Source organism: Streptomyces sp. NPDC055078 (assembly GCF_053607985.1).
This window is the reverse complement of sequence record NZ_JBSGUP010000003.1, coordinates 1-44,859: the sequence shown is the minus strand read 5'-3', so window position 1 is coordinate 44,859 and position 44,859 is coordinate 1. Positions and strand designations below refer to the sequence as shown.

The 44,859-nt window shown below is 70.1% G+C and carries 41 protein-coding genes and 1 CRISPR repeat array; of the genes, 24 read left to right on the top strand and 17 right to left on the bottom strand.

Annotated features, from left to right (window positions below; all coding sequences use genetic code 11):
- Nucleotides 1–46: 46 nt before the first annotated feature.
- Nucleotides 47–1,336 (bottom strand): extracellular solute-binding protein, encoded by a 1,290-nt coding sequence (locus ACWF94_RS00860; RefSeq protein WP_453483373.1) that lies wholly within the window; start codon nt 1,334–1,336, stop codon nt 47–49.
- Nucleotides 1,337–1,892: 556 nt separating this feature from the next.
- On the opposite strand from ACWF94_RS00860, the gene ACWF94_RS00855 reads away from it, so the two are divergent.
- From ACWF94_RS00855 to ACWF94_RS00845, 3 genes are all read left to right on the top strand, one after another.
- Nucleotides 1,893–2,831 (top strand): ROK family protein, encoded by a 939-nt coding sequence (locus ACWF94_RS00855; RefSeq protein WP_453483371.1) that lies wholly within the window; start codon nt 1,893–1,895, stop codon nt 2,829–2,831.
- On the top strand, nt 2,831–4,018 hold the full coding sequence (gene nagA / locus ACWF94_RS00850) for an N-acetylglucosamine-6-phosphate deacetylase (RefSeq protein ID WP_453483369.1): 1,188 nt from the start codon (nt 2,831–2,833) through the stop codon (nt 4,016–4,018). The genes ACWF94_RS00855 and nagA overlap by 1 nt, the downstream gene beginning before the upstream one ends.
- Before the next feature lie 270 nt (nt 4,019–4,288).
- Nucleotides 4,289–5,215, top strand: coding sequence for a 1-phosphofructokinase family hexose kinase (locus ACWF94_RS00845; RefSeq protein WP_453483367.1), 927 nt, complete (start codon nt 4,289–4,291; stop codon nt 5,213–5,215).
- A 116-nt stretch (nt 5,216–5,331) separates the two neighbouring features.
- On the opposite strand, the gene ACWF94_RS00840 is transcribed toward ACWF94_RS00845, so the two are convergent.
- Both ACWF94_RS00840 and cdgB read right to left on the bottom strand, forming a co-directional pair.
- Nucleotides 5,332–6,318: a carbohydrate-binding protein gene (locus ACWF94_RS00840; RefSeq protein ID WP_453483365.1), complete on the bottom strand. Its 987-nt coding sequence runs from the start codon at nt 6,316–6,318 to the stop codon at nt 5,332–5,334.
- A gap of 158 nt (nt 6,319–6,476) precedes the next feature.
- Nucleotides 6,477–8,126: a diguanylate cyclase CdgB gene (gene cdgB / locus ACWF94_RS00835; protein ID WP_453483363.1), complete on the bottom strand. Its 1,650-nt coding sequence runs from the start codon at nt 8,124–8,126 to the stop codon at nt 6,477–6,479.
- 406 nt (nt 8,127–8,532) lie between these two features.
- Here cdgB and ACWF94_RS00830 point away from each other — a divergent pair, with 406 nt between their 5' ends.
- Complete coding sequence (locus ACWF94_RS00830; RefSeq protein WP_453483362.1) at nt 8,533–9,096, top strand: flavin reductase family protein; 564 nt, start codon at nt 8,533–8,535, stop codon at nt 9,094–9,096.
- Between the two features lie 146 nt (nt 9,097–9,242).
- On the opposite strand, the gene arfB is transcribed toward ACWF94_RS00830, so the two are convergent.
- Nucleotides 9,243–9,671, bottom strand: coding sequence for an alternative ribosome rescue aminoacyl-tRNA hydrolase ArfB (gene arfB, locus ACWF94_RS00825; protein ID WP_453483360.1), 429 nt, complete (start codon nt 9,669–9,671; stop codon nt 9,243–9,245).
- Nucleotides 9,672–9,981: 310 nt separating this feature from the next.
- On the opposite strand from arfB, the gene ACWF94_RS00820 reads away from it, so the two are divergent.
- Nucleotides 9,982–10,557 (top strand): TerD family protein, encoded by a 576-nt coding sequence (locus tag ACWF94_RS00820; protein ID WP_453483359.1) that lies wholly within the window; start codon nt 9,982–9,984, stop codon nt 10,555–10,557.
- 110 nt (nt 10,558–10,667) lie between these two features.
- Here ACWF94_RS00820 and ACWF94_RS00815 read toward each other — a convergent pair whose 3' ends face one another.
- Both ACWF94_RS00815 and ACWF94_RS00810 read right to left on the bottom strand, forming a co-directional pair.
- Entirely contained in the window at nt 10,668–12,095 is a 1,428-nt protein-coding gene (locus ACWF94_RS00815; protein WP_453483357.1) for a M1 family metallopeptidase, read from the bottom strand.
- A 196-nt stretch (nt 12,096–12,291) separates the two neighbouring features.
- Nucleotides 12,292–12,849 (bottom strand): GlcG/HbpS family heme-binding protein, encoded by a 558-nt coding sequence (locus ACWF94_RS00810; RefSeq protein ID WP_453483355.1) that lies wholly within the window; start codon nt 12,847–12,849, stop codon nt 12,292–12,294.
- A gap of 338 nt (nt 12,850–13,187) precedes the next feature.
- Between ACWF94_RS00810 and ACWF94_RS00805 the strand changes: the two genes are divergently transcribed.
- Nucleotides 13,188–14,432: a sensor histidine kinase gene (locus ACWF94_RS00805; protein WP_453483353.1), complete on the top strand. Its 1,245-nt coding sequence runs from the start codon at nt 13,188–13,190 to the stop codon at nt 14,430–14,432.
- A complete protein-coding gene (locus ACWF94_RS00800; RefSeq protein WP_453483352.1) occupies nt 14,429–15,052 on the top strand; it encodes a response regulator in 624 nt (207 codons plus the stop codon). Before ACWF94_RS00805 ends, ACWF94_RS00800 begins: the two co-directional genes overlap by 4 nt.
- 90 nt (nt 15,053–15,142) lie before the next feature.
- Here ACWF94_RS00800 and ACWF94_RS00795 read toward each other — a convergent pair whose 3' ends face one another.
- The 6 genes from ACWF94_RS00795 to ACWF94_RS00770 form a co-directional block, all read right to left on the bottom strand.
- A complete protein-coding gene (locus tag ACWF94_RS00795) occupies nt 15,143–15,352 on the bottom strand; it encodes a hypothetical protein (RefSeq protein WP_453483351.1) in 210 nt (69 codons plus the stop codon).
- The gene (locus tag ACWF94_RS00790) at nt 15,349–15,657 is read right to left on the bottom strand and encodes a hypothetical protein (protein WP_453483349.1); all 309 of its coding nucleotides are present in this window, start codon (nt 15,655–15,657) and stop codon (nt 15,349–15,351) included. The genes ACWF94_RS00795 and ACWF94_RS00790 overlap by 4 nt, the downstream gene beginning before the upstream one ends.
- A 98-nt stretch (nt 15,658–15,755) precedes the next feature.
- Nucleotides 15,756–15,968: a hypothetical protein gene (locus ACWF94_RS00785; protein ID WP_453483347.1), complete on the bottom strand. Its 213-nt coding sequence runs from the start codon at nt 15,966–15,968 to the stop codon at nt 15,756–15,758.
- 2 nt (nt 15,969–15,970) lie between these two features.
- The gene (locus ACWF94_RS00780) at nt 15,971–16,153 is read right to left on the bottom strand and encodes a hypothetical protein (RefSeq protein ID WP_453483345.1); all 183 of its coding nucleotides are present in this window, start codon (nt 16,151–16,153) and stop codon (nt 15,971–15,973) included.
- A 147-nt stretch (nt 16,154–16,300) separates the two neighbouring features.
- Nucleotides 16,301–16,444, bottom strand: coding sequence for a hypothetical protein (locus ACWF94_RS00775; RefSeq protein ID WP_453483344.1), 144 nt, complete (start codon nt 16,442–16,444; stop codon nt 16,301–16,303).
- The gene (locus ACWF94_RS00770) at nt 16,432–16,794 is read right to left on the bottom strand and encodes a hypothetical protein (protein WP_453483342.1); all 363 of its coding nucleotides are present in this window, start codon (nt 16,792–16,794) and stop codon (nt 16,432–16,434) included. Before ACWF94_RS00770 ends, ACWF94_RS00775 begins: the two co-directional genes overlap by 13 nt.
- A gap of 49 nt (nt 16,795–16,843) precedes the next feature.
- Between ACWF94_RS00770 and ACWF94_RS00765 the strand changes: the two genes are divergently transcribed.
- The 3 genes from ACWF94_RS00765 (at nt 16,844) to ACWF94_RS00755 (ending at nt 19,284) form a co-directional block, all read left to right on the top strand.
- Nucleotides 16,844–18,118, top strand: a complete 1,275-nt coding sequence (locus tag ACWF94_RS00765) for a helix-turn-helix domain-containing protein (protein WP_453483341.1) — start codon at nt 16,844–16,846, stop codon at nt 18,116–18,118.
- Nucleotides 18,115–18,675, top strand: coding sequence for a flavoprotein (locus tag ACWF94_RS00760; protein WP_453483339.1), 561 nt, complete (start codon nt 18,115–18,117; stop codon nt 18,673–18,675). Before ACWF94_RS00765 ends, ACWF94_RS00760 begins: the two co-directional genes overlap by 4 nt.
- A 123-nt stretch (nt 18,676–18,798) precedes the next feature.
- Nucleotides 18,799–19,284 (top strand): hypothetical protein, encoded by a 486-nt coding sequence (locus ACWF94_RS00755; RefSeq protein WP_453483338.1) that lies wholly within the window; start codon nt 18,799–18,801, stop codon nt 19,282–19,284.
- Between the two features lie 123 nt (nt 19,285–19,407).
- Here ACWF94_RS00755 and ACWF94_RS00750 read toward each other — a convergent pair whose 3' ends face one another.
- On the bottom strand, nt 19,408–20,154 hold the full coding sequence (locus tag ACWF94_RS00750) for an SAM-dependent methyltransferase (RefSeq protein WP_453483337.1): 747 nt from the start codon (nt 20,152–20,154) through the stop codon (nt 19,408–19,410).
- Between the two features lie 299 nt (nt 20,155–20,453).
- On the opposite strand from ACWF94_RS00750, the gene ACWF94_RS00745 reads away from it, so the two are divergent.
- The 5 genes from ACWF94_RS00745 (at nt 20,454) to ACWF94_RS00725 (ending at nt 24,453) form a co-directional block, all read left to right on the top strand.
- A complete protein-coding gene (locus tag ACWF94_RS00745) occupies nt 20,454–20,846 on the top strand; it encodes a VOC family protein (protein ID WP_453483335.1) in 393 nt (130 codons plus the stop codon).
- A 49-nt stretch (nt 20,847–20,895) separates the two neighbouring features.
- Nucleotides 20,896–21,168, top strand: coding sequence for a DUF1905 domain-containing protein (locus ACWF94_RS00740; RefSeq protein ID WP_453483334.1), 273 nt, complete (start codon nt 20,896–20,898; stop codon nt 21,166–21,168).
- A gap of 151 nt (nt 21,169–21,319) precedes the next feature.
- Complete coding sequence (locus ACWF94_RS00735) at nt 21,320–21,817, top strand: hypothetical protein (protein ID WP_453483332.1); 498 nt, start codon at nt 21,320–21,322, stop codon at nt 21,815–21,817.
- Nucleotides 21,818–22,095: 278 nt separating this feature from the next.
- A complete protein-coding gene (locus tag ACWF94_RS00730) occupies nt 22,096–23,271 on the top strand; it encodes an NAD(P)-binding protein (RefSeq protein WP_453483331.1) in 1,176 nt (391 codons plus the stop codon).
- Between the two features lie 177 nt (nt 23,272–23,448).
- Entirely contained in the window at nt 23,449–24,453 is a 1,005-nt protein-coding gene (locus ACWF94_RS00725; protein ID WP_453483329.1) for a zinc-binding dehydrogenase, read from the top strand.
- A 159-nt stretch (nt 24,454–24,612) separates the two neighbouring features.
- Here ACWF94_RS00725 and ACWF94_RS00720 read toward each other — a convergent pair whose 3' ends face one another.
- The 4 genes from ACWF94_RS00720 to ACWF94_RS00705 form a co-directional block, all read right to left on the bottom strand.
- Nucleotides 24,613–25,086: an N-acetyltransferase family protein gene (locus ACWF94_RS00720; RefSeq protein ID WP_453483328.1), complete on the bottom strand. Its 474-nt coding sequence runs from the start codon at nt 25,084–25,086 to the stop codon at nt 24,613–24,615.
- An 89-nt stretch (nt 25,087–25,175) separates the two neighbouring features.
- Entirely contained in the window at nt 25,176–26,060 is an 885-nt protein-coding gene (locus tag ACWF94_RS00715) for an aminoglycoside phosphotransferase family protein (RefSeq protein ID WP_453483326.1), read from the bottom strand.
- A 91-nt stretch (nt 26,061–26,151) separates the two neighbouring features.
- On the bottom strand, nt 26,152–28,716 hold the full coding sequence (locus tag ACWF94_RS00710) for a tetratricopeptide repeat protein (RefSeq protein WP_453483324.1): 2,565 nt from the start codon (nt 28,714–28,716) through the stop codon (nt 26,152–26,154).
- Nucleotides 28,713–29,045: a hypothetical protein gene (locus ACWF94_RS00705; RefSeq protein ID WP_453483322.1), complete on the bottom strand. Its 333-nt coding sequence runs from the start codon at nt 29,043–29,045 to the stop codon at nt 28,713–28,715. Before ACWF94_RS00705 ends, ACWF94_RS00710 begins: the two co-directional genes overlap by 4 nt.
- 361 nt (nt 29,046–29,406) lie before the next feature.
- Between ACWF94_RS00705 and ACWF94_RS00700 the strand changes: the two genes are divergently transcribed.
- From ACWF94_RS00700 to cas2e, 9 genes are all read left to right on the top strand, one after another.
- Nucleotides 29,407–30,276: an LLM class flavin-dependent oxidoreductase gene (locus tag ACWF94_RS00700; protein ID WP_453483320.1), complete on the top strand. Its 870-nt coding sequence runs from the start codon at nt 29,407–29,409 to the stop codon at nt 30,274–30,276.
- A 1,060-nt stretch (nt 30,277–31,336) separates the two neighbouring features.
- Nucleotides 31,337–31,486, top strand: a complete 150-nt coding sequence (locus ACWF94_RS00695) for a hypothetical protein (RefSeq protein WP_453483318.1) — start codon at nt 31,337–31,339, stop codon at nt 31,484–31,486.
- A 152-nt stretch (nt 31,487–31,638) separates the two neighbouring features.
- A complete protein-coding gene (gene casA / locus ACWF94_RS00690; protein WP_453483377.1) occupies nt 31,639–36,393 on the top strand; it encodes a type I-E CRISPR-associated protein Cse1/CasA in 4,755 nt (1,584 codons plus the stop codon).
- A 92-nt stretch (nt 36,394–36,485) separates the two neighbouring features.
- Nucleotides 36,486–37,385: a type I-E CRISPR-associated protein Cse2/CasB gene (gene casB, locus ACWF94_RS00685; protein WP_453483317.1), complete on the top strand. Its 900-nt coding sequence runs from the start codon at nt 36,486–36,488 to the stop codon at nt 37,383–37,385.
- Nucleotides 37,386–37,461: 76 nt separating this feature from the next.
- Nucleotides 37,462–38,655: a type I-E CRISPR-associated protein Cas7/Cse4/CasC gene (gene cas7e, locus ACWF94_RS00680; protein ID WP_453483315.1), complete on the top strand. Its 1,194-nt coding sequence runs from the start codon at nt 37,462–37,464 to the stop codon at nt 38,653–38,655.
- Nucleotides 38,656–38,660: 5 nt separating this feature from the next.
- Nucleotides 38,661–39,437 (top strand): type I-E CRISPR-associated protein Cas5/CasD, encoded by a 777-nt coding sequence (cas5e, locus tag ACWF94_RS00675; RefSeq protein WP_453483375.1) that lies wholly within the window; start codon nt 38,661–38,663, stop codon nt 39,435–39,437.
- A gap of 38 nt (nt 39,438–39,475) precedes the next feature.
- Complete coding sequence (locus ACWF94_RS00670) at nt 39,476–40,363, top strand: type I-E CRISPR-associated protein Cas6/Cse3/CasE (RefSeq protein WP_453483314.1); 888 nt, start codon at nt 39,476–39,478, stop codon at nt 40,361–40,363.
- A gap of 4 nt (nt 40,364–40,367) precedes the next feature.
- On the top strand, nt 40,368–41,324 hold the full coding sequence (gene cas1e / locus ACWF94_RS00665; protein ID WP_453483313.1) for a type I-E CRISPR-associated endonuclease Cas1e: 957 nt from the start codon (nt 40,368–40,370) through the stop codon (nt 41,322–41,324).
- Nucleotides 41,321–41,692, top strand: coding sequence for a type I-E CRISPR-associated endoribonuclease Cas2e (gene cas2e, locus ACWF94_RS00660; RefSeq protein WP_453483311.1), 372 nt, complete (start codon nt 41,321–41,323; stop codon nt 41,690–41,692). The genes cas1e and cas2e overlap by 4 nt, the downstream gene beginning before the upstream one ends.
- Before the next feature lie 100 nt (nt 41,693–41,792).
- A CRISPR array of direct repeats spans nt 41,793–44,813; the repeat unit is 29 nt; unit sequence GTGGTCCCCGCGCCTGCGGGGGTGGTCCC.
- Between the last annotated feature and the right edge of the window lie 46 nt (nt 44,814–44,859).

Here is a 44,859-nt window from a genome sequence, read left to right as displayed (position 1 = left end):
CCCTCCGTACTCCCCCGCCCACCTCGCCGTACTCCGCGCCCGCCCGCTACTCCTTCTCCTTCTCGCTGCCCTCCGCCGCCGCCGCCTTCTGGGCGATGTCTTCGAGTACGTCACGCGGGTCGCCGTCCGGCTCGACGGCCTTGCCGATGTCCCGTTTGATCTGATCGCTGACGGCGGCCCATGAGGTCCGGCCGACCGGCGGCAGTACGGCGGAGGGCAGTTCGCTCAGGAACTCCTTGAGGTCCGCGTGCTCGGGGTCCGCCGCCATGGCCTCGGACGCGGAGACCGTCACGGGCAGCAGGGCGTTCTGGGCGGCGAAGTCGATGACGTTCTTGTCGGTGTAGAGGAAGTTCAGGAACTTGCCGATCTCGGCCCGGTGGCCGTTCTGCTTGAAGCCCATGACCCAGTCGGCGACGCCGAGGGCGGCCTTCGGCTTGCCGAACCGGCCGGGGGTCGGCACCTTGCCCAGCTCGATCCCGGCGTCCCTCGCGGCCTTCACCAGCGAGGGGTGGCCGTTGAGCATGCCGACCTCACCCGCGGTGAAGGCGGCGAACGCCTCCTTGCGGTTGAGCGTCCCGGGGGCGACGGGGCCGGTGAGCTTGCGGTCGACAAGGTTCTTCTTCACCCACTCGACGGAGGCGATGTTCTCCTCGGAGTCGATGCTGTAGCCGCCGCCGGGTTCGACATAGCCGTTGGTTCCGCCGCTGAGCAGCCACATCATGGTCTCGGCCTGGGCCTCCTCGGGACCGAGGGGCAGCGCGAACGGGTACTTGACGTCGGTGGACTTCTTCAGTTTGTCCGCCGCCGAGCGCAGCTCCGGCCAGGTCTTCGGGCCCTCTTCGACACCGGCTTCGCGGAAGAGCTTCTTGTTGTAGAAGAGCAGCCGGGTGGAGGCGACGAACGGCATCCCGTACTGGACCCGCCGCTGTTCACCGGCGTCGATGAGCGGAAGGAGGAAGTTGGACTGGACAGGGACCGACAGCAGTTGGTCGGCGCTGTAGAGCTTGTCATCGGCGGCGTAGTCGGCGTACGCCCCGATCTGGGCCACATCGGGCGCCTGTCCGGCCTTGACCAGGTCGGCGACCTTGCGGTCGACGTTGGTCCAGGGCTCGATCTGAACATCGACCTTGATGCCCGGGTGCTTCTTCTCGAACTCGGTGACGAGGTCGGCCCAGTACTTCTTGCTGCTCTGGCCGCCGTTGACGTCGTAGTCGGCGGCAATCAGTTTGAGGGTGACGTCGCTGGTCGTGCCGCCCGACTCCCCGCACCCCGCCAGTGCGATCATCGCGCCCAACGCGGCTGTCGCCGCGGTCAGTCTCAAGAAGTGCCGTTGCACAGCTCTTCCCCCACCTTGCAGTTGGCTGAATTGTGTCGATCGTCTCCCGTGACGCCCCCGTCACGTCCCCCCGAGATAAGGAGCGATTTTTCCGCATCGCCCTTCAGAGGTCTACGCCGAGCGGTCTCACTTCTGCAACGTCTGTTCTGTAAGAGGGTTTCATAATGGTTCGCCGGGGATGGCCGGAGATGGCTGAGGATCAGCTGGCCGGCGGTCGTCGCCCGGGTGCGTTCCGCCTGCCCTCCGCCTGCGTTCCGCCTGCCGCGCACGTCCCGGCATACCTGGTGAGGTGCCGGTCCGCCGCCTCTGCCCGCAGCGGAGACCGCCAGAGGTCCAGACCCGTTTCGCCGCGGGGAGATGGAGACCCGGGTGCCGGCGCCCCGCCGGAGGAGCCCGGGGCCGGAGGCCCGGCGAAGCGGTGCCGGGGGTTTGGGACGCGGGGGCCGGGGCAGAGCCCTGGGGAGGCACGGGCCCGGCGCAATGAGTTTGTACGGTTGCGCAACAATCGTGGCTAGTGGACTAGACCTTTCGGCCCTTCTCGCGCCAGACTATCCACGTGAGACACGTCATCGCCCTCGATGTGGGCGGCACCGGCATGAAGGCCGCCCTCGTCGGGGTGGACGGGACCCTCCTCCACGAGGCCCGACGCGCCACGGCACGCGAGCGTGGCCCCGATGCCGTCATCCAGTCCATCCTCGACTTCGCCGACGACCTGCGTACGTACGGACAACAGCACCTCGGCGGGGCCGCCCTCGCCGTCGGAGCCGTCGTCCCCGGAATCATCGACTCCGAGAACGGCATCGCCGTCTACTCCGCCAACCTCGGCTGGCGCGATGTCCCGCTGCGCAAGCTGCTCAGCGACCGGCTCGGCGGCCTCCCCGTCGTCCTGGGACACGACGTCCGTACGGGCGGACTCGCGGAGGGCCGTATCGGCGCCGGCCAGGGCGCCGACCGGTTCCTCTTCGTACCGCTGGGCACCGGCATCGCCGGAGCCATCGGCATCGGCGGCGTCATCGAGGCCGGTGCCCACGGCTACGCGGGCGAGATCGGCCATGTCGTGGTCCGTCCCGACGGGCCGGCCTGCGGCTGCGGCCAGCGCGGCTGTCTGGAGACCCTCGCGTCGGCCGCCGCGGTCACCCGTGCCTGGGCGAGCGCCAGCGGCGACACCGACGCGGACGCGGCGGACTGCGCCAAGGCGGTCGAGTCGGGCGACCCGAGGGCCATCGCGGTGTGGCGGGACGCCGTGGACGCCCTCGCGGCCGGACTGGTCACCGCGCTCACTCTGCTGGACCCCCGCGTACTCATCATCGGTGGCGGTCTCGCCGAAGCAGGGGAAACGTTGTTCACACCCCTCAGGGCCGCTGTCGAGGAGCGAGTCACGTTCCAGAAGCTGCCCTCCATCGTCCCGGCAGCCCTGGGGGACACCGCTGGATGCCTGGGCGCGGGGCTGCTCGCCTGGGATCTGATCGCCACCGACTCGGAGGTAACCGCCTAATGGCCGCACGCGCCGCACTCGCCGATAGCGCCGCACGCGCCGACAGCACGATCCTCACCGGAGCCCGGGTGGTACTGCCGACCGGGACCGTCGAGAACGGGCGGGTGACCGTCGAAGGCACGAAGATCGCCGACGTGTCCCCCGGCGCCGCGCCCGAGGCCGCCGCCACCCGCGATCTCTCCGGCCACTGGATCGTTCCCGGCTTCATCGACATCCACAACCACGGCGGCGGCGGAGCCTCCTTCACGGGCGGCACCGCCGACGACGTCCTGCGGGGCGTCGCCACCCACCGCGAGCACGGTACGACCACCCTCGTGGCGTCCCTGGTCACCGCCGAGATCGACTTCCTGGCCCACCGCGCGGGTGCCCTGTCCGAGCTGGTCCAGCAGGGCGACCTCGCGGGCATCCACTTCGAGGGCCCGTTCATCTCCCCCTGCCGCAAGGGCGCGCACAGCGAGGAGCTGCTGCGCGACCCCGACCCGGCCGAGGTGCGCAAACTGATCGACGCGGCGCACGGCACGGCGAAGATGATGACGCTGGCGACCGAGCTGCCCGGCGGTATCGACTCCGTACGGCTGCTGGCCGAACACGGTGTCATCGCCGCGATCGGGCACACGGACGCGACGTACGAGCAGACCGTCGAGGCCATCGACGCGGGCGCGACGGTGGCGACGCATCTGTTCAACGCGATGCCGGTGCTCGCCCACCGCGCGCCGGGGCCGATCGCCGCGCTGCTGGAGGACGACCGGATCACGGTCGAGCTGATCAACGACGGTACGCATCTGCACCCGGCCGCCCTGGAGCTGGCCTTCCACCGCGCGGGCGCGCACCGGGTCGCGTTCATCACCGACGCCATGGACGCCGCGGGCTTCGGGGACGGCCGCTACCAGCTCGGCCCGCTGGCCGTCGATGTGATCGACGGGGTGGCCCGGCTGACGGAGGGCGGTTCGATCGCCGGCTCGACGCTGACGCTGGACACGGCGTTCCGGCGGGCGGCGACGGTCGACCGGCTGCCGGTCGCCGACATCGTCCAGGCGATCTCGGCGAACCCCGCCAAGCTGCTCGGCCTCGACGACCGGGTCGGCTCGCTGGAGGTGGGCAAGGACGCGGACCTGGTGGTCCTGGACGAGGAGTTCAGACTCAGAGGCGTGATGCGCCAGGGCGCCTGGGTGATCGATCCGGGCTAAGGGTTGTCGCGCCTTGTGCGGGCGGGTCCGCCGCCGCGCGAGACCACACGGTGTCGCCGCACGACACAGACGCACCGCACAGACGCACCGCACAAACGCACGACGCAGAGGCACGCACAGCCACACCGCACACCATTTCACCGCACAGTACGAGAAATCAGTGCACGGCGGTTGGCCGGGGGTCTGGGCCAACCGCCCGCTGTTTGGCATGATCAGGACTTGCACGGACTACGGACCCGGCCTGCGGCGATCCGAGGGGGCGCTTCGCGGATGATCCTGACGGTGACGCTCAATACGGCACTGGACATCACCTACCAGGTCCCCGCCCTCGTCCCGCACACCAGCCACCGGGTGAGCGAGGTCCGTGAACGCCCCGGCGGCAAGGGCCTCAATGTCGCCCAGGTGCTGTGCGCGCTCGGCCATGAGGCCGTCGTCACCGGCTTCGCGGGCGGCCCTGCCGGGGCCCTCCTGCGCGAACTCCTCGCACCTCTCGCGCCCCATGACGCGCTCGTCGCCGTCGCCGGGACCACCCGCCGTACCATCGCCGTCGTCGACAGCGCGGGCGGCGACACCACTCAGCTGAACGAGCCGGGCCCCACCGTCGCCCCCGGCGAGTGGGCCGCTTTTCTCGACGTGTACGGGTCACTGCTGCGGGACGCGTCGGCGGTCGCCCTGTGCGGGAGCCTGCCGCCCGGCATCCATGTCGGCGCGTACGCGGAACTCGTCCGCGGGGCCCACACCGCGGGCGTCCCCGTCCTGCTGGACACCAGCGGCGAACCGTTGCGCCGGGGCATCGCCGCCCGCCCCGACCTCATCAAGCCGAACGCCGATGAACTCGCCCGGCTGACCGGCGCCCGCGAGCCCCTGCGCGCGACCCGTGACGCCCGCCGCAGAGGGGCACGCGCCGTCGTCGCCTCACTGGGCCCGGACGGTCTGCTCGCGGCCACTCAGGAGGGCAGCTGGCAGGCCGTGCCACCCGCCCCGGTACGCGGCAACCCGACCGGCGCGGGCGACTCGGCGGTCGCCGCACTGCTCGCGGGTCTGGTGGAGGGCCTGCCCTGGCCGGACCGGCTGGCCCGCGCGGTCGCGCTGTCGGCGGCGACGGTCCTGGCCCCGGCGGCGGGCGAGTTCGACCGTACGGCGTACGACGAACTGCTCCCCGGCGTCACGGTCACGGAACAGCCGGCCGCGGCCTGAGCCGCGCACGTCGGCGGAACGGACAGCGGCGGCGCGCGCAGGTGCGGCTCCGCTTCATCGAGCAGGGCTATCGAGCAGGGCCATCGAGCAGAGCCAGCGAGCAGGCCCCGGGTCGGTCAGCCGTTGTGTCCGGCCTTCAGCCACACCTGGTCGAGCAGCGCCTCGCACTGATTGCCCTGCTCGCAGGACATCTTCAGGTCGTTCTTGCCCGACTTGAGGTCGACAAAGGCGAAGGTGCGCGTCCAGCCCTTCACCCAGTCACCCTCGGACGCCTTCGCGAAGTTCGACATGTTGATGTCGCGAGGGGTTCCGCCGTTGATGGTGAGCGACGTCTTGGCGTCCTTGCCCGGCACGCTGTACGTGATGTACAGCGTGTACGCGCCACCGGACGGTACGTCGACCGACCAGCTCGCGGACCCGCCGACCCCGTTGAACGCCACCGCCAGACCGCCCTCGCCCTTGGCACCCTTGAAGTCCTTGGTCAGCGCGGCGGGCGTCCCGAGCTGGAGGGTCGCCGCGTCCTGCTTGGGCAGTCCTGCCGGGGCATCGGTGCCCTGAGGGCTCGCTCCGTCGCTCGGCGGCGGGGACTGGCCCGCGCTCTGGGTGCCGCTCGGCCCGCTGTCGGGCCCGGCCTTGTCCTTGTTCTTGTCGTCGTCGTTGGTGATCAGCGCCGCGGCGATGCCGAGCACCACGACAGCGACGACGGCGATCGCGCCGATCAGCAGCCCCTTGGTGTTGGGGCCACGGCCGCCGCCGCGGCCACCGCTGTGCGGCGGGGGGACCGGGCGGGTGGGCGGACCGCCGGGGTAGGTCTCGGGGGCCGCGTACTGGGCGTTCGGCTGGCCGTACGCCTGCTGCTGGTGCCCCTGTGCGTATCCCTGCTGCTGCGGGATCTGCTGGCTCTGGCCGTACTGGCGCTCGCCGACCGTCCGCACCTGGTTGTACGAGGTCCGGGGGACGCCGGGCTGCGCGGCGGGGCCCGGGTAGCCGTATCCGCGGCTCTGTCCGGGCGGGGTGGCGCCTGCGGCCTGTCCGTCCTCGTAGAGGTAGCCGAACGGATCGTCGTCCTCGGGCGTGCTCGCGCCGTTGTTCGCGGCCGTCATCCCTGGTCACTCCTCACCATGTCGTCAGCGCTACGCCGAACCATGTCGTCAGCGCTACGCCGACGCGGGCGAGCCTACCCGGTGAGGAGTAACGGAATGGGGGGCGTTGACCCCAATCCCCCCTTCGTCACAAGACCAGAACATGACAGACGCGGGGGTCAGCCGGCCCGCCGGTGAACCTTCGAACGGGACCGCTTCTCGATGTACATCCGCTGGTCGGCGGATTGCAGCACCTCGTCGACCGTCATTCCGCAGCTCGCCCACCCGATGCCGAAACTCGCCCCCACGCGCACCCCCCGGCCGCCCACGCGGATGGGCAGAATGATCGCGTTCCGCAGGCGTACGGCCAGGTCTGCGGCGTCGGCCGCGCCAAGGCCGTCGGCGAGGACGACGAACTCGTCACCCCCGAGCCGGGCGACGGTGTCCCCTTCCCGTACGCCGGTGGTGAGCCGGCGGGCGACCTCGACCAGGACGACATCACCGGTCTGGTGCCCGAACCGGTCGTTGATCGACTTGAAGCCGTCGAGGTCGCAGAAGAGCACCGCGAGCCCCTTCGTACCGTCGTTGACCGCGTCGTCCGGCGCGATGATGTGCACATGGTGATCGAACGCGGTGCCGACGGGACCGAAGTCGAAGCCGTCGGCGTTGAAGAGCGCCCCGGCCTCCGAGTCGTACGCCGTGTCCATGACGTCGGCGGCCTCGACGCCCGCGCCCCGGGTCTCCGGCGGGCGCTCGCACAGCTTGGCGCTGAGCCGCGACCGCAGCTCGGCGCTGTTGGGCAGCCCGGTGAGCGCGTCGTGGGAGGCCCGGTGGGCGAGCGCCAGCTCATGGCGCTTGCGGTCCTCGATGTCCTCGACATGGGTGAGCAGAAAGCGGGGGCCGTCGGCGGTGTCGGCGACGACGGAGTTGCGCAGCGAGACCCAGACGTATGTGCCGTCGCGGCGGCCGAGCCGCAGCTCGGCCCGGCCCCCCTCGGCGGAGGTGCGCAGCAGGGTGCCGACGTCCTCGGGGTGGACCAGATCGGCGAAGGAGTAGCGCCGCATCGCGGAGGCGGGGCGGCCCAGCAGCCTGCACAGGGCGTCATTGGTGCGCAGCAGCCGGCCGTGCTGATCGCCGCCCATCTCGGCTATCGCCATGCCGCTGGGCGCATATTCGAACGCCTGGCGGAATGACTCCTCACTGGCCCGCAGCGCCTGTTGCTCGCGCTCCAGCCGGACGAGTGCCCGCTGCATATTTGCTCTGAGGCGGGCATTGCTGATCGCAATGGCGGACTGGGACGCGTACATCTGGAGGGCTTCCTGCCCCCAGGCGCCCGGACGGCGTCCGTTGCGCGGCCGGTCGACGGAGATGACGCCGAGCAGCTCCCGTCCGCCCCCCGAGCTGTACATGGGCGCGTAGAGCCGGTCCTGCGGGTGCCACTCGTCCTCGAAGCGCGGTTCGGGGCCCTCGGTGTGCCACTGCGGGACATCGTCCTCGATGAGCACCCATCCCTCGGTGTGCGGAATGAACCGCAGCTCCCCCCACGCCTCCCCCATGGAGAGCCGGCGCTCCCAGGAGGAGCGGGAGCCGACGCGCCCGGTTATCAGGGCCTCGGCCGCGGTGCTGCCCGCGAAGGCGGCGACGACGAGATCTCCGTCCGGGCGTACGAGGTTGACACACGCCAGTTCGTATCCGAGCCCTGCCACGATGCCGTCGGCGACGGTCTGGAGCGTGTCGGCCAGGCTGCGGGCGGTGTTGAGGTTCGCGACCACTTTGTGCAGCTGGCGCAGGGTCGCAAGACGGACGTAGGGCTCCGACTCGCTCTCCATGCTCGCTCTCCCCGAGACCTCGACAGCAGACTCCAGGTTTGTCTTCGGCCTTCTGGTGCGGTCTTCTCGTTGCCGTATCCCGGCCACTGAATCACAGTGAGCTGTCCCCTCGGTACACAGGGTCAACAATTACCGTACTCTGTGACTCAAGTCACATCAGCATATGAAGGGTTGCGGCCACGGGTGGATGTGCGCTTGGCGCTTACCAGCGTTCCCCGAACGCAAATCCGGCCGATTTCGACCCCCGCGTCCGCCGTATGGGCATGCGTTTGTACGGGTGTTTGTACGGGCATTGCCGCAGCCGGCTGCGGCCGTCCGGAAGGGTCCGACCGGTGCTGGTCCTAGGACTTTCGCCGGTCCCGGCGCCCGATGCGGACCCCGAGCGCACGCGGCTACGGTTAGTTGTGTGCTGCATACGCCTCTCGACTCCGGTCCGGATTCCGCCAGTCTCATCCCCCATGCTGAGGGGGTGAGCAACGAGGAGTTCCGCGCCGCCATGTCCAGGCTGGCCGCCGGGGTGGTCCTGGTGACCGCGCACGACCCCGACTACGGCCCGCACGGCGAGGACGTCGGCATGACGGCGACGGCGTTCGTCTCGGTGTCACTGGACCCTCCCCTGGTGATGGTCAGTCTGCGCAACGGTTCCCGGATGGACGATCTGCTGGCCGAGGAGCCCCTGTGGGGCGTCTCGGTGCTCTCCGAGAGCCAGCGGCACATCGCGGGCCGCTTCGCCATGAAGGGCCGGATCAGCGACCGGCTCCTCTTCGAGGACATCCCCTACACCCGGGGCACGGTGAGCGGCACCCTGCTCGTCGGCGGAGCCCTCGCGACCCTGGAGTGCCGGACCGAGCAGAAGGTCCTCGCCGGTGATCACACCCTGGTGATCGGGCGGGTGCTGTCGGCGAGGCTGCCGTCGGGGGAGGGCGGCCCGCTGCTGTATTTCCGCGGGCGGTACCGCCAGTTGGGCTGAGCCGCCCGAGCAGGTGGGCTGCACCGGCCGAGCAGGTGGGCTGAGCCGCGCGAGCCGTCCGGCCGTCGGGCTGAACGCCCCGGGCCGTCAGGCCCTCCGCCTGACCCCCCGGGCCGTCAGACCGGCCGGCCGAACGCCCGGGGCCATCAGGTCCAGTCGCGGCCCGAGCGGCCCCGCTTGGTCTCAGCCCGCTGCTTCTTCTGCCGCAGCCTGCGCTCGTTGATCCCGCGCGGAATCCTCCTCGCCCGCCTCGGCTTCGGCGGCGGAGCCGTCGCCTCCGCCAGCAGTGAGGCCAGCCGGACCGCCGCCGTCTCGCGGTTGCGCCACTGCGAGCGGTGCTCCGACGCCCGTACGGCGATCACTCCGCCCACCAGCCGCCCCGCGAGCCGCTCCAGCGCGCGCTCTTTCCAGACGTCGGGCATCGCATCGGTCTTCGCGAGGTCGAAGCGCAGCTCCACCTGGGAGTCGCTGGTGTTCACATGCTGCCCTCCCGGACCGGACGACCTGGAGAAACGCCAGATCAGCTCGGCCTCCGGCAGGGAGACCGAACCGCGGATGACATAGGGCCCGGACATGTGTCCATCGTCCCGTGCCACGGCCACTTCCGTCACCCGGATTTCAGCGAAACCAGCGAAACCAGCGAGACCAGCAGGACCAACGGGACCAGCGGGACCAACGAGACCCGCCGCAACCGAGGTAACCGGCGGTTCATTCAGCACAAAGAGCCACCAAGCACCATGAAACCCTTCGCGGAGGGCACGGAGATAAGCGGAAGAACACGGAATCGTAGGGAACCTGCCGGTCCCCTGTCTGCGTTATGAGGGGTACCGGTAGCGTCGGCAGGGCTCGACACCCGCACCACCCGATCACGAAGGGGACTTCCCAATGGCAGTAAGCCTGACCAAGGGCGGCAACGTCTCGCTCACCAAGGAGGCACCGGGCCTTACCGCCGTCACGGTCGGCCTCGGCTGGGACGTCCGCACCACCACCGGCACGGACTTCGACCTCGACGCCTCCGCGATCGGTGTGAACCCCGCGGGGAAGGTCGCGTCCGACGCCCATTTCATCTTCTTCAACAACCGGGCGACCCCGGACCAGACCATCGTCCACACCGGTGACAACCGCACCGGCGAGGGCGGCGGCGACGACGAGCAGATCAATGTGAACCTCGCCGCGCTGCCCGCCGATGTCGACAAGATCGTCTTCCCGGTCTCGATCTACGACGCGGTCACCCGCTCGCAGAACTTCGGCCAGGTGCGGAACGCGTACATCCGTATCGTCAATCAGGCAGGCGGCGCCGAGATCGCGCGCTACGACCTGAGCGAGGACGCGGCCGTCGAGACCGCGATGGTCTTCGGTGAGCTGTACCGCAATGGCGCGGAGTGGAAGTTCCGCGCGGTCGGCCAGGGCTATGCGGCCGGCCTGGAGGGCATCGCCCGCGACTTCGGGGTCAACCTCTGACACCGGTCGTCCGCTCAGCGGGAAGCCCCTCAAGGCAATCTTGGGGGGCTTCCCGCTTGTCCGGGTCTCAGGGCGCGGGTCTCAGGGCGCGGGTCTCAGGGGCGCGGATCTCAGGGGCGCGGCGGCCTGTCCTTCCCGTACAGCCAGGTCTCCCACACCGCGCCGAGATCCCTGCCCGTCGCCCTCTCGGCGTAGGCGGTGAAGTCGCGGGTGGAGGCGTTGCCGTGCCGGTGCTCCTTCGCCCATCCCTTCAGCAGCGCGAAGAACGCCGGGTCGCCGACCGACTCGCGGACCCGGTGCAGGACCATCGCGCCCCGCCCGTACACGGGGGCGTCGGAGACCTTGGCGGCGGAGGGCGGATCGGCGGGCGGGAAAGCCCAGTTGGCCTCCTCGTCGAAGGCTTCGCCGAAGCTCTCCCGTACGGGCACGCCGTCGAAGTCCGCCGCCCACAGCCACTCCGCGTAGGTGGCGAACCCCTCGTTGAGCCATATGTCCCGCCAGCTCTCGGGGGTCACGGAGTTGCCGTACCACTGGTGGGCGATCTCATGGACGAGGGTGTCCAGGGTGAAGTACTCGACGGGGAAGACGGGCCGGTTCTGGGTCTCCAGGGCATAACCGACCTCGCCGTCGGGGACGACGATCGCGCCGATGGAGGAGAAGGGGTACGGGCCGAACCTCCCCGCCGCCCAGGTCATGATCCCGGGGATACGGCCGGTCAGCCTCGCCTTCGCCGCGGGCACCGAGGGATCGACGGCGCTGACGACCGGGAGTCCGTCCCCGGTCCGGGCGGTCGTCATGCGGTACGCGCCGATCGCGAGCGTCGCGAGATAGGACGCCATCGGCTCCGTCGTACGCCAGCGGAAGGTGGTACGGCCGCCTCGCGTGGTCCGTTTCGCCAACTCGCCGTTGGAGACGGCCGTCAGTCCCTGAGGGACGGTGACCGCGATGTCGTACGTGGCCTTGTCGCCCGGGTGGTGACTGCCCGGGAACCAGGCCATCGATCCGGCGGGTTCGCCGACCGCGAGCGCGCCGTCCCCGGTCGGCAGCCAGCCCTCCTCGGCGCCGTCGGCGTCGGTGATCGTGCGCGGGGTACCGGAGTAGCGGACGACGGTACGGAAGAAGCCGCCCCGTCCGACCTCGCGGCGGGGGCGTACGGTCAACTCGTCACCGGCCCGGTTGGCGCCGGCCCGGTCCCCGTCGACGGTGACCTCGGCCACGTCCATCCGGTGCAGATCGAGGTTGAAGGCGCTGAGGTCCTGGGTGGCGCGGGCGAGGATCTCGGCGGTGCCTTCGAGCCGGCGCTCCCCGGGGTCGTACTCCAGGGTCAGCAGATAGTGCCGTACGTCGTATCCGCCGTTGCCGAGCCGGGGGAACAGCGGGTCGCGCACCCCGGCCGCCCCCGGCTTGCCCCGTACACCCCCCGACCCACCGGAGGCGAGGCCGCCGGTGCACCCTGCGAGGAGCAGCAGCGCGACGGCGGGTGCGAGCAGGCGAAGGGCGTGCGTACGGAGGAGAGGTGGTGTACGGGGCCGTTCCACGCACCGATCCTAGGGCCGGGCGGGGGCGGGAGGCGGGTGCCTGGGGGCTGGGCGGGGCCACCCGGCTGACCCCGGCGGGCCAACGGGGTCAGCCGAGGTGAGCCGGGGTGAGCCGGGCCGACGGGTTGAGCGCGGTGCCGGTTCAGCGGGTTCAGGGGGTTCAACCGGCTCAGCCAGTTCAGCCGACTCAGCCGGTTCAGCGGGCGAGAGCCGCCGCGCCCGCCTTCGCGAACTCCTCGTCCTGCGCACCGCTCGGCGCGCCCGCGACCCCGATGCCCGCGATCGGGGCGCCCTTGACCTGGACGGGGGTGCCGCCGCCGAGGAAGAGGGTGCCCGGGATGTCCTTCAGGTTCGGGGCCGCGTCAAGGCGCTTGACCAGCTGGGACGTGGGGGCGTTCCAGGAGACGGCCGTGAACGCCTTCTGCTCGGCCGACTCGTAGGACTGCGGGCCCGCGCCATCGCCCCTCAGGGTGACGATGGTGTTGCCGTTACGGTCCACGACGGCGACGCTGACCCGCTGCCCGGCCCGCTCGGCCGCGTCCAGGGTGGCCTGCGCGGCCCTCGACGCCGCGTCGACCGTGAGATGGGTGGACTGCTGAAGATGGCGGTTCGACGTGTCGCCCTTGACCGCGGCACGCGACTCGGCGGCGGGCGCGGAGGCACTGGCGGACACGGCTCCGAAGGCGCCCGCGCCGAGCGCGGCGGCGGCGACGGCACCGGTGAGGACGCGGGTGCGGATCGAAATCTTCTTCATGGTCACTTCTCTTCTGCTGGATTCATTGCGGGACCTTCCTCCATCGATCCTCGGCCGGTACGGCGATGGCACGGTTCGGCGTACCGGCTGCTCCGCGAAGGCATCATGGATGAGGCCCGGGTCAGCCGATCGGTTGATGCGTGGATGGCCCCCGGGGTCCACCATTCAAGAGAAGGACCAGCTCAGGGGCTCGGGCGGCCCGGCGCAGCGGAGGCCCCGGGGCCTCCGGGCACACCAGGGCCTCAGGACCCAGCCGCCGGCCCGCCAAGCCCCACAGACGCACAGCCCCACCGACGCACCGACGCACCGACGCACCGACGCACCAGGAGAGCAGCCCCATGTCCGACACCTTGCGCACCCGGGCCGCGGACCGGGACACGCGGTGGCTGGACACGGTGATGAACACGGCGTTCATCGCGCTCCTCGCGGGCTCGCTCCTGCGCTATCTCATCAACCACCCGGAGAGCCCCCGGCTGCCCTGGGTCATCGGGCTGAGCATCGCCCTCGCCGTCCTTCAGCTCGCCGGTCACCGACTGCCCGGCGTCCGTGACAGACGTGACAGACATGACAGCCGGGGCGACCGGGACAGCCGGGACGACAGGAGCGGCGGCCATGGCGAGCGGGTCCGGCTCGGGCTCGTCGTCGGCTGCTGGGTCGTGATCGTGCTGCTCGCGCCGAGTTTCGCCTGGTGTGCCGTGCCGCTGATCTACACCGGGCTGCGGTCCCTGCCCACCCGGGCGGCCGTCACCCTCGTCGCCGTCCTCTGCGCCCTGGTCATGATCGCGGAGTGGCGGCTGCGGGACGGGGTCGACCCCAATCTGTTCCTGGTGCCGCCCGCCGTCGCCGTACTCGCCACGACGGTCTTCATCCATATGCGCCGCCAAGCCGACCGGCTCCGGTCGCTGGTCGACGATCTGATCCGTACCCGCAGGGAACTGGCGGCCACCGAACGGCGCGAAGGCACCCTCGCCGAGCGCCAGCGGCTGTCCATGGAGATCCACGACACCCTCGCCCAGAGCCTGTCCAGCCAGCAGATGCTGCTCCAGGCCGCCGAGCGCACCTGGGACAGCGACCCGGGGGCCGCCCGGGGCCATGTCCGTACGGCCGAGTCCATCGCCGAACGCAGCCTCGCCGAGGCCCGGCGCTTCGTCCACGATCTCGCCCCGGCGGAGCTGGCGGAGGGCGGCGGCCTGGCCGAGGCCCTGCGCACCCTCGCCGAGCGGGAGTCCACCGACGCCCTGCGGATCCGCTTCCATCTGGACGGCTCGCCCGCGCCACTGCCCGACCGGGTCCAGTCCGCCCTGCTGCGGATCGCCCAGGGCGCCCTGGCGAACGTACGCGAGCACTCGGGCGCGACCACCGCCGCGCTCACCCTCAGCCATCTGGACGACCAGGTGGTGCTGGACATCGCGGACGACGGCACCGGCTTCGTCCCCACCGAGTCCGCCCCCGGTGTACGGGGACACGGCCTGGCGGCGGCGCGGGCCCGGCTGCGGCAGTTCGGCGGCGATCTGACGATCGAGTCGGCGCCCGGCGAGGGCACCGTCGTATCCGCCGCGATCCCCCTTACGGAGCACCCATGACCGCCGTACGCATCCTGCTCTGCGACGACCACGCCGTCGTACGCGCCGGTCTGCTCGCCCTGCTCGGCAGCGAACCGGATATCGAGGTCGTCGGAGAGGCGGGCAGCGGCGAGGAAGCGGTCGCGATGGCGGCGAAGCTGCGGCCCGACGTCGTCCTGATGGACCTCCAGCTCGGCGCGGGCATCGACGGCGTCGAGGCGACCCGGCGGATCACCGCACCCGGCGTCCATGTCCTCGTCCTCACGACCTACGACACGGACGCGGACATCACCCGCGCCATCGAGGCGGGCGCGACCGGCTATCTCCTCAAGGCCGAGCGCCCGGAGGAACTCTTCACCGCGATCCGCTCGGCCGCCCAGGGCCGCCCCGCCCTCTCCGCCCCGGTGGCGAGCCGGGTGATGGACCGGATGCGGGGCACGGGCCGGCCGACGCTGACCGAACGCGAGCGGGACATCCTGGGCCAGTTGGCGCGGGGCCTGGGGAACCGGGAGATCGCGCGGGCGCTGTTCATCAGCGAGGCGACGGTGAAGACCCATCTGGGCCGGATCTACGCGAAGCTGGGAGTGGACACGAGGGCGGGCGCGGTGTCGGTGGCCAAGGAACAACGCCTCCTCCCCTGACCCCCTCCTGACTCCCCGTGGCATTCGTTGACGAGCCGCCGCGCCCTGGGACCCGTCCGGCAGGTCGCCGAACGGGTCGCTGTCCGGTCGTCAGGGTTGTGCGGGGTGGATCTCGTCTTCCCATTGCGGGCCGTGGTCGTAGACGAGGACGGCGCAGGGCGGGCAGGCGTAGAGGGTGTGTCCGCTGCCGCTCTGGGTCTGGATCCACCGGATGGGGACGGGTGCGCCGGTGGGGTGTCCGCACACGGTGACAGTGAGTCGTGTGTCGGGGGCTGTGGTGGTGATGGCGTCGCGTGTCATGCGGGCACCCCCGCGCGGGCCTGGTGGACGCCGTCGGCGATGTACGGGTAGTCGTATCCGTGCTCTGCCCAGGCGGTGGCGAAGTAGCGTTCGCGGCGTACGGGGGTGAGTGTCAGGGTTTCCTCTGCCCGGAAGATCGCCCGGGCCTCTTCCGCGCTCGGTCCGGTCCACGGCCGGGACCACGGGTTGACGAGGGCGGGCTGCTGGGCGAGGTACTCGGCGGTGTGCCGTCCGGGACGGGTGCGGCGCGTCAACGGGAAATGGTGCAGCACCCATACGAGGGCGCGGACGATACGATCACACATACGTCGTTCAGCTCCTTTGCAAGCTGTTCGTCGGAGCCCCGGCAGTGCCGTTACAGCGGCCTGTCGGGGCGTTTCGGTTGTTGCGGGGGCAGCGGGTTCTATCGGCGGGCGTGGTCGAGTACTTCGGCGCCGGAGAGCGGGCAGCGGGTGCCGGTGGCGTAGTCGTGGTGGTCGTGGATGCGGTCGCGGGTGACGGGTGTGAGGCGTCCGCAGAGGATGTGCGGGCAGCGCATGGCGTCGATGGCCCCCTGGTCGTCCCGGCGGACGAAGTGCAGGTAGTGCATGGCGTACATGCCTGGCATCTCTGGCATGGTCAGCGCGCCTGGGGGCGGTGCCAGCGGATGATCGCCGCGGCCCGGTGGTCCCGGCGCGGGAAGCCCCACGCGTCGAACCGTCCGGTCAGCCACTTGTCGTCCACGTCATAGGCGTGGGCGATCGCCCTCAGGGACGACCCCTCCCGGTACCTGGCGATCACCTGCTCCCGTTCGGCGAACACTCTGTTCCGCCCTGCCTCCAACTGAGCCCTACCGCGTACCACTTGCTCCTCCTTCGCGTTCGCTGTGCTGGTGTGGCCCGCCCCGGCCGCCGTGTGGTCGTCAGCCGACCGGAGCGGGAGTCCTGCGTGCGACGCCTGGTCGCTGGTTCACTCGCCTGCGGTGCGTGGCCAGGAGGTGCCGGTGTATTCGTGGTGGTGGTCGTCCTCATGGCCCGGGGGCTGGGTGCAGAAGATCTTCCGGGCCTCGGGGCGGAGTGCTCCGCACAGGAAGTCCACGGTCAGACGTTCCACAGCGCCTCCCTGGGAGTGGTGTCGGTGAGGGCGATGAGTCCGCGCTGTTCGCGGCACGGGGCACACGCGGTCTGCGGGTACGGGGGTCCGGAGGCGCGCTCGATCAGGTGGATGATGCGGGCTGTTCCGGAAGGGCCGCCGTGCCAGTGGCACCAGCCGGACCGGACCGGGAGCACGGGGACCGGGGTCCGGGCGCGGCCCTTGCAGCGGCGGCAGGCGCACGGCGGGTACGCGGACGACCGTGCGGGCTCGATGGGCATGCCGGGACCCTGCGGATCGCCGACGACCACCTGCGGAGACACCGGGTGCCGGGTCCCGTCTGGGCTCAGCCGGTACACGCTCATCGTCATCACGGGCTCACTCCTCCGTCTCTGTGATCGGCGTACGACAGAACGTAGGGTGAGGTACAACACAGGTAAGCACGCAAAGTGCGTGCCTCGGGGGGAGTGCGCTGTGGACACTGGTCGAATCGGACGGCGGATCGCCTACTGGCGAGACCGCCGAGGACTCACCCAGACCGACTTCGGCCGCCTGATGGGCCAGACCAAGCGGTGGGTGCAGGACATCGAGGGCGGGAAACGCCAGACCGACCCTCGGCTCTCCGTCCTGGTACGCGCGGCCGAAGTCCTGCGCATCCCTCTGGAGCAACTGTTGTCCGACAGCCTGCCCAACCCTCCATCTGCGGGCCCTCCGGCTCCTCCTGAAGTACAGCAGGTAGTCGATGCCCTCTACGGCAGCGCGCCAGATGACCGGCTGGTCCCCTCACCAGCGGCGCTCCAGCAGCGGCTCGTCTACTGCTGCGAGGCGTTCCAGGCATGCCACTTCGGTGCGCTCGCGCGGGATCTGCCGGGCCTGATCCTGGACGCCGAGCGGGCCGCCCACACCGCACCCGCAGGCCGGGCAGCCGAGGCGCGCGGCACGCTGTCGCGGGTCTACCAGTTGGTGACCTCGTATCTGCACAAGTACGGGCAGGCCGCGTCATCCCAGGCCGCGCTGGCCGCAGACCGGGCGCTGGCCGCGGCGGAGCGGTCGGGGGACCCCGTACAGATAGGGGCGGCGGCGAGACGGGTGACGAAGAGCCTGGTCTACCAGCACCGCGCCGAGGCAGCCGTCGAGTTCTCGACTGCGGCTGCCCGACGCCTCGCAGCGGATCTGACGGACCGTGGGCCGCTGGGACTGTCCACGCTCGGCATGCTGTACCTGTCGGCCGCGCTTGCAGCCTCGTCGCAGGAGCGCACGACCGATCGGGTGCGAACTGCGTCTGGGCTGGTGGATGAAGCGGAAGAGGTGGCGAATCGGCAGGGCGGTGACCGCGATGAGGACTGGACGACGTTCGGCCCGACGAACATCGTCCTGCACCGGACGGACATGCTCGTCCGCTTTGAGGACGGCTGGTCCGCCATGGAAGCGGCCGACGCACTCGCTCCGGAATCGGTTCATGCCCTGAGCCGGGAACGCAGAGTCGGACTGCACATTTCGAAGGCACGCGCCGCGCTCTTGACACGGTGTCAGGACCAGGCTGCGGAGGAGCTACTGAAGGCCCATGAGCTTGCACCGGAAGAGGTAGAAGGCAGGCCCGACGCTGTAACCCTGGTGAAAGATGTCGTGCGTGCTACCGCTTTGCCCAGCAGCCGGTTGCGTTCGCTGGCGGCCCGGTGTGGACTCCGCGCATGACGACCCGAGTTCTCTATCTGATCGCTTGCGCGGCGGGCCCGACGCAGCACATCAAGACCGGGGTGCGCGCCGCGCAGGAAGCGGACTGGGACGTGTGTCTCATCTTGACGCCTTCTGCGGCCCGTTGGTGGAACGACCGTTTCGGCGATCTGGAGGCACTCACCGGGCACCCGGTGCGGTCGCAGTACAAGCTGCCGGACGAAGGTGACGCGCTCCCTAAGGCGGATGCCATGCTGGTCGCGCCGCTGAGCTGCACCAGCCTGAACAAGTGGGGCGCGGGCATCGCCGACACCCTGGCCATCGGCCTGGTGTCGGAAGGCGTGAACATGGGGGTGCCGGTGGTGGCGATGCCGTACTTCAACCAGGCACAGGCCCGGCAACCGGCGGTCGCGCGCAGCATCGTCGACCTGCGGACGCAGGGCGTGAGGTATCTGGACGGCCCGGACGGCTACCAGCCGCATCCGCCCAAGCAGGGCGACTCCTCGGGGTTCCCATGGGCCGCCGCGCTGGCTGCGGTCGAGGCCGCGCTGAATGAGCAGGTCTGCCCCGGCGGATAGCTTGCCCTGTGCGGGTGCAGCTCGGCGCGCTCTACCCGTACACCGTGGGCCACAGCGCATCGCGGCCCGTACGTGAGGCACGGGACACTATCCGCGATCTACTGTCGAACTGAGGGATCTCGTATGACAACACTGGCCGTGACCGGGCACATGGACCTCACCGACGACAGCGTGCCTCTGGTCAGGGCGGCCCTCGCCGAACTGCTCCAGCCCTACGGGCCGGACCTCGTCGGCGTCTCCTGTATCGCTGCCGGATCAGACAGCCTGTTCGCCGAGGCAGTGCTCGACGCCGGTGGCCGACTGGTCGTGGTCATCCCGTCCGAGGACTACCGGCAGGCGAAGGTCAAGCCTGACCACGCGGACCTCTTCGACCGCCTGCAAGCGGAGGCGGGCGAGGTGATCGTCATGCCGTACGAGACCGCCAACCGGCAGGCGTACGAAGCCGCGAACAACGTCCTCCTGCAACGGGCCGACCGCATGGTCGCGGTGTGGAACGGCTCCCCGCCCTCAGGGAAGGGCGGCGGCACCGCCGATGTGGTCGTCGACGCGCAGGCGGCCGGTATCCCGGTCGATGTGATCTGGCCCGAGGGAGCCGCCCGCAAGCCCTGACAGCGACCATGGGCTGTCGCGCTGGCTGCGGTCGAGGCAGCGCTGAGGTCTCAACGATGAAGACGCGCGGGTCCGGTACAGCGTGCTGCCCGGACCCGCGCTCATCGGACCGTCATCGGACCGTCAGCGGACCATCAGCGCGAAGACCCCCCAGCCGAGGTATTCACGCTGGTACCGCGTGTAGCGGACGGGATCGGTGGTGAGTTCGGACCGCACCTCGTCGGCCAGCTCGTCATCGGGATGACCGTCGAGCCAGCGGCGGAGGTTGAGCCACTGGGCCGCCTGGTACCGGTCCCAGCTGTCCTGATCGGCCAGCACCATTTCCACGATGTCGTAGCCGAACTCACCGAACTGCCCGATCAGTTCAGGCAGTACCAGGAAGTCGTCCTTGCCGCCGGCGAGGCAGGCTCTGGCGGTTTCCTGGTCCGGCACTTCCTGACGCCAGTACGGCTCGCCGATCAGCATCAGGCCGCCGGGGCGGAGACTCCTGCCCAGCAGCTCGGCGGTGCCGGCCCAGCCGCCCCCGATCCAGGTGGCGCCGAGGCACGCGGCGAGATCGACCGGCTCGTCCGCGACGTAGCCGGAGGCGTCGCCGTGGACGAAGGTGACCCGGTCGGCGACGCCGAGTTCAGCGGCACGGGCGCGGGCCTTCTCGGTGAACACCGTGCTGATGTCTATCCCGGTTCCGGTGATGCGGTGGTCACGGGCCCAGGTGCACAGCATCTCGCCCGATCCGCTGGCGAGGTCGAGCACGCGCGTCCCGGGAGCCAGGTGCAGTGCCTGGCCCAGGGCGGCGAGCTTGTCAGGGGTGAACGGGTTGTGGACGCGGTGGCTGCTTTCGCGAAGGGTGAAGATGCGTGGAAGATCCACGAGAGATGTTCCTTCGGTTTGATGAGGTCATGGCGTTTGCGGGGGACAGCCGGCCGGAGTCGGCGGTCGTTGCTCGGACCGTCATCACATACACCTCGTTCGAACGCATGGATCTTGAACCCGGCAACGATAAGCCTCCCGGATTGACATCTCCACCGATTTACCGGCTCTTCGCGTGGGGTGTGTGGAGGTGAAGGTGGGGCGTTGATGAGCCCTGTCCGATCGATCTTTGTCGCCGACGATGAGTTTCCGCGCCCGCCTCCGTCTTGCTGATGAACACCAAGGAGCGGAGGCATGGGATGAGCGAGACCACGCGCATCACACAGGTGGCCACGGTCGGGATTCACGTCGCCGACCAGCGGAAGGCAACCGAGTTCTACGTCGGCGAACTCGGCTTCGAGATACGCCGGGACGTGCCGTTCGGCGACGGGCGCTGGATCGAGGTGGCACCGCCCGGGGCGACGACGACCATTGCGCTCGTGCCCGAAGGGGTCCCGGCCGGCATCCGGCTGACGACCCGGGATGCCGGCGCCGATCACACGGACCTGCTCGCACGCGGCGTCGACGCGGATGCGGAGGTCCTGCGGATGGGGCCCGCGGTGCCGCCGATGTTCGCTGTGCGTGACCCGGACGGCAACAGCCTCATTCTCATTGAAAACTCCGAGGGCTCCGACAGCTCCGAAGGCTCCTGAAGCTCCTGAAGCCCCTGAATCTCCGGAAGTTCCTGAACAGGTGGTATCCATGCTGGACAAGCAGTTCACCGCGACCCTGCGGAAGAGCCCGAGCGACGGCGGCTGGATCTACGTCGTGTGGCCCGAGTCGGCCGAGTTCTTCGGCACCCGTGGCCTGGTGAAGGTCCGGGGCACGATCGACGGTCATCCGTTCCGGAGTGCGTTCATGGCCCTGGGAGACGGCACCCACAAGCTGCCGGTGAAGGCGGAGGTGCGCAAGGCGATCGGCAAGGAGGAAGGGGACACCGTGACCGTCCGCTTGGAGGAGCGGCTGAGCGCCTGACATCCGGAACTCTCGCCTTGTCGTGATGGGGCACGCCGTCCGGGCTCAGCTCCCGGCCGGTGCGACCCGGCAGGTGCGCCCCGGCCGGTGCGGGCCTCCCGGGGAGCCGAGCGATTCCGGGCGGCGCCCGGGGCGTGACACCATCGGGCGCGTGCTCGACATCGGCTACTCACTCTCACGGCGCTTTCCGGACCCCCCGCAGACCGACTACCGCCACGCGGACACCCACGCCCTGCGCCACGACCTCTTCTGCGGCGATGTGTATCTCGCCGACACCAAGGAGGACCGTGAGCTGTCCACAGTCTGGGGGTGGGTCCCGGTGCTCGACTTCGCCTGGGCGCTGTGCGACATCGTCGAGCGGGTCGACCAGAGCCCGCTGGGCAGCCGGGCCGCCACCCCGCAGCGCGCGGAGCTGGACTTCACGGAGTCGGCGGACCGGATGCGGTTCGAGCGGCGGTTCGGGTGGGTGGAGGTGGAGGCGGACTGGATGCCGAGGGAGGAGCCGCCGCTCACCTTCGGCCATGGGGAGCTGCGCCGGGAGGCGCGGGACTTTCTGCACGATGTGATCGCGGATCTGACCGATATGCACGAGGGCCTCGCGGACAACCCGGTGATCTGGGACCTCCAGGCCCGCTTCCCCCGTACCTGAATCTGAACCTGAACCCGAATCTGAACCTGAACCTGACGCACCGGACCCCGGCGCCATAAGCCCCGGGTAAGCCGGACCCCAGAACCCTGACCCGGTGCACCCGGTGCACCCGGTGACCCTGGCCCCGGCGGCCCCTGCCCCCGGCGCCGGGTGCCACGCGTCACCCACCCGCCCCGCGCGGGATGTCACAAACCGGCACCTCGCGATCGTCCCTTCCCTGAGAGCGGCTCCCAGCGAGCCCCCAGAGCCCCACGAGGGGCCAGGAGGGAAGGACAGCCATGCACGACACCACCGTCACCGTCATCGGCGGCGGCTTCGCCGGACTGACCGCGGCCGTCACCGCCGCCGAGTCGGGTGCCGCGGTGACGCTGTACGAGGCGCACCACACGCTCGGCGGCCGGGCCCGTACCGCCGAGGGGCCGTATCAGACGAACGACGGGCCGCATGCCCTGTACTTCCGGGGCCCCCACTGGACCTGGCTCAAGCAGCGGAAGCTCATCGGGCCGCTGGCGGCGATCCCGCCGCTGGAGGGGATGCGGTTCCGGTTCCGGCGGGACGGCGGGCTGCGGAAGGTGCCGCCGCTCGGGGTGTTCCGGCTGGGGCGGCGGAAGGCGGCGGACGCGCCGGTCGACCGCGACTTCCTCGGCTGGGCGACGGAGCAGGTGGGCGAGCGGGCCGCGCGGGCGGCGGCGCACTACATGGCGGTCGCGCTGTTCCACCACGACCCGGGCTCGCTGTCCGCGGCATTCGTCCAGGAACGGCTCCGCCGCGCCACCGCCATCCCGCCGGAGGCGCACTATCCGCGCGGCGGGTGGGGCCAGGTCATCGACCGGATGGCGGCGTACGCCTGGAACCGGGGCGTACGTATCGAGACGAGTGCGCGGGTCGACAGACTGCCCGAGAAGCGGGGGCCGGTGATCGTGGCGACGACGCTGGACGCGGCCCGGGGGCTGCTGGGGGATGCGTCGCTGCGCTGGGACAGCGGCCGTACGGCGCTGATCGACATCGCGCTGGAGAAGAGCCGGAAGGACGCGTTCATCGTGTCCGATCTGGACTCCCCCGGCTGGCTGGAGCGCTTCACCGCACAGGATCCGTCGCTCGCGCCGGCCGGGCAGTCGCTCATCCAGGGCCAGCTGCCCATCGCCCCGGACCAGGCCAAGGCCGACGGGATCGCGCATGCGGAGGACCTGCTCGACCTGGGCTTTCCCGGCTGGCGCGACCGTACGGTGTGGCGGCGCGACGCCGTCGCCCAGGGCCGTACGGGAGCACTCGACCGACCCGGTACGACCTGGCGGGACCGGCCAGCGATCGACCGGGGCGACGGGGTCTATCTGGTCGGCGATCAGGTCGCCGCACCCGGGCTGCTGTCCGAGGTGTCGTTCACCAGCGCGCTGGAGGCGGTCTCCCTGCTGCTGAGAAAGCACCTGCCGGCCCTTGACCTCAAGCGCGCTTGAGGCTGAAGGGTGGTCCCTGACAGCACGGAACGAGCACCGTTCCGGACGGGCACGGCCCGGGACGGTCCGGTCCGGACGACCACCGCCCGGACCGGACCGGACCGCGCACCGGACCGCCGCCACCGCCCGGCACCGGTACGGCACGCTCGGACCAGCACACACCTCAGGGGAGCCCTCATGCACGCGATCCGCCTCCACACCTTCGGCCCGGCCGACCATCTGACCTACGAACGGGTCGAGGACCCGGTGCCAGGTCCCGGCCAGGTGCGGATCGCGGTCGCCGCGGCGGGGGTCCATCTGCTGGACACCGCGCTGCGGGAGGGTATGACCGGCCCGTACGCCGCCCCCGTCGAGCTGCCGACCGTGCCCGGCCGGGAGGTCGCGGGCGTGGTCGACGCGCTCGGCGAGGGAACGGACCCGGTCTGGCTCGGGAAGCACGTCGTCGCCCATCTCGGCATGAACCCCGGCGGCTACGCGGAACTCGCCGTCACCGACGCCACCCGGCTCCATGAGATCCCCGCCAGTCTGGACGAGGCCGAGGCCGTCGCGATGATCGGCACCGGGCGTACGACGATGGGCATCCTCCAGTTCACCACCCTGGGTCAGGACGACATCGTGATCGTCCCGGCCGCGGCGGGCGGTATCGGCACCCTCCTGGTGCAGTACGCCAAGAACGCCGGGGCCCTGGTCGTCGGACTCTCGGGCGGCCCCGAGAAGACGGCCCGCGTCCTGGTCAACGGCGCGGACATCTCCGTCGACTACACCCAGCCGGACTGGCCCGGGCAGGTCACCGACCAACTCGGCGACCGGCGGGCCACCGTCGTCTTCGACTCGGTCGGCGGCGACACCGGCCGGGCGGCGGTCGACCTCCTCGGCAAGGGCGGCCGGCACATCGTCTTCGGCTGGTCGAGCGAGGGGATCCACGACGGCGAGCCGCTCACGTTCACGGACGACGAACTCGCCGAACGCGGGATCACATCGGAGGGCGTACTCGGCCCGGTGATGCTCCAGAAAGCGGGCGGCGACATCCGCGTCCTGGAAGAACGCTCACTCGCCGAGGCCGCCGCGGGCCGGCTGCGCCCCGCCGTCCAGCGCTTCCCGCTCTCTGACGCGGCGGGCGCGCACCGGGCCCTGGAGACCCGGGGCACGATGGGCAAGGTCGTCCTGATCCCCCACTCCTGACCCGGGGCGGGCCCCCGCCTGGCCCGGGACGGACCTCCGCCGGACCGGTAGGGGTCCTCGCCGGACCCGGGATGGACCTCCGCCGGATCCGGGACGGACCCCCGCCTGGCCCGGTAGGGGTCTCCGCCTGGCCCGGGAGGACCACCGGCCTCCGCCCGGTCACCGCTTCCCCAGCCGCCCCAGCGCCTCGTCGGTCAGCCGGTACACCGTCCACTCGTCCTGCGGCTTCGCGCCAAGGGATTCGTAGAAGCTGATCGACGGGGCGTTCCAGTTCAGCACCGACCACTCAAGGCGCTCGTAACCGCGTTCCACGCAGATCCGTGCCAGCTCCGTCAGCAGGGCCTTGCCGTGGCCGCCGCCGCGCCGGTCGGGACGTACGTACAGATCCTCCAGATAGATCCCGTGCACCCCGCGCCAGGTCGAGAAGTTGAGGAACCACAGGGCGAAGCCGACCGGCTCGCCGTCGTCCGTCTCCGCGATGTGCGCGAACGCGGCGGGCCGCTCGCCGAACAGTGCCTCACGCAGTTGTTCCTCGGTCGTGCGGACCTCGTCGAGTGCCTTCTCGTACTCGGCGAGTTCGCGGACCATACGGTGGATCTCGGGGACATCGGCGGCGACAGCGCTACGAATCATGAGGTCAGCGTGGCCGCCGGTCCCCGGGCCACGCCAGCCGCGCCCGGATTGTGGACACCGGGGCTCGGCGCGCGCCGTACGCCCCCGGCTCAGCGCGCGAGCAGCGCCCGCGCGATGAACATCTGCATCGCCTGCAGCTCCTTCTCGCCGTCCTCGATGTCCCACAGACTGTTCTGGAGTACGCGGGCGAGCGTCCACGCCCGCGCCCGCTCCCGGTCGAGCCCCAGCCGCTCCGTCAGCAGATCGAACCGCCACAGGGTCTCGGTCGGCTCGAAGCGGTTGTCGAGGGCGGGCAGCAGATCGAACCCCGGGTCCCCGGCGAGCGGCTTGGGGTCGATGGCCAGCCAGGGTTCGCGCCCGGCGGCGAGGACGTTGTCGTAGTGCAGATCCCAGTGCAGCAGCCGGTCCCCGGGCTCGCCGATCACTTCCCGTACGGCTGCCGCGCAGTCCAGCAGCACCCGCCGCTCGTCCGGGTCGGCGAGGGACTTCACCGCGCCGGGCGCCTCGTCGAGCATGGCGGCCGCGATGTCGCCGAGCCGGCGCATCCCCTCCGGCGCGGGGACGGACGTCAGCCGGGCCAGCAGGTCCGCGAGAATCCGTACGGCGTCCCGCGAGTCCTCCACCGCGGTCAGGTGACGCCGGAAGTCCAGCCGCTCCAGCAGCATCGTCGCGGTCTCCGGGTCGTGTTCCAGCAGCCGTACGGAACCGTCCCCGTCCCAGACCCGCAGCGCCGTGGGCTCCCCCGCGCTCTCCTCGTCCAGGGCCTGGAGCTTGAGCGCCGCCGGCGTACCGTCCGGGCGCTCGACGGGCAGCACGAGCGCGCTCCAGCCGTGCATGGGGTCACCGGTCTGCCGCAGTTCCCAGCGCCGGAGGAACTCCGCCGCCCGCTCGGGCAGTACGGCGATGAACGCGCGGCCCGACTCCCCACCGTGTTTGTGCTGACTGGCCACCAGAGCCTCGGGCACCTCGATCATGGTCGCGATCGTACGACGGCATCCCCCGCCCGTTCCTCCCCTTTTTTGGCTCAGCCGCCCATCGGCCGCCCGTTTATGGCTCAGCCGTCCGTCAGCCGTCCGGCAGCCGTCCTCGTATGCGGTCGAGTGATCGCCGGATGCTCGCGGTGTGGGGGTGGTCGGGACCGAGGGCGGCCTCCGCGTCGGCCAGGGCCCGCTCGGTCAGGGGCAGGGCGTCCGTATGACGTCCGAGGCGGCTGAGCGTGCCGGCGAGGGTGTCCCGGCGTACGGCGGTCTCGGGGTGGCCGGGGCCGAAGGCGGCTTCGGCGACGGCCAGGGCCCGCTCGTCCAGCGGCAGCGCCTCCGCGTGGCGGCCCAGGCGGGTGAGCGTGTACGCGAGGTTGTTCAGCCGTATCGCGGTGGTGGGATGGCCAGGGCCGAGCGCGGCCTCGGTCACGGCGAGCGCACGCTGCCTCATGGGCAGGGCGTCGGTATGCCGGCCCAGCGCGCCCAGGGTACTGCCCAGGTTGTTCAGGAAGATCGCGGTGGTCGGATGGTCCGGGCCGAAGGCGGCCTCGGTCACGGCCAGCGCACGCTCGGCCAACGGCAGCGCCTCCGTATAACGGTCCAGGCGTCTGAGGATGTGCGCGATGGTGCCCAGGCGAATCGCGGTGGTGGGATGGTCGGGGCCCAGCTCGGCCTCGGTGACGGCCAGCGCACGCTCGGCCAGCGGCAGCGCCTCCGCGCGCCGCCCCAGCGCGCCCAGGATCCTGGCCAGGTTGTTCAGCCGGATGGCGGTGATCGGATGATCGGGACCGAACGCCGTCTCCGTGACGGCCAGCGCACGCTCGGCCAGGGGCAGCGCCTCGGCATGACGGCCCAGCGCATCGAGTGTGTCGGCGAGGTTGTTCAGCCGGATGGCGGTGGTGGGATGGCCAGGGCCGAGCGCGGCCTCGGTCACGGCCAGCGCCCGCTCGGCCAACGGCAGCGCCTCCGTGAGCCGGCCCAGGTCCTTGAGCGTGCCGGCGAGGTTGTTCAGCCGGACAGCGGTGGTCGGATGATCGGGACCGAGCTCGGCCTCGGTCACGGCCAGCGCACGCTCGGCCAACGGCAGGGCGGAGTCCGGTTGTCCCCGAGCCAAGAGGTAGTTGGCCGCGTCGGTGAGCATGGGGGCGACGCGTTCGGGCTGGGGAATGCCGTCGGTGTGCTCGGTCACGGCCTGGACGTGGGGCAGCAGTTGTTGCCAGGCGGGCCAGCTCTCGACCTCGCTCGGCACGTACTCCTCGGTGATCCGCCAGAGCGCGGCGACAGCGACCCGCGCGGGGTGGGGAACGGCTTCGGAGTCGGACGCGGCTTCGGGGTGGGGGGTGGCTTCCGGGTCGGAGGCGGCTTCCGGGTCGGGGGCGGCGGGTGTCCGGTCCCGGCGGATGCGCGGCAGCCACCGGTGCTTCTTCGCGGGTGGCGCGGGGGGCGCGGAGGGTGCGGAGGGCGTGGGTGGGTCTGGCGGGACCAGGGGGGCCGGTGGGGTAGTGGTACGGAGCACGGACTGAACCAGGCGGTGGACGGTGACGCTGGATTCCGTGAGCGTGATCATGTTGTACGCGGCGAGCAGCCCCAGGGCCCTGTCGACGTGGTCCCGGTCGGGCAGGGCGGTGTCCAGGACCGGACGCGGCAGGGGCGTGGGAGCGAGGTGGGCGAGGACGCGGAGCAGCCGTACGGCTTGGGGATCGGTGTCCTGGAGCGTGGTCAGGGTGAGGGACCAGAGGCGGGCGATGGTGCGCTGGTGGGTATCGCCGGGGGCGGCTTCGGCCAGTACGGCGGCGGGGTCGCGCCGGAGCCGGGCGAGATACGCCCCGGGTCCGATTCTGGTCCTGGCCATATAGGCACCGGCCTGGTGCAGAGCCAGGGGGAGACAGCCGAGTTCGTCCGCGAGTTCGGCGAGCGCCCCGGAGTCCGTGTCCGAGTCCGTGTCCGAGTCCGTGTCCGTCTGACCCGCGGTGAGGCCCCGCAGGACGGCCAGCGCCGCGGGCGGGTGGAGGGTGTCCAGGGCGAGGACGCTGCCGAAGCCCTGCCCGGTCAGATCGCGGCGGGTGGTGAGCAGTACCTGCCCTGAGGACAGGCGTCCCAGATACGGGCGTACCTGCGCGGGGTCCTCCACATTGTCCAGCACCAGCAGCCAGCCGGAGCGGCCCTGGAGCCAGGTCACCGCCCAGTCGGCCGCCTCGTCCAGCGGCAGGGAGGCGTGTACGGGGTGCACCGCCGCCGCCAGCGCGGCCAGTCCGCTGACGAGTTCCCCGGGCGACTCGGCGGTGATCCACCACACCGGGCCCCGCCCGTCGGCGAGCCACCGCCTGGCGTGGTGCAGCACCAGCGTCGTCTTCCCGACCCCGCCCATACCGGACACGGTCTGCGCCACCACACCCGCCCCGGCCGACGGCAGCCCCGCCAGCGACTCCAGCGCCTCGTCCCGCCCCAGGAACACCGCACTGTCCAGGCCGGGCAGATTGTGCAGACCTGCCACCTCGGCCTCCGACAGCGCCGGCCGCAGCGTGTCCTCGGGCAGTACGAGGACCCGCTGGCTGACCCGGACACCGTCTCCGGTGGCCAGCACCCCGGAGTTGTCGCGCACCGCGGCCGACCGCTCCCCGACCGCGGCCCGGTCCTCCGGCACGCTCATCGCTGGACCGTGCCCCCGTCACCCGTGATGATCACCCCGGAGTTGTCGCCGGTAGCGACCGACCGTTCCCCCGACGCCGTCACCCCCTGCCCCGCCGTTCCGCCCTGTCCCGCGGCCGGCTCCGGGGCCGGCTCCGGCGGCTCGGCCCGCGCGAACGACGTAGCGGCCCAGGCACCCAGCAGTCCCGCGATCACCGCCCCGGCCCCCGCCCCGGTCGCGATCCGCTCCGGCCGGTCCCACGGCAGCACCAGTTCCCCCAGCACCACACACAACCCGAAAACCGTCAGCGCCCCGACGATCACCAGCAACCACCGAACCGATTGCGTCACCTGAAACCTCCCGCCCGAGAACCAGCACCGTCGCTATCGTCCACCAGCGACAAACCCCACGGAAGCCGAAATCCGATACCGAACCGGCCGGTTGCCCGCACCGGACCCCCACGGGCCGCCGACCGAACCACCAGCCGGACCACCGACCGAACCACCGACCGGACCCCACGGAGGTGGCCGGGCCGCGGGACCGGTGCATCACCGATGGTCGCGAGGGCGCGGGTGACGGGTCCCGGGAGCGGGGCCACGGGTGGTCGATGCCGCGCGCCGACGGCATGCGGCCCGCTCAGGGGTGCGGGACGCGGGGGCCGGGGTTACGTTGTGGAACATGCCGGACTACGGACGTCCAGTGGAATTCGGAATGTTTCCCACACCCGATGCCACCCGGACCGAACAGGTGCTCGCCCTCGCCCAGCTCGCCGACCGGGAGGGCCTTGACCTGGTGGGTATCCAGGACCATCCGTACCAGAGCCGATTCGTGGACACCTGGGCCCTGATGGCCGTGGTGCTGGCGCGGACCGAGCGGGTGAGGGTGTTCCCGGACGTGGCCAACCTTCCCCTGCGGCCCCCGGCGGTCATGGCCAAGAGTGCCGCCAGTCTCGACATCCTCTCGGGCGGGCGCTTCGAGCTGGCGCTCGGCGCGGGGGCGTTCTGGGAGGCGATGGCCGCCATGGGCGGGCCGTCGCGGACACCGGGGCAGGCCGCGGGCGCGCTGGACGAGGCCATCGACGTCATCCGGCTCATGTGGTCGGATCAGCGCGCGGTGCGGTACGAAGGGGAGCACTACCGGCTCGCCGGCGCGCATCCCGGCCCCCGGCCCGTCCACCCGATGGGCATCTGGCTGGGCGTGATGGGGCCACGGCTGCTGAACGTGCTGGGCCGGAAGGCGGACGGCTGGTGCCCCTCGGTCAGCTATGTGCCGCCGCCGAAACTGCCGGACATGCAGCGGCACATCGACGACGGCGCCACCGCGGCCGGGCGCGACCCACGCGACATCCGCCGTCTCTACAACGTCTTCGGCGCCATCACCGACGGGCGGACCGGCGGCTATCTGGTCGGCCCGCCCCGGATGTGGGTCGAGCAGATCACCGCCCTGGTCGTGGACCACGGCATGGACACCTTCGTCTTCGGCGCCGAGTCCGACGACCCGCACCAGCACCAGCGCTGGGCGGCCGAGGTCGTCCCCGCCGTCCGCGAGGAAGTCACCCGCCACCGGGGCACGCCCGGCTGATCTCCCCACCACCCCCGCCCGGGGCCGCACCGCGCCGGGCCGCCCGGCCGGCGTTCCTGCCCGGCCACCTCGATAGGACCCACCGGTCCACTCCCCGGGCTGTTGAAGATCTGTTGAAGACACCGGGGCCTGCCCGCAACCCCATGCCCGGTCCCGAACCCACAACGGGGACCAGGACTGAGACCAGGGCTGAGACCGGCGACCGCCGCTCGGCACGTGCTCCGCGTCGCCGCCGTATCCGCTGAACGAAAAAGCCCAGCTGAGACGTCGTCTGAGCTGGGCTTCAGTGGAGCCCCCTGTCGGATTCGAACCGACGACCTACGCATTACAAGGGCCTGCAAGATCATGACGGGTGGTGCTGAGCGGTGCCACGGGATCCCGTTTACGCTGGTCAGGCGCTTGCAGCGTCGACCGCCATGACGGCGGGTCCGCACTGGTGCCATCCCGTCCGCTCACGCACCGCTCACGCATCAGGGTGAGGTGGCCCCAGCAGAACGTACGAAGAGAGGGGCTCCGGTTCGGAGCGCACTGCCACATCGCCATCGGCTAGGGTGCGCTCACACGTGGGGTGCGAGGATCCTCGCCTCTCCCACCCTCTCGGCAGGCGAGGGGTCCCGCGCATGTGGGGGTGGCCCCAAGGCCGAGCCCCGCAAGGGCTCCCTGCAATGGGTGGTCCCCGCACATGCGGGGGTGGTCCCCGAGAGCCTTGACTGCGGGATGTGCCGCACATCTGCTCCCCACGCATGCGGGGCTCCAAGCGGCTCGTGCTCGAGAAGATCACAGCAGCACCAAGGGCAGTTCGTCTTGGGCGTCACCGAGATGAACCGAGAGCCTTTACTTCGCGATGTCCTCGCTCATGGCCACAAAAGACGGAAGCTCAGGCTCCGCTGTGACAGGACGGGCTCGCTGCCCTAGTCTCTGCCCACGCGGGCTCTGTGCCCCCGGCCATCCAAAGCGGGAGGCCGCACAAGTACCCAACGCACCGTTCGCAGCGACGCCTTAGGTGTGCGGCCTCCCGTCCAAGAGCGCTTCAAACTCAAGGACGGGAGAAATTCTACCCATGCACCCTCTGGCCCAGCCTGCCCAGCCTCCGGACCCGCTCATCTGGCCACTCATCATCGCGATGATCATGGCTTCTCCCCAGCGGCCGTGGATGTGGGCAGTACTGGTGTCCGTCGGCACCGCGCTGTCCCTCTGGCACCGGCGCTGACTCGTCGGCGGGGGCTCGTCCACGGGCCCCCGCCCCCGGATCCGTCTGTTGCACCGAACCCGGATCCGCGCTGCGCCACACCAGCGACATGAAGGGCTCCCGGAGTGTTCCCTCACCCCTCTGCATCCGATGAAACACCTCCTCCCCGGCCGATCTCAGGAGCGCTTTCGGCGGCCGCCCGCTCCGCGTGGGCCAAGCACGACCGGAAGAGTGACGGCTGGATGCCTCTCTGGCGACATATGGCGGACAGCGGGAAAGTAGCCGGGAAGCTCTGGGCCGAGTGGCTGCCGGAGAGCGTCAAGTCCCAGATAGCAGAGGCCCTCCCCGGTGGGCAAAAAGATGCAGCCCTTTTGGTGACTTTCCTTGCGGCTACCCATGACATCGGGAAAATAACGCCCGCTTTCGCCTGCCAAGTGGAGCAATTGGCAGGCCGGATGCGGGACTGCGGTCTGGAAATGCTCACCGCCAAGGGGTACGGGCAGGATCGAAGGCTGGCCCCGCATGGCTTGGCGGGTCAGCTGATTCTGCAGGAGTGGCTGAAGGAACGCTTCGGGCTGGGGCCTCGTTTGGCGGGGCAGTTCGCGATCGTCGCGGGCGGGCATCATGGGGTGCCTCCGGGAAGCGAGCAGATTCACGATCTCCGGCTGCGCCCCCATCTCATGCGGCACACCGGAACAAGCGAGACGATATGGCGTCAGGCACAATTCGAGTTGCTGGACTGGTGCGCTGAACTGACCGATGTGGCCGCACTCCTGCCGTCGTGGCGTGAGGTCCGTCTACCGCAAACGGTCCAAGTTCTGCTGACCGCGGTCGTGATTCTCGCGGACTGGATCGCGAGCGCGCCGGAATTGTTTCCCTACGCGCCTGAGTCCTGGCATCCCGTGGGCCCGGAGGGAGAAGCCCGAAGGCTGCGAGCGGCTTGGGAGGGACTGGACCTCCCCGAACCCTGGCGCCCGAAGGTACCGACGGTGTCGCCCCAGCAACTGTTCGCTGCTCGCTTTCCGCACCTCAAGGGCGCCGATCCCCGTTCGGTCCAGAAAGAAGCCGTCCAACTGGCCTTGGAGATGAACCCGGGGGGGGTGCTGATCATCGAGGCACCCATGGGAGAGGGGAAGACCGAGGCCGCGCTCGCTGCGGCAGAAGTCCTCGCGGCGCGGTCCGGGGCCGGTGGGCTGCTCCTGGCGCTACCCACCAGGGCGACCGGAGACGCAATGTTCAAGCGGCTGCTGGCCTGGCTCGATGCGCTGCCGAAGGACGGGGCGCGCTCTTGGTCGGTGGTGCTGGCGCATGCGAAGGCGGCGCTTCAAGAGGCGTGGGCAGGTCTACTGCGTTCCGGCAGCCGCGCCGTATCGGCGATCGACCCGGACGGGGACGAGGGCATGGCTGCCGCACCGCGGGCGGCGGGCCCCGAGGCCAGGTGGCGCCCTTCGGGGCTTCACGCACATCAGTGGCTTCGCGGGCGCAAGAAGCAGTTGCTGGCATCCTTCGCCGTCGGGACAGTGGACCAAGTACTCTTTGCGGCGCTGAAGAGTCGGCATCTGGCACTGCGGCATCTCGCGGTCGCGGGCAAGGTCGTCGTGATCGACGAGGTGCACGCGTACGACGCGTACATGAACCGCTATCTGGACCGGACCTTGGAGTGGCTCGCCGCGTACCGTGTTCCGGTCGTACTGCTGTCGGCCACACTCCCGGCCGGCCGGAGGCAGGAACTGGCTGCCGCATACGCGGGACCGGAAGGTGCCGCGGGCGTCGAGATAGCCTCCGATGCGTATCCGCTGATGACAGCGGTGTCACCAGGCCGTGCCCCGATGATCGCGCGCCCGCCCGCAGCGTCCGACCGCGGTACCGAAGTCGTGGTCGAGCGGCTGGACGATGACTTGGACATTCTTGCCGATCGCTTGGAAGCAGACCTTTCCGACGGCGGTTGCGCGCTGGTGGTACGCAACACGGTGGGACGCGTGTTGGAGGCCGCAGAAGTGCTCCGAGAGCGATTCGGAACGGCGAACGTAACCGTCGTGCACTCGCGGTTTCTGGCTGCCGACCGGTCCGCCAATGACGCGGAGCTGCTGCGGCGGTTCGGGCACGGTGGTGAGCGCCCGGAGCGACATGTCGTTGTAGCGAGCCAGGTGGTAGAGGCTTCACTTGACGTGAGCTTCGACCTGCTGGTCACCGATCTGGCCCCGGTCGACCTCGTGCTCCAGCGTACTGGCCGCCTGCACAGACACCCTTCACAGCGTCCCGCCCGTCTCGCTACGCCCCGGTGTCTGATCACCGGAGTCGACTGGACCACCACGCCGCCCTCCCCCGTCGCTGGATCACTAGCGGTGTACCCGGGCGACTGGACGCTGCTGCGGGCGCTCGCCGCTCTTGAACCCCATCTTGACGGTTTGCCCCTGCGCCTGCCGAACGACATCAGCCCGCTGGTCCAGCACGCCTACGGCGAAGAACCCATCGGTCCGGAGGAGTGGGGCGAGGTGATCTCTGAGGCACGTGAGCGGCACGAGTCCCTGCTTGCGGCAAAGCGGGGCCGGGCGGATGCCTTTCTGTTGGGCCCGGTGCGTCAGCCGGGACGCCCCCTGTACGGATGGCTGGAGGCACACGCAGGGGACGCGGACGACAGCATGGCCGGCAGAGCGCAAGTGCGCGACAGCGAGGAGACCCTTGAGGTCCTGGTCGTACAGCGGGCGGCGGACGGAAGGTTGCGCACTGTGCCCTGGCTGGACAAGGGGGCACCTGGTGGAAGAGGGGGTCTGGATCTGTCCACGGACTTCCCGCCGGGCCGACGCGCTGCGGAGGCGGTGGCCGCTAGCGCGCTCACCCTGCCGGGACGCTTCAGCAAGCCCTGGCTGATTGATCGGACCATCCGGGAGCTGGAGAAGTTCCTGGTCCCGGCGTGGCAGGTGAAGGAATGCCCTTGGCTGGCTGGGGAGTTGCTGCTCGTCCTGGACGAGCGTTGTCAGACCCGTCTGTCAGGCTACGAGTTGAGCTATTGCCCCACTGAGGGGCTGCGGATCGCGGACCCCGTTGTGTCCACGGCCGATGGTGGCGCGTCCCACCAGGAAGCCGCGGATGCGGCGGATGCCCGGAGTCCGCTCGCGGACTGGAGGACTGTTGATGGTGTTACCCCTGAATCGGCCCATGCGAGGGGCCCGTTGACTTCGTCGCCGCCCGCCGCTGCCCCCGATGGGCACGGCTCCGAGCACAGCGGGCCTGCCGTGTTCAACCTCGTACGGGAGCCATGGCTACCCGTGCAGAGGATTGAGGACGGCGTGGTGGAGGAGATCTCCCTGCGGGAGGTCTTCGCACGGCCCGCCGAATTCCGGAGCATCGTCGGGGACGTTCCCACGCAGGAAATGGCGCTGTTGAGGCTGATGCTGGCCGTTCTGTACGACGCGCTGCAGGGTCCGGCGGACATCGAGTCCTGGGAGGAGCTGTGGGAGGGCGGGCCTGAGCCTTTCTCGGCCGTCCTGGAGTACCTGGATGAACATGCGGACCGCTTCGAACTCTTCGATGCCAAGAGGCCGTTCTTCCAGGTGCCCGACCTCCGCACAGGGAAGGACGACATTGCGCCGCTGAGCCGAATCGTCGCCGACGTGCCGACCGGTTCGGCGCTGTTCTCCATGAGACGGCCCGGGGTGGAACGTCTCTCCTTCGCGGAGGCCGCCCGATGGCTGGTGCACGCACACGCCTTCGATACCTCGGGTATCAAATCCGCGATGCAAGGAGACACCGAACGAGCCAGGGCAGGCAAGGTCTACCCTCTCGGCGTCGGTTCGCTTGGGCATCTGGGAGGTGTCTTCGCAGAGGGTGACACCCTGCGGGATTCCCTGCTGCTCAACCTCATCGCCTTTGAGAGTGCCTACCGCGACGGTGACTTCGGCCAGCGCATCGAGGAGGACAAACCGGTCTGGCGTCGGGAGATGCCCTACGGAGCCGGCGCTCGCAGTGGGACAGAAGGCGGCCCCGAGCCGCTGGGGCTGCGTGACCTCTACACCTGGCAGTCGCGGCGGGTACGTCTGGTACCGGACGGCGACTCGGTGACAGGCGTCGTCCTGGGCTACGGTGACCCGCCTGTTCAGCAGTCCCCCTGGTTGTTGGAACCGATGACCGCCTGGCGTCGCAGTCCTGTACAGGAGAAGAAGCAACGGCGCCCCCTCGTCTACGCCCCAGCCCGCCACGACCCGCGCCGGGCCGCGTGGCGGGGCCTTGAATCCCTGCTCCCCGCCCGCGGAAACTCGGCCGACTCCGGAGGCCGCACAGGGGATCCCCCCGCCAGAATCCGTTCCCGTATCGCCCGGTGGTTCACGGAGGTGATCACCGAGAGTGAAGTCGACCCGGGGATGCTGGTACGACTGCGCACGGTCGGAGTGGCCTACGGAACCCAGCAGTCGGTGATCGACGAGATCGTCGACGATGCCGTTCTCCTGCCCGTGGTGACGATGCATGGCGTCAACGCGGTCTACGGGGCCGCTGCGATCGATGCGGTGCACGACGCCGAGGACGCGGTGAACAGGGGACTTGGCAGACTCTCCGCCAACCTCGTCCGCGCCGCAGGAGGCGTGGATCCGGACACGGCCGCCGCGACGGCCCGTGACCTCGGATACGCGGCTCTCGATGGGCCGTATCGTCTCTGGCTCCGCGAGCTTGCCCGTCAGCCGGACCTGCTGGCGGCAAAACAGCATTGGCGCGAGATTGTGCGCCGACACATGCTGCGACTGGCTCGGCAGGAGATCCGTTCTGCCGGACCGGCTGCCTTCGAAGGCAGGTTCATCGATGTTCCCGGGGGATCCAAGATCCTCATGGACGCGGGCAGAGCGGAACTGTGGTTCCTCACACAGCTGGAAAAAGCCTTGGGGCAAGCACGGACCGGACCACAGCCCCAACACTCCACGAACCCACGCTCTTGAACGGCAATTCCGGGCCGGCCCCTGTCCGAGGGATCCCTCCAGGTGATTTTCGGCCACCCTCCCTGCTCTACCAGTCATCAGGAGAACACGCCATGGCACCCCAGACTCGAGCGTCTGCTGACGCCAACCCCGGCGGACCACCGCGAGCGGCCCAGTTGCCCTCGCTGCCCCAGATGACCGTGTCCCGCGTCGTGGGCCAGCTCCAGTCCGGCTACCAGTACGACTCCCCCTGGGCGGTGGCCAACGTGGCCCGTCTGCGCCGTGAAGCGGGACGGGACGCACATGTCTCCCCCGCCACCTGGGGTCTGGTGCACTTGGAGACACTGGCCGACCTGCGGGACGAGCGACGGGCAGCAGAACAGGAGTCTCGCGGTGCCGGCAACACCGCGCCCGCGTACCTGACCTCCACTGCCTATGTACGCCGGGAGGAGCTGGAGCACCGCGAGGACACCGCCGTGCATCTCGCCGTGACGCTGTGGGCGCTCCACCAGCAGTCACTACGGGATACCTCCATGCATGTTCCCGGATGGACCCTCGGCCGAGCAGTGCGACGGCTCGCTCATGGCGGCACAGGGAGACACGACGGGCATCTCGCCGAAGGCGGCGGAGCAACGGACAGCGACACTGCGGATTTGCGCGGCGGTGCAGCGACGCCCGAACCGGTCAACGAAGTCAAGGAGTCCGTACGGAAACGCTTCGTACGGGTCGGCAGCGCATCGGACGTCGAAGTGCTGGGTACCAGGCTGCGCGAATTGGTCCTGCTGCTCCGTACCGCGCGAATTCCGCTGGACTACGCGCACCTCGCTCACCAACTCCTCTGGTGGCAGGACGAGAACTTCCGGGACGATGTGAGGCGGGCCTGGGGACGCGATTTCCACCGCCGATACCGGCCCCGGAGCCCGGGGCAGGGCCGCAACGAGGTAGACCCGACCACCGGCCCTCTCCCCTCGTCCGACGACATGGACCTTGAGAACATCGACGGCGGCGACTGACACGGTCCCGCACCGCAGGGGCCGTTCGATGGCCTCCCCTCATCCCACCAGCGGCAGACAAGAGAACGGAACTCCCGTGACCCGCACGATCCTCGATATCCATATTCTGCAGAGCGTGCCACCGAGCAACCTGAACCGCGATGACACCGGCACGCCGAAATCCGCCTTCTACGGAGGGGTGCGCCGGGCTCGGGTGTCCAGTCAGGCGTGGAAGCGCGCCACTCGCGAGCGGTTCCAGGAGCTGCTTCCGCCGGAGGAACTCGGCGTACGAACCAAGAAAGTGGCGGAGGCGCTTGCTGGGCGCATCACCAACCTCGATCCATCGCTCGCCGACACCGCGGTCAAGCTGGCCGAGGAAATGCTGAACACCGTCACCGACTCCAAACTGGAAGTGCCGAAGCGGAAGTCGAAGAACGATGACGACGGTACTGCGATCGCTGAAGCAAAGTATCTGATGTTTCTCAGCGGGCGGCAGCTGGACGCGCTTGCCGAGCTGGCGGTGAAATCGAGCGGAGGCGGGGATGTCGAAACGCTCAAGAAGTCACTCAAAGGCAAAGAGCTGAAGGCCGAGGCTCGGAGTGCAGTCAACACCCGCCACTCGATCGACATCGCGCTGTTCGGCAGGATGGTCGCCGACTCCGCCGACCTCAACGTGGACGCGGCAAGCCAGGTCGCCCACGCGCTGAGCGTGCACCGCTCGGACATCGAGTCGGACTACTACACCGCCGTCGACGACCTCAATCAGGATTCCGAAACCGGAGCCGGAATGATCGGCACGGTCGACTTCAACTCTTCAACCCTGTACCGGTACGCCGCAGTCGACGTCGACGAACTGCATCGGAATCTCGGCGTCGGTCTGAGGGAGGACGAGCCGTCCGGCATGCCCACAGCCAAGGCCGTATCCGCCTTCCTGGAAGCGTTCATCACCTCCATGCCGACAGGGAAGATCAATTCCTTCGGCAATCACACTCTGCCCTCTGCCGTCCTCGTCACCATCCGGAATCGTCGGCCGTTGAGCTTCGTAGGCGCCTTCGAGGAGCCGGTGCCGAAGTCGGCACTGGGCGGCTTTCTCCGGGAGAGCTGCCGTCGACTCGCCGCCTATGTGCCGGACCTGCAGAAGCAGTACGGACTCGACGCCGACCAGACCTGGGTGTTCCGGGTCGGTGAGGAAACGGAGGACCTGGCAGCCCTGGGCACCGGAGTCACCCTAACCTCACTCCTTGATCAGGTCGGAGGCACGGTCGCCGAGCGACTGGAGTCCCGAACGTGACGACGATGCTGCTGCGTCTCGCCGGACCGCTACAAGCATGGGGTTCGTCCTCACGCTTCGTACAGCGCACCACGGAGAACGCCCCCACGAAAAGCGGTGTCCTGGGACTTCTTGCCGCAGCCGAGGGGCGCTCCCGAAGCGCAGACATCTCCGACCTTGCCGCGTTGCGCTTCGGAGTCCGGATCGACCAGCCAGGCTCGCGCCTGGTCGACTTCCACAAGGCCGAGAACGCGGACACAGGTCGGGTCATGCCGCTGTCCTATCGGTACTACCTCGCCGACGCTGTCTTCCTCGTGGCCGTGGAAGGAGAGCAGGAGTTGATCTGCCGCCTGCACGACGCCGTGGACGCACCACACTTCCTCCCGTACCTCGGGCGGCGTTCCTGCCCACCATCCCTGCCACTGCTGTTCGCCGACTCCCTCTCCGATCAACCGTTGGAAGCAGCCCTGCGCAATGTTCCATGGCAGGCGTCACAGTGGTACGTGCGGCAGCTCAAGCGGACGGCGGTCGCCACCGGACGAACACCGAGCACCGAGCAACTGGACCTGCTGCTCGACTGCGCTGTCGGTGAGACCCCGGACTTCTCCTCGCGCGACATACCGGTCAGCTACGACCCACGTCACCGGCAGTACGCCGTACGCGGCGTACGCACCGCCCACGTAAGTGCGCCCCCTTCACACGACCCGACCTCCCACCTGCGTCCGGTACTCGCTCCGCCAGGCCCGGGTACCAATGGCGGTCGCGCCGAGCGCGACGGCCCCCGTGAGGACGGTCCTGCTTGAAACACCCGACCCGCCAAGGACGTCTCCTAGGAACACCGATGTATCTGACTCGCTTCCGTTTCAACACTGCCCGGCGCGACGCACGACGGCTGCTGAGCTCCCCGAATCGACTGCACGGCGCCGTAAACGCGGCATTCCCCGATCCGCCTTCTCGCGACGGGAACGGCCCTCGTGTGCTGTGGCGGATCGACCCGGCACCGGCAGGCCGGATCGACCTCCTGATCTCCAGCCCGCACAGTCCCGACCTCACCCATCTCGTGGAACAGGCAGGCTGGCCGAGTCTGGGTGGAGAAGGCTGGAGCACTTTTGCCTACGGTGAGTTCCTGGACGGCCTCGGCGAAGGCGACCAGTGGGCCTTCCGGCTGACGGCCAATCCTGTGCACTACATCCGCCGCAAGGAGGATGCCCCCGGATCAGCCACGAAACGAGCCGCGCACATGACGCCCCGCCACCAAATCGGTTGGCTCCTCAAACACCAGGAGCGGGCCGGCTTCGCCGTGCTCCGCAGCAGGATCGATCACGATGCCCTGTCCACGGTGACACCCGCAGGGTGCAGCGAGGCTGACACGGGTGGGGAGATCGCCGTCCGGGTAGCCCAAAGCGTCCGCAGGACGGAGGCAGGGATCCCACAGACAGGGGATCAGCAGGGGTACGAAGTCGTCGTCCACACCCGCTCGCCTGTCCGGTTCGGCAAAGAACCGGACGAAAACGGCCCCGCCCCCACCAACGCTCGGTTTCCATCTGACGGCCGCACTCACTCCGGTCCACTGCGATCTTCCGCCTCCGATGTGCGCTTTGCCCAAGCGACCTTCGACGGCAGGCTCCAGATCACCGATCTCACAGCATTCCGACGCACCCTGACGCAGGGTCTTGGCAAAGCCAAGGCATACGGTTGCGGTCTTATGACCCTGGCGCCGGTGAGGTGAGGCCATGAGCACCATCAGCAGGCGAAGCCTTTCCTCCCCTCGGGAACTCACCCGTGTCAGCGATCGCGTCTCTTTCCTCTACCTGGAACGCTGCACCGTCCACCGTGACGACAACGCCATCACTGCGACAGATGCCGACGGCGTGACCCATATTCCCTCCGCCACCATCAGCACGCTGCTGCTCGGCCCCGGAACTCGCGTAACCCATCAAGCAATATCCCTTCTGGGTGAGAGCGGCGCTGCGGTGATCTGGGTCGGGGAACACGGCGTGCGCTTCTACTCCGGCGGACGCGCTCTCACCCGCTCGTCCGGACTGCTGGAGGCTCAGGCCACGGCGTGGGCGAACCGTCGCGCGCGAGTCGAGGTCGCGCGTGCCATGTATCGCATGCGCTTCCCGGACGAGGATCCATCAGGCCGTACGCGCGACGAGTTATTGCGTATGGAGGGTCGCCGAGTGAAGGAGTGTTACCGGCGGGAATCCGTCCGTACCGATGTGCCCTGGGTCAGACGCGACTACCATCGCGACAACTTCTCCGCCGGCGATGCTCCCAACCAAGGCATCACCGCCGCCGCCCAGTGCATGTACGGCGTCGCCCATGCTGTCGTCGCCGCGCTCGGCTGCTCTCCAGGGCTCGGTTTCGTCCACTCCGGACACGAGCGGTCCTTCGTCCTGGACGTCGCCGACCTCTACAAGACGGAGATTGCCATTCCCGCCGCCTTCGATGCAGCCGCTGAAGGCGATCACGACGTCCCCACCCGCACTCGCCGCGCACTGCGTGATCGCATCAACGCCACCAACTTGCTTGAGCGTTGCACAGAGGACATCAAGCGACTTTTCCACTACGAGGTCTCCGGGGATTCCGGAGTGGGGGTGGAGGAGGCCGATCATGTCGGACTCCAGACCGACAGCGGACAACTCCTCACCAGCGGGCGCAACTACGGAGACGAGCCGATCTGGTGACCGTCGTCATCCTCACAAACTGCCCGGCCGGGTTGCGCGGTTTTCTCACCCGGTGGCTTCTGGAGATCTCTCCAGGTGTGTTCCTGGGCTCGCCCTCCGCCCGCATCCGCGACATCCTCTGGGAAGAAGTCCGTACCTACTCCGGTCAAGGACGTGCTCTGCTCGCCTACAAGACCAACACCGAGCAGGGCTTCGCCTTCCGCACCCACGACCACGCCTGGCATCCCACAGATCACGAGGGCCTCACCCTCCTCCATCGCCCTGCTGCCCCACCTTCCGGTAGTCCCGCAAACCTTCAATCTGCATCCGGCGAACCACCCCGGCAGGGATGGAGCAAGGCGGCGAAGAGGCGAAAGTTCGGACGGTAGAAGCTGGAGGAGAGTTTTGCCGGAAATGCAAGCAAAGTCGGATTTTGGCAAAGTGGGTAAAATCCTGCTGCCGCTCTGACAAAGCCCCAGGTTGAGTCCTGTGGTCCCCGCGCCTGCGGGGGTGGTCCCCAGGTCGCCACCCAGCTCCTGGTCCTCATGAAGTGGTCCCCGCGCCTGCGGGGGTGGTCCCTGGCCGCGATCCGCACCTGGGCCCGCGCGAACGTGGTCCCCGCGCCTGCGGGGGTGGTCCCCGTCCGGCGCTGGTGTCCGGGTGGCAGATCTCGTGGTCCCCGCGCCTGCGGGGGTGGTCCCAGGCCATGACCGACGAGCACGGGACGGGCCGTGTGGTCCCCGCGCCTGCGGGGGTGGTCCCCGAAAGTTGTCGCCGGGCGGCCCCGCTCATCTGTGGTCCCCGCGCCTGCGGGGGTGGTCCCCTGCGCAAGTTCGCCTCGGAGGGCCGACAGCCGTGGTCCCCGCGCCTGCGGGGGTGGTCCCCGGCCCAAGTAGCGCACGCTCGTGAGCTGGACGTGGTCCCCGCGCCTGCGGGGGTGGTCCCGAGCTGCGGGATGGGTGGCTCGGCACGGTCCAGTGGTCCCCGCGCCTGCGGGGGTGGTCCCGCGAGCGCCTCCGGGTTGGTGGCCGCGCGGCGGTGGTCCCCGCGCCTGCGGGGGTGGTCCCACGTACCCACGACAGGTGCATGGCATGGGCCAGTGGTCCCCGCGCCTGCGGGGGTGGTCCCGAAAAGCTCGATGGCTATGTCGAAGGGGAAGTGTGGTCCCCGCGCCTGCGGGGGTGGTCCCCTCCCGGGTCCAACCGGAACATCGTCACCAAGGTGGTCCCCGCGCCTGCGGGGGTGGTCCCGGGTATCAGCCGGGGCCCAAGTTCACCAAGTAGTGGTCCCCGCGCCTGCGGGGGTGGTCCCCGCTTCTGGCGGCCGGCGAACGGCTCCACCGGGTGGTCCCCGCGCCTGCGGGGGTGGTCCCCAGGCGCCGGTGCTGTGGGCGAGGGCAACGTGGTGGTCCCCGCGCCTGCGGGGGTGGTCCCGGCCTGATGGAGGCTGGAAGCTGTTCCTAGCTGTGGTCCCCGCGCCTGCGGGGGTGGTCCACTCGATACGCAATGCCGCCCCGCTTCTGGTGGGGTGGTCCCCGCGCCTGCGGGGGTGGTCCCCATTCCTTATCGGCCATCGCCGCTCTCCTTCGGTGGTCCCCGCGCCTGCGGGGGTGGTCCCGGCACGTCATGCCTCCTGATACTCGATGCGGGGTGGTCCCCGCGCCTGCGGGGGTGGTCCCTGCTGAGGCGTCAGCCTCCGGCCGTAGTACTTGTGGTCCCCGCGCCTGCGGGGGTGGTCCCTTCTTGCCGCGCTCGGAGGTGACCACGCCCGGGTGGTCCCCGCGCCTGCGGGGGTGGTCCCGGGCTGGCGGTCCTCAACGCGGACGATCCAATGTGGTCCCCGCGCCTGCGGGGGTGGTCCCGGTGATTTCGTCGCGTACCTGGAGTTGAGGGTGTGGTCCCCGCGCCTGCGGGGGTGGTCCCTTGCAGAGGTACAGCAGCTCATCGGCAAAGATGTGGTCCCCGCGCCTGCGGGGGTGGTCCCCGTCCAGTCGACTCGGCTGGAGCTGTCCGGCAGTGGTCCCCGCGCCTGCGGGGGTGGTCCCCGGAACATCGTCACCAAGGCGTACGGCCACGTGTGGTCCCCGCGCCTGCGGGGGTGGTCCCCGGTCGGTCAGGTTCCGGGTGAAGGCGCTCCCGTGGTCCCCGCGCCTGCGGGGGTGGTCCCTTCGGCAGCACGGCCGGTACCGGTCTGATCCTGTGGTCCCCGCGCCTGCGGGGGTGGTCCAAGAGATTCGGTACGGCGTCGATTACTGGTCGGGTGGTCCCCGCGCCTGCGGGGGTGGTCCCCGGGGCCAGGCCGCCGGGACTCAGCCCAACACGTGGTCCCCGCGCCTGCGGGGGTGGTCCCTGCGGCACCCGCTGGGCGATGCGGGTCGACAAGTGGTCCCCGCGCCTGCGGGGGTGGTCCCCGGTCGATGGGCGTGTTCGCGCCCGACGAAGTGTGGTCCCCGCGCCTGCGGGGGTGGTCCCGGCATCATCGTTGACGCGAACAATCGGATCATGTGGTCCCCGCGCCTGCGGGGGTGGTCCCTGCTGCGCGGAGTGGTTGGCCCCATTGGTGAGGTGGTCCCCGCGCCTGCGGGGGTGGTCCCCGCCAGCTGCTCACCGGCCACGGCGAAGGGCTGTGGTCCCCGCGCCTGCGGGGGTGGTCCCTCCTTCGACGAGGCGCAAAACGGGACGGGGGAGTGGTCCCCGCGCCTGCGGGGGTGGTCCCGGGACCAGACCGACGGCGAACGTCTCGGGGATGTGGTCCCCGCGCCTGCGGGGGTGGTCCCGCCGCGTCCACCGCCGTCCAGGTGCTGTTGTCGTGGTCCCCGCGCCTGCGGGGGTGGTCCCGGGGGACCGGATCGCACGGACGACCGGCGGCGGTGGTCCCCGCGCCTGCGGGGGTGGTCCCCCATTCCGAGATATCGTCCGGGCAGGTGCTGCAGTGGTCCCCGCGCCTGCGGGGGTGGTCCCTCGAACACCGAGCTGGGCATCGTCATCGAACGGTGGTCCCCGCGCCTGCGGGGGTGGTCCCGAGGACGGGGCGCTGACTCCGGGCAACAGCGGGTGGTCCCCGCGCCTGCGGGGGTGGTCCCTGGCGGATGCGCGCGAGCCTGCCGCTGAGTCCGTGGTCCCCGCGCCTGCGGGGGTGGTCCACGCAGCCGCTGCCCGGTCAGCAGTTCAATGGCGTGGTCCCCGCGCCTGCGGGGGTGGTCCCGTCCTCGTAGACGGGGCCGTTGGGGTGCTGGGGTGGTCCCCGCGCCTGCGGGGGTGGTCCCCGGTGGTCGCCTGCACCTGGAGTGACACCGACCGTGGTCCCCGCGCCTGCGGGGGTGGTCCCAGCGGGCGAGTGGGCGGTGAGGTCGGGGTCGGGTGGTCCCCGCGCCTGCGGGGGTGGTCCCGGGGGTGGGGCCACAGCACTTACGACAGTGCCGTGGTCCCCGCGCCTGCGGGGGTGGTCCCCGCGGCTTCCGCGTCGGCGAGATAGACGACGGGTGGTCCCCGCGCCTGCGGGGGGGGTCCCCATCCATGGCGTCCACGAACTTCCTCGCTCTCGTGGTCCCCGCGCC

Excerpts from the sequence above, each read along its gene's own strand:
- nagA (WP_453483369.1), top strand. The coding sequence starts at position 2,831 with ATGGCCGCACGCGCCGCACTCGCCGATAGCGCCGCACGCGCCGACAGC.
- ACWF94_RS00845 (WP_453483367.1), top strand. The coding sequence starts at position 4,289 with ATGATCCTGACGGTGACGCTCAATACGGCACTGGACATCACCTACCAG.
- ACWF94_RS00840 (WP_453483365.1), bottom strand. The coding sequence starts at position 6,318 with ATGACGGCCGCGAACAACGGCGCGAGCACGCCCGAGGACGACGATCCG.
- cdgB (WP_453483363.1), bottom strand. The coding sequence starts at position 8,126 with ATGGAGAGCGAGTCGGAGCCCTACGTCCGTCTTGCGACCCTGCGCCAG.
- arfB (WP_453483360.1), bottom strand. The coding sequence starts at position 9,671 with ATGTCCGGGCCCTATGTCATCCGCGGTTCGGTCTCCCTGCCGGAGGCC.
- ACWF94_RS00820 (WP_453483359.1), top strand. The coding sequence starts at position 9,982 with ATGGCAGTAAGCCTGACCAAGGGCGGCAACGTCTCGCTCACCAAGGAG.
- ACWF94_RS00810 (WP_453483355.1), bottom strand. The coding sequence starts at position 12,849 with ATGAAGAAGATTTCGATCCGCACCCGCGTCCTCACCGGTGCCGTCGCC.
- ACWF94_RS00805 (WP_453483353.1), top strand. The coding sequence starts at position 13,188 with ATGTCCGACACCTTGCGCACCCGGGCCGCGGACCGGGACACGCGGTGG.
- ACWF94_RS00800 (WP_453483352.1), top strand. The coding sequence starts at position 14,429 with ATGACCGCCGTACGCATCCTGCTCTGCGACGACCACGCCGTCGTACGC.
- ACWF94_RS00795 (WP_453483351.1), bottom strand. The coding sequence starts at position 15,352 with ATGACACGCGACGCCATCACCACCACAGCCCCCGACACACGACTCACT.
- ACWF94_RS00790 (WP_453483349.1), bottom strand. The coding sequence starts at position 15,657 with ATGTGTGATCGTATCGTCCGCGCCCTCGTATGGGTGCTGCACCATTTC.
- ACWF94_RS00785 (WP_453483347.1), bottom strand. The coding sequence starts at position 15,968 with ATGCCAGAGATGCCAGGCATGTACGCCATGCACTACCTGCACTTCGTC.
- ACWF94_RS00770 (WP_453483342.1), bottom strand. The coding sequence starts at position 16,794 with ATGACGATGAGCGTGTACCGGCTGAGCCCAGACGGGACCCGGCACCCG.
- ACWF94_RS00760 (WP_453483339.1), top strand. The coding sequence starts at position 18,115 with ATGACGACCCGAGTTCTCTATCTGATCGCTTGCGCGGCGGGCCCGACG.
- ACWF94_RS00755 (WP_453483338.1), top strand. The coding sequence starts at position 18,799 with ATGACAACACTGGCCGTGACCGGGCACATGGACCTCACCGACGACAGC.
- ACWF94_RS00745 (WP_453483335.1), top strand. The coding sequence starts at position 20,454 with ATGAGCGAGACCACGCGCATCACACAGGTGGCCACGGTCGGGATTCAC.
- ACWF94_RS00740 (WP_453483334.1), top strand. The coding sequence starts at position 20,896 with ATGCTGGACAAGCAGTTCACCGCGACCCTGCGGAAGAGCCCGAGCGAC.
- ACWF94_RS00730 (WP_453483331.1), top strand. The coding sequence starts at position 22,096 with ATGCACGACACCACCGTCACCGTCATCGGCGGCGGCTTCGCCGGACTG.
- ACWF94_RS00725 (WP_453483329.1), top strand. The coding sequence starts at position 23,449 with ATGCACGCGATCCGCCTCCACACCTTCGGCCCGGCCGACCATCTGACC.
- ACWF94_RS00720 (WP_453483328.1), bottom strand. The coding sequence starts at position 25,086 with ATGATTCGTAGCGCTGTCGCCGCCGATGTCCCCGAGATCCACCGTATG.
- ACWF94_RS00715 (WP_453483326.1), bottom strand. The coding sequence starts at position 26,060 with ATGATCGAGGTGCCCGAGGCTCTGGTGGCCAGTCAGCACAAACACGGT.
- ACWF94_RS00710 (WP_453483324.1), bottom strand. The coding sequence starts at position 28,716 with ATGAGCGTGCCGGAGGACCGGGCCGCGGTCGGGGAGCGGTCGGCCGCG.
- ACWF94_RS00700 (WP_453483320.1), top strand. The coding sequence starts at position 29,407 with ATGTTTCCCACACCCGATGCCACCCGGACCGAACAGGTGCTCGCCCTC.
- ACWF94_RS00695 (WP_453483318.1), top strand. The coding sequence starts at position 31,337 with ATGCACCCTCTGGCCCAGCCTGCCCAGCCTCCGGACCCGCTCATCTGG.
- casB (WP_453483317.1), top strand. The coding sequence starts at position 36,486 with ATGGCACCCCAGACTCGAGCGTCTGCTGACGCCAACCCCGGCGGACCA.
- cas5e (WP_453483375.1), top strand. The coding sequence starts at position 38,661 with ATGCTGCTGCGTCTCGCCGGACCGCTACAAGCATGGGGTTCGTCCTCA.
- ACWF94_RS00670 (WP_453483314.1), top strand. The coding sequence starts at position 39,476 with ATGTATCTGACTCGCTTCCGTTTCAACACTGCCCGGCGCGACGCACGA.
- cas1e (WP_453483313.1), top strand. The coding sequence starts at position 40,368 with ATGAGCACCATCAGCAGGCGAAGCCTTTCCTCCCCTCGGGAACTCACC.